The sequence below is a fragment of the Flavobacterium ustbae genome (assembly GCF_003946915.1).
In the GTDB taxonomy this organism is placed as follows: domain Bacteria; phylum Bacteroidota; class Bacteroidia; order Flavobacteriales; family Flavobacteriaceae; genus Flavobacterium; species Flavobacterium ustbae.
The window spans coordinates 115,343-173,013 of the sequence record NZ_RPOC01000002.1 but is presented as its reverse complement, the minus strand read 5'-3'; the positions used below and the strand labels follow the sequence as shown (position 1 = coordinate 173,013).

55 protein-coding genes and 2 pseudogenes (2 of these 57 running past the window's edge) are annotated in these 57,671 nt (G+C 32.7%); 30 read left to right on the top strand and 27 right to left on the bottom strand.

The genetic code is table 11. The annotated features are described in order from the left end of the window. The 5 genes from serC to EG814_RS04640 form a co-directional block, all read left to right on the top strand. A protein-coding gene (gene serC, locus EG814_RS04660; RefSeq protein ID WP_125719421.1) for a 3-phosphoserine/phosphohydroxythreonine transaminase crosses the window boundary here: on the top strand, nt 1-478 show its 3' end. 593 nt of this gene lie to the left of the window's left edge; 478 of the gene's 1,071 nt are visible here — the last part of the coding sequence; the start codon falls outside the window, past its left edge; the stop codon is at nt 476-478. 145 nt (nt 479-623) lie between these two features. Continuing rightward, the gene (locus tag EG814_RS04655) at nt 624-1,574 is read left to right on the top strand and encodes a D-2-hydroxyacid dehydrogenase (protein WP_125719419.1); all 951 of its coding nucleotides are present in this window, start codon (nt 624-626) and stop codon (nt 1,572-1,574) included. Nucleotides 1,575-1,676: 102 nt separating this feature from the next. Next, nucleotides 1,677-2,240 carry a DUF937 domain-containing protein gene (locus EG814_RS04650; protein ID WP_125719417.1) on the top strand — a complete coding sequence of 188 codons (564 nt, stop codon included), beginning with the start codon at nt 1,677-1,679 and terminating at the stop codon, nt 2,238-2,240. Between the two features lie 244 nt (nt 2,241-2,484). Then, a complete protein-coding gene (locus EG814_RS04645) occupies nt 2,485-2,922 on the top strand; it encodes a DUF6146 family protein (RefSeq protein ID WP_125719415.1) in 438 nt (145 codons plus the stop codon). 31 nt (nt 2,923-2,953) lie between these two features. Then, on the top strand, nt 2,954-3,256 hold the full coding sequence (locus EG814_RS04640) for a DUF6787 family protein (protein ID WP_125719413.1): 303 nt from the start codon (nt 2,954-2,956) through the stop codon (nt 3,254-3,256). A gap of 82 nt (nt 3,257-3,338) precedes the next feature. Here EG814_RS04640 and EG814_RS04635 read toward each other — a convergent pair whose 3' ends face one another. After that, nucleotides 3,339-3,644: a hypothetical protein gene (locus tag EG814_RS04635; RefSeq protein ID WP_125719411.1), complete on the bottom strand. Its 306-nt coding sequence runs from the start codon at nt 3,642-3,644 to the stop codon at nt 3,339-3,341. A gap of 252 nt (nt 3,645-3,896) precedes the next feature. Here EG814_RS04635 and EG814_RS21310 point away from each other — a divergent pair. From EG814_RS21310 to EG814_RS04615, 5 genes and pseudogenes are all read left to right on the top strand, one after another. Further along, nucleotides 3,897-4,109, top strand: a pseudogene (locus tag EG814_RS21310) (ATP-binding cassette domain-containing protein); the annotation flags it as partial. 216 nt (nt 4,110-4,325) lie between these two features. Then, nucleotides 4,326-4,775 (top strand): annotated as a pseudogene (locus EG814_RS21305) (ABC transporter ATP-binding protein); the annotation flags it as partial. After that, nucleotides 4,775-6,475 carry an LIC_10190 family membrane protein gene (locus tag EG814_RS04625; protein ID WP_125719407.1) on the top strand — a complete coding sequence of 567 codons (1,701 nt, stop codon included), beginning with the start codon at nt 4,775-4,777 and terminating at the stop codon, nt 6,473-6,475. The pseudogene EG814_RS21305 and the gene EG814_RS04625, both read left to right, overlap by 1 nt. Continuing rightward, nucleotides 6,468-7,232: a TIGR02757 family protein gene (locus EG814_RS04620; protein WP_125719405.1), complete on the top strand. Its 765-nt coding sequence runs from the start codon at nt 6,468-6,470 to the stop codon at nt 7,230-7,232. The genes EG814_RS04625 and EG814_RS04620 overlap by 8 nt, the downstream gene beginning before the upstream one ends. Before the next feature lie 387 nt (nt 7,233-7,619). Next, complete coding sequence (locus EG814_RS04615) at nt 7,620-8,966, top strand: DEAD/DEAH box helicase (protein WP_125719402.1); 1,347 nt, start codon at nt 7,620-7,622, stop codon at nt 8,964-8,966. A gap of 144 nt (nt 8,967-9,110) precedes the next feature. On the opposite strand, the gene EG814_RS04610 is transcribed toward EG814_RS04615, so the two are convergent. Beyond that, nucleotides 9,111-10,223, bottom strand: a complete 1,113-nt coding sequence (locus EG814_RS04610) for a lactonase family protein (RefSeq protein WP_125719401.1) — start codon at nt 10,221-10,223, stop codon at nt 9,111-9,113. A 497-nt stretch (nt 10,224-10,720) separates the two neighbouring features. Between EG814_RS04610 and EG814_RS04605 the strand changes: the two genes are divergently transcribed. From EG814_RS04605 to EG814_RS04575, 7 genes are all read left to right on the top strand, one after another. Continuing rightward, the gene (locus EG814_RS04605) at nt 10,721-12,649 is read left to right on the top strand and encodes a vWA domain-containing protein (RefSeq protein WP_125719399.1); all 1,929 of its coding nucleotides are present in this window, start codon (nt 10,721-10,723) and stop codon (nt 12,647-12,649) included. Nucleotides 12,650-12,795: 146 nt separating this feature from the next. Continuing rightward, nucleotides 12,796-14,046, top strand: a complete 1,251-nt coding sequence (locus EG814_RS04600; protein ID WP_125719397.1) for a dihydroorotase — start codon at nt 12,796-12,798, stop codon at nt 14,044-14,046. A gap of 5 nt (nt 14,047-14,051) precedes the next feature. Continuing rightward, the gene (locus EG814_RS04595) at nt 14,052-14,378 is read left to right on the top strand and encodes a hypothetical protein (RefSeq protein ID WP_125719395.1); all 327 of its coding nucleotides are present in this window, start codon (nt 14,052-14,054) and stop codon (nt 14,376-14,378) included. A 101-nt stretch (nt 14,379-14,479) separates the two neighbouring features. Continuing rightward, nucleotides 14,480-15,124, top strand: coding sequence for an alpha/beta hydrolase (locus EG814_RS04590; protein WP_125719393.1), 645 nt, complete (start codon nt 14,480-14,482; stop codon nt 15,122-15,124). A gap of 35 nt (nt 15,125-15,159) precedes the next feature. Continuing rightward, the gene (locus tag EG814_RS04585; protein ID WP_125719391.1) at nt 15,160-15,729 is read left to right on the top strand and encodes a cysteine hydrolase family protein; all 570 of its coding nucleotides are present in this window, start codon (nt 15,160-15,162) and stop codon (nt 15,727-15,729) included. 206 nt (nt 15,730-15,935) lie between these two features. Continuing rightward, nucleotides 15,936-16,286: a type II toxin-antitoxin system RelE/ParE family toxin gene (locus tag EG814_RS04580; protein ID WP_125719389.1), complete on the top strand. Its 351-nt coding sequence runs from the start codon at nt 15,936-15,938 to the stop codon at nt 16,284-16,286. Between the two features lie 4 nt (nt 16,287-16,290). Beyond that, on the top strand, nt 16,291-16,605 hold the full coding sequence (locus EG814_RS04575; protein ID WP_125719387.1) for a helix-turn-helix domain-containing protein: 315 nt from the start codon (nt 16,291-16,293) through the stop codon (nt 16,603-16,605). A gap of 78 nt (nt 16,606-16,683) precedes the next feature. Here EG814_RS04575 and EG814_RS04570 read toward each other — a convergent pair whose 3' ends face one another. Genes EG814_RS04570 through EG814_RS04560 form a run of 3 tightly spaced genes read right to left on the bottom strand, consistent with a single transcriptional unit; the run spans nt 16,684 to nt 18,425 of the window. Further along, nucleotides 16,684-17,100, bottom strand: a complete 417-nt coding sequence (locus EG814_RS04570) for a hypothetical protein (RefSeq protein WP_235830907.1) — start codon at nt 17,098-17,100, stop codon at nt 16,684-16,686. A gap of 44 nt (nt 17,101-17,144) precedes the next feature. Continuing rightward, nucleotides 17,145-17,648: a hypothetical protein gene (locus EG814_RS04565; protein ID WP_125719385.1), complete on the bottom strand. Its 504-nt coding sequence runs from the start codon at nt 17,646-17,648 to the stop codon at nt 17,145-17,147. Between the two features lie 12 nt (nt 17,649-17,660). Then, nucleotides 17,661-18,425, bottom strand: coding sequence for an MBL fold metallo-hydrolase (locus tag EG814_RS04560; RefSeq protein WP_125719383.1), 765 nt, complete (start codon nt 18,423-18,425; stop codon nt 17,661-17,663). Between the two features lie 90 nt (nt 18,426-18,515). Here EG814_RS04560 and EG814_RS04555 point away from each other — a divergent pair, with 90 nt between their 5' ends. Further along, the gene (locus EG814_RS04555; RefSeq protein WP_125719381.1) at nt 18,516-19,976 is read left to right on the top strand and encodes a TonB-dependent receptor; all 1,461 of its coding nucleotides are present in this window, start codon (nt 18,516-18,518) and stop codon (nt 19,974-19,976) included. Between the two features lie 412 nt (nt 19,977-20,388). Here EG814_RS04555 and bcp read toward each other — a convergent pair whose 3' ends face one another. Continuing rightward, nucleotides 20,389-20,841 carry a thioredoxin-dependent thiol peroxidase gene (bcp, locus tag EG814_RS04550; protein ID WP_125719379.1) on the bottom strand — a complete coding sequence of 151 codons (453 nt, stop codon included), beginning with the start codon at nt 20,839-20,841 and terminating at the stop codon, nt 20,389-20,391. Between the two features lie 354 nt (nt 20,842-21,195). On the opposite strand from bcp, the gene nth reads away from it, so the two are divergent. Next, the gene (nth, locus tag EG814_RS04545) at nt 21,196-21,858 is read left to right on the top strand and encodes an endonuclease III (protein WP_125719377.1); all 663 of its coding nucleotides are present in this window, start codon (nt 21,196-21,198) and stop codon (nt 21,856-21,858) included. A gap of 59 nt (nt 21,859-21,917) precedes the next feature. On the opposite strand, the gene EG814_RS04540 is transcribed toward nth, so the two are convergent. The 3 genes from EG814_RS04540 to EG814_RS04535 all read right to left on the bottom strand — a co-directional run bounded on the left by EG814_RS04540 (nt 21,918) and on the right by EG814_RS04535 (nt 24,305). After that, nucleotides 21,918-22,982, bottom strand: coding sequence for a tetratricopeptide repeat protein (locus EG814_RS04540; RefSeq protein WP_125719375.1), 1,065 nt, complete (start codon nt 22,980-22,982; stop codon nt 21,918-21,920). 544 nt (nt 22,983-23,526) lie between these two features. Beyond that, on the bottom strand, nt 23,527-23,670 hold the full coding sequence (locus EG814_RS20955) for a hypothetical protein (protein WP_164515274.1): 144 nt from the start codon (nt 23,668-23,670) through the stop codon (nt 23,527-23,529). A 50-nt stretch (nt 23,671-23,720) separates the two neighbouring features. Further along, on the bottom strand, nt 23,721-24,305 hold the full coding sequence (locus EG814_RS04535) for an RNA polymerase sigma factor (RefSeq protein WP_125719373.1): 585 nt from the start codon (nt 24,303-24,305) through the stop codon (nt 23,721-23,723). Nucleotides 24,306-24,834: 529 nt separating this feature from the next. Between EG814_RS04535 and uvrA the strand changes: the two genes are divergently transcribed. After that, nucleotides 24,835-27,630 carry an excinuclease ABC subunit UvrA gene (uvrA, locus tag EG814_RS04530; protein WP_125719371.1) on the top strand — a complete coding sequence of 932 codons (2,796 nt, stop codon included), beginning with the start codon at nt 24,835-24,837 and terminating at the stop codon, nt 27,628-27,630. Nucleotides 27,631-27,764: 134 nt separating this feature from the next. Here the strand turns inward: uvrA and EG814_RS04525 are convergent, their stop codons facing one another. The 8 genes from EG814_RS04525 to EG814_RS04495 form a co-directional block, all read right to left on the bottom strand. After that, the gene (locus EG814_RS04525) at nt 27,765-28,064 is read right to left on the bottom strand and encodes a hypothetical protein (RefSeq protein WP_125719369.1); all 300 of its coding nucleotides are present in this window, start codon (nt 28,062-28,064) and stop codon (nt 27,765-27,767) included. A 260-nt stretch (nt 28,065-28,324) separates the two neighbouring features. Continuing rightward, the gene (locus EG814_RS04520; protein ID WP_235830906.1) at nt 28,325-29,863 is read right to left on the bottom strand and encodes a mechanosensitive ion channel family protein; all 1,539 of its coding nucleotides are present in this window, start codon (nt 29,861-29,863) and stop codon (nt 28,325-28,327) included. A 174-nt stretch (nt 29,864-30,037) separates the two neighbouring features. Continuing rightward, nucleotides 30,038-31,507 (bottom strand): oligosaccharide flippase family protein, encoded by a 1,470-nt coding sequence (locus EG814_RS04515; protein ID WP_125719365.1) that lies wholly within the window; start codon nt 31,505-31,507, stop codon nt 30,038-30,040. Nucleotides 31,508-31,541: 34 nt separating this feature from the next. Next, the gene (locus EG814_RS04510; RefSeq protein ID WP_125719363.1) at nt 31,542-32,828 is read right to left on the bottom strand and encodes a glycosyltransferase family 4 protein; all 1,287 of its coding nucleotides are present in this window, start codon (nt 32,826-32,828) and stop codon (nt 31,542-31,544) included. 31 nt (nt 32,829-32,859) lie between these two features. Further along, nucleotides 32,860-33,336, bottom strand: a complete 477-nt coding sequence (locus EG814_RS04505; RefSeq protein ID WP_125719361.1) for a nucleotidyltransferase — start codon at nt 33,334-33,336, stop codon at nt 32,860-32,862. Next, entirely contained in the window at nt 33,333-33,500 is a 168-nt protein-coding gene (locus EG814_RS20950; RefSeq protein ID WP_164515273.1) for a hypothetical protein, read from the bottom strand. The genes EG814_RS04505 and EG814_RS20950 overlap by 4 nt, the downstream gene beginning before the upstream one ends. Before the next feature lie 77 nt (nt 33,501-33,577). Continuing rightward, nucleotides 33,578-36,007 (bottom strand): YfhO family protein, encoded by a 2,430-nt coding sequence (locus tag EG814_RS04500; RefSeq protein ID WP_125719359.1) that lies wholly within the window; start codon nt 36,005-36,007, stop codon nt 33,578-33,580. A gap of 49 nt (nt 36,008-36,056) precedes the next feature. Next, a complete protein-coding gene (locus EG814_RS04495) occupies nt 36,057-36,350 on the bottom strand; it encodes a DUF4834 family protein (protein WP_125719357.1) in 294 nt (97 codons plus the stop codon). Between the two features lie 123 nt (nt 36,351-36,473). On the opposite strand from EG814_RS04495, the gene EG814_RS04490 reads away from it, so the two are divergent. After that, entirely contained in the window at nt 36,474-37,442 is a 969-nt protein-coding gene (locus EG814_RS04490) for a transporter (protein WP_125719355.1), read from the top strand. A 42-nt stretch (nt 37,443-37,484) separates the two neighbouring features. After that, entirely contained in the window at nt 37,485-38,603 is a 1,119-nt protein-coding gene (locus tag EG814_RS04485; protein ID WP_125719353.1) for a GTP cyclohydrolase, read from the top strand. 158 nt (nt 38,604-38,761) lie between these two features. Here EG814_RS04485 and EG814_RS04480 read toward each other — a convergent pair whose 3' ends face one another. Both EG814_RS04480 and EG814_RS04475 read right to left on the bottom strand, forming a co-directional pair. Continuing rightward, a complete protein-coding gene (locus tag EG814_RS04480; protein WP_125719351.1) occupies nt 38,762-39,238 on the bottom strand; it encodes a hypothetical protein in 477 nt (158 codons plus the stop codon). A 120-nt stretch (nt 39,239-39,358) separates the two neighbouring features. Then, nucleotides 39,359-40,618, bottom strand: a complete 1,260-nt coding sequence (locus EG814_RS04475) for an aminotransferase class I/II-fold pyridoxal phosphate-dependent enzyme (RefSeq protein ID WP_125719348.1) — start codon at nt 40,616-40,618, stop codon at nt 39,359-39,361. Nucleotides 40,619-40,906: 288 nt separating this feature from the next. Between EG814_RS04475 and nirK the strand changes: the two genes are divergently transcribed. The 3 genes from nirK to EG814_RS04460 are packed head-to-tail and all read left to right on the top strand — an operon-like array spanning nt 40,907 to nt 43,724. Beyond that, entirely contained in the window at nt 40,907-42,322 is a 1,416-nt protein-coding gene (gene nirK, locus EG814_RS04470) for a copper-containing nitrite reductase (protein WP_394343506.1), read from the top strand. Between the two features lie 15 nt (nt 42,323-42,337). Then, nucleotides 42,338-43,117 (top strand): formylglycine-generating enzyme family protein, encoded by a 780-nt coding sequence (locus EG814_RS04465; RefSeq protein ID WP_125719345.1) that lies wholly within the window; start codon nt 42,338-42,340, stop codon nt 43,115-43,117. A gap of 10 nt (nt 43,118-43,127) precedes the next feature. Then, nucleotides 43,128-43,724, top strand: coding sequence for an SCO family protein (locus EG814_RS04460; RefSeq protein WP_125719343.1), 597 nt, complete (start codon nt 43,128-43,130; stop codon nt 43,722-43,724). Nucleotides 43,725-43,996: 272 nt separating this feature from the next. Here the strand turns inward: EG814_RS04460 and EG814_RS04455 are convergent, their stop codons facing one another. From EG814_RS04455 to EG814_RS04435, 5 genes are all read right to left on the bottom strand, one after another. Further along, complete coding sequence (locus EG814_RS04455; RefSeq protein ID WP_125719341.1) at nt 43,997-45,229, bottom strand: hypothetical protein; 1,233 nt, start codon at nt 45,227-45,229, stop codon at nt 43,997-43,999. Between the two features lie 181 nt (nt 45,230-45,410). Then, nucleotides 45,411-46,142 carry an iron-sulfur cluster repair di-iron protein gene (gene ric / locus EG814_RS04450; protein ID WP_125719339.1) on the bottom strand — a complete coding sequence of 244 codons (732 nt, stop codon included), beginning with the start codon at nt 46,140-46,142 and terminating at the stop codon, nt 45,411-45,413. Between the two features lie 26 nt (nt 46,143-46,168). Then, nucleotides 46,169-48,403: a nitric-oxide reductase large subunit gene (locus EG814_RS04445; protein WP_125719337.1), complete on the bottom strand. Its 2,235-nt coding sequence runs from the start codon at nt 48,401-48,403 to the stop codon at nt 46,169-46,171. Nucleotides 48,404-48,507: 104 nt separating this feature from the next. Next, nucleotides 48,508-49,035 carry an azurin gene (azu, locus tag EG814_RS04440; RefSeq protein WP_125719335.1) on the bottom strand — a complete coding sequence of 176 codons (528 nt, stop codon included), beginning with the start codon at nt 49,033-49,035 and terminating at the stop codon, nt 48,508-48,510. A 23-nt stretch (nt 49,036-49,058) separates the two neighbouring features. Then, nucleotides 49,059-49,508, bottom strand: a complete 450-nt coding sequence (locus tag EG814_RS04435; protein ID WP_125719333.1) for an RrF2 family transcriptional regulator — start codon at nt 49,506-49,508, stop codon at nt 49,059-49,061. Between the two features lie 199 nt (nt 49,509-49,707). Between EG814_RS04435 and EG814_RS04430 the strand changes: the two genes are divergently transcribed. Further along, the gene (locus EG814_RS04430) at nt 49,708-50,481 is read left to right on the top strand and encodes an NYN domain-containing protein (RefSeq protein ID WP_125719331.1); all 774 of its coding nucleotides are present in this window, start codon (nt 49,708-49,710) and stop codon (nt 50,479-50,481) included. Between the two features lie 36 nt (nt 50,482-50,517). After that, nucleotides 50,518-52,032 carry an FMN-binding glutamate synthase family protein gene (locus EG814_RS04425; protein ID WP_125719329.1) on the top strand — a complete coding sequence of 505 codons (1,515 nt, stop codon included), beginning with the start codon at nt 50,518-50,520 and terminating at the stop codon, nt 52,030-52,032. A gap of 45 nt (nt 52,033-52,077) precedes the next feature. Here EG814_RS04425 and EG814_RS04420 read toward each other — a convergent pair whose 3' ends face one another. The 3 genes from EG814_RS04420 to EG814_RS04410 form a co-directional block, all read right to left on the bottom strand. Beyond that, nucleotides 52,078-52,509 (bottom strand): hypothetical protein, encoded by a 432-nt coding sequence (locus EG814_RS04420; protein ID WP_125719328.1) that lies wholly within the window; start codon nt 52,507-52,509, stop codon nt 52,078-52,080. A 266-nt stretch (nt 52,510-52,775) separates the two neighbouring features. Then, nucleotides 52,776-53,183: a hypothetical protein gene (locus tag EG814_RS04415; RefSeq protein ID WP_125719326.1), complete on the bottom strand. Its 408-nt coding sequence runs from the start codon at nt 53,181-53,183 to the stop codon at nt 52,776-52,778. 6 nt (nt 53,184-53,189) lie between these two features. Next, nucleotides 53,190-54,368 carry a glycoside hydrolase family 88 protein gene (locus EG814_RS04410; RefSeq protein ID WP_125719325.1) on the bottom strand — a complete coding sequence of 393 codons (1,179 nt, stop codon included), beginning with the start codon at nt 54,366-54,368 and terminating at the stop codon, nt 53,190-53,192. 399 nt (nt 54,369-54,767) lie between these two features. On the opposite strand from EG814_RS04410, the gene EG814_RS04405 reads away from it, so the two are divergent. From EG814_RS04405 to EG814_RS04395, 3 genes are all read left to right on the top strand, one after another. Further along, on the top strand, nt 54,768-55,172 hold the full coding sequence (locus EG814_RS04405) for a ribosomal maturation YjgA family protein (RefSeq protein WP_125719322.1): 405 nt from the start codon (nt 54,768-54,770) through the stop codon (nt 55,170-55,172). Further along, nucleotides 55,138-55,716, top strand: coding sequence for a non-canonical purine NTP diphosphatase (locus EG814_RS04400; RefSeq protein WP_125719320.1), 579 nt, complete (start codon nt 55,138-55,140; stop codon nt 55,714-55,716). The genes EG814_RS04405 and EG814_RS04400 overlap by 35 nt, the downstream gene beginning before the upstream one ends. Nucleotides 55,717-55,920: 204 nt before the next feature. Next, nucleotides 55,921-57,671 carry the 5' portion of a DEAD/DEAH box helicase gene (locus EG814_RS04395; RefSeq protein WP_125719318.1) on the top strand. It continues 169 nt past the right edge of the window, so 1,751 of the gene's 1,920 nt are visible here — the first part of the coding sequence; the start codon lies at nt 55,921-55,923; its stop codon lies off the right edge, out of view.

Here is a 57,671-nt window from a genome sequence, read left to right as displayed (position 1 = left end):
AGGAACTACATTAGTAGTGGTAAAAGAAGAAATCTTAGGCAAAAACGGAAGAACAATTCCTAGTATGCTAGATTACAGCAAACACATTAAAGCAGAAAGTATGTACAATACGCCATCTGTATTTGCTGTTTATGTTTCTCTTTTAACTTTACAATGGATTAAAGAAAAAGGTGGAATCGCTGCTGTTGAAAAATTAAACAACGCTAAAGCAGAATTGCTTTACGGTGAAATTGACAGAAACCCATTATTTAAAGGTGCTGCAAAAGTTGAAGACCGTTCTAACATGAACGTAACTTTCTTATTGACAAATCCTGACCATACAGAAACTTTTGATGGTTTATGGAAAGCGGCAGGAATTTCTGGATTGCCAGGACACCGTTCTGTTGGTGGTTACAGAGCTTCTATCTACAACGCAATGCCAATTGAAAGCGTTCAGGTTTTAGTTGATGTAATGAAAGCGCTTGAAAGTAAAGTTTAATCTTTTTTTCGGTTAATCGTTAATTTGTTTAACTGTTTAATCGTTAAAAATATTTCCTTTAGAAAAATATCAAAAAAGAAAAATCAAATAGCTGGTTTATCGATTAAACAAATAAACGATTCACCAAATAAACAATAAACACACAATGAAAGTATTAGCAAATGACGGAATTTCTAAAAGTGGAATTCTAGCCTTAGAAAAAGGCGGTTTTGAAGTTATCACTACAAAAGTAGCTCAAGAACAAGTAGCTAACTATATAAATGAAAACAACATTGACGTAATTTTAGTTCGTAGTGCGACTAAAGTTCGTAAAGATATTATCGATGCTTGTCCAGGCATCAAAATCATCGGACGTGGTGGTGTTGGTATGGATAATATCGATGTGGATTATGCAAAAGGCAAAGGAATTCACGTAATTAATACTCCTGCTTCATCTTCAGAATCTGTTGCAGAATTGGTATTTGGACACTTATTTTCTGGTGTGCGTTTTTTACATGATTCTAACAGAAATATGCCTCTTGAAGGAGATTCAAACTTTGACGGTTTGAAAAAAGCGTATGCAAACGGAACTGAATTAAGAGGAAAAACTTTAGGTATTGTTGGTATTGGTCGTATCGGACAAGCTACTGCAAAAATGGCTCTTGGTTTAGGAATGAAAGTTATCGCTGCTGATAGCTTTATTCCAGAAGTTGATATTAAAGTTGAATTCTTCGACGGACAGTCAATTACAACAAAAATCGTTTCTCAATCTTTAGAATCTTTATTTAAAGAATCAGATTTCATCACATTACACGTTCCTGCTCAAAATGGTTACATCATTGGAGAAAAAGAACTTGAAATTATGAAAGATGGTGTTGGTATCGTAAACTGCGCTCGTGGTGGAGTTATCGACGAAGTAGCTTTAGTAAAAGCTTTAGATTCAGGAAAAGTAGCTTTCGCAGGTTTAGACGTTTTTGAAAGCGAACCAAAACCAGAAATGGCAATATTAATGCACTCTAAAATTTCGTTGACTCCTCATATTGGCGCTGCAACTGGGGAAGCACAAGACAGAATTGGTACAGAATTGGCCTCTCAAATTATTACTTTGTTAAGCTAATTAACTATAATTAAACCACTTAAAAGGGATTTATTAACACAGTTTAATAAATCCCTTTCTTTTTTTGTTTAAATTTGATTTCTAATCTAAATCCTTACTATCATGTTTGAACAATTAACCCAATTAGTACAACAATATGGTGGCGATGCAGTGGTAAACAATACCGCTGTTCCAAATGAACACAACGAAGCCGTTATTAGCGAAACTAGCAATTCGATCTTCGAAGGATTAAAAAAAATTGTTTCTGAAGGAGGAACCGATCAAATCGCCGGATTGTTTAACGGAGATTCCAAATTAGATAGTTCCAATCCCGTAGTACAGCAAATTCAACAGCAATTAAGCGGAAGTTTAGGAGAAAAATTTGGTCTTAGCAGTGCAGATTCAAGTGGAGTTGCTTCCAATTTGATTCCGCAGATTTTGGGTTCTTTAGTAAATAAAGCAAAAGATCCAAACGACAGCAGTTTTCAAATTTCAGATATTATAAATTCCATTTCAGGAAATAGCGGACAAGCTTCTGGAATAATGGACACCATTTCTAAATACGGAATGCAATTTGGACTTGACCAAAACAATGACGGAAAAGTAGACGTTGCAGATGTACTTGTAGTTACCAAAAGCAAAGGAGGAATCGCTGGGTTCATCGGGAAGATATTTGGAGGAAAATAGAGCTACTAAGGTTCTAAGCTTCTGAGTTACTGAGGTGCTACGCTTCTAAGTCTTTAAGATTTTAGGTAAAATATTTAAAGCTGTTTGCAATGCAAACAGCTTTTTCTATATAAAAAACTAAGTTTTCTAAAACTTAGCAGCTTAGAACCTCAGAACCTTAGCACCTCAGTACCTCAGTACCTAAAAATCTTAGATTCATGTTAAACTCTTCCCTCTTCTCATCAAATATTCGTAAATTTAAAACATGAAAAAATGCATTTCCATATTAATTGTTTTATTTACTATTATCGCATGTTCTACAGCTTCTAAGAATATTGCTAGCACTGATAATGCCGCAGGAAATAAAAAAGGAAGTGACACTGTTAGAATCGCAAATGATTCATTAGAATACGAAGTCATTATAATTGACAACGGATTCTCAACTTGGCTTGCTTCTCGAGCCTATCCTAGAAACTATTATTCATTAGCTTATCTTGAAAATAAAAATTATTTGTATGTAACAGAATGGAATAATCGTGTTTTACAGCCACAACGCTATAATCGTAATTTGTATGAAATGTCAATCGATTATCGTCCAGACATTCATTATGGCTATGAAGTAAATTACTTAATTTACAATTACATGATTTATTTTCAAAATACTTACAAACAAAAGCTTTGGGGTTATGTTCCATCAAGATAATATACTATATTTGTAATCATTACAAATAGCAATGAACAGACTAAAAAAACGCTGGGGAATCACCTCCAATTTACAAGCCGTTATTATACTTATCGTTTTTGCCATAACAGGATCGGCATCTGCTTGGCTATCTAAACCTTTCTGCATTTGGCTCGGAATTACGAAAGAAGATTTCGGAGGCTGGTTTACACTTATTCGTCTTATTATTATTTTCCCTATTTATCAGGTTCTACTAGTTGCTATTGGAACTGTTTTTGGGCAATTTAAGTTCTTTTGGAACTTTGAAAAGAAAATGCTTAAAAACATGGGACTTGGATTTTTATTCAAAGACTAATTATACTTTATTAGAAAAAGTTATCATATAAATTAGATTCAAACAAAAAGACAGCTAAAAAAATTAGCTGTCTTTTCTTTATTTATTGTTCTTTAAATTCTTTGGGCTGTCGCGTAAAGAAATAAGTATAAATCCACGTTAAGGTAAAAGACGGAATTACATCTGTAAAAGGAATAATCTCTTCCAGAAAAGTCAATACACTGGCAACCTTTCCTACTCGTCCCTTATACATTTTTGCCATAATTATTGCAGCAATGGGCGCCCAGACCACATCTGAAAATTCACCCAAGAACGGAATCGAGAACGAAATCATACCAATTCCATCCAAAACCAATCCGATTAGTAATTTTGACATTCTGTTATCTTCTACAACTTCTAAATCTTGCATAACACATTCATTTTTAAGTTAATCGAAATTAAAAAAATATTCACGAAACTGCATTATTTCTTTTCGAATTTTAATTTTCATTATTCCCATATCAATTTACGTACCGATTTTAGATTTTAGATTTTAGATTTTTTGGAATTTGGGATTTGGGATTTGGGATTTGGGATTTGGGATTTGAAAAATTGGAATTTAAACCATTGTGATTTGATTTTGACCATAATCTTCGTTTCTTTGTAAAAACAGTTTCGCTACATGATACACGCAAAAAACATACATAAATTCTACGATAAACTTGAAGTTTTAAAAGGAGTTGATTTACATATTAAAAAAGGTGAAATTGTTTCTATCGTTGGTGCTTCGGGTGCTGGAAAAACAACTTTGCTGCAAATTTTAGGAACTTTAGACAAGCCAGACTACAATCCCGATTCGTCTTTAACTATTAATGGCAAAAACGTTCTCGAGTTACAAAACATAAAAAACGAAAGTTCAAACCAAGAAAAAGCATTCAAAATCATTACTTGGTTAGGAGCTCTATATTTCATTTTATTAGTGGTCTTTGTATTATTTTTTAGAAGCAAAATAGAAAATGATATTTTCGGCTACGGGACATGGGCGGTAATACTTCTTCCTACTTTGCTATTATTGTTTTACTACAACCGCTATTTCAAAAAGAAAAGCAAACAAGATAAGGTTTTATCCGATTTTAGAAATTTAAATCTCGGATTCATATTTCAATTTCATCAGCTTTTACCTGAGTTTACAGCTCTAGAAAACGTCTGCATTCCTGCTCACATTGCTGGTAAAAAAACTTCCGAAACAGAAGAAGAAGCAAAAAAACTCCTTACATATCTTGGACTTTCGCATAGAATAAACCATAAACCAAGTGAACTTTCAGGCGGAGAACAGCAACGCGTCGCAGTAGCAAGAGCCCTAATCAATAAACCAGATGTGATTTTTGCCGACGAACCTTCTGGAAATTTGGACACTCATTCGGCCGAAAACTTGCATCAGCTATTTTTTCAGCTTCGAGACGAATTCGGACAAACTTTTGTTATTGTAACACACAACGAAGAATTGGCAAACATGGCTGACAGAAAATTAGTTATGTCTGACGGACAAATCTTGATCTAATGCTCACAATAACAATTAGCTGGATTTATATTTTATTTACAACCTTAAATTTAGGTGTGGGTTTTGATAAAATTATGAATCTCAAAAATAAAAACTTTATAATTGCCTGTATTCTTGGATTGTTTACAACAACTTTAATAGCAAGTGTTTGGGCAATTTTTGGAAGAATAAATTTTGAGTTTCACATTGCCTACGCAGTATTGAATATTCTTTTAATATTTAAATTTCGAAGTTCGATTGTTGACTTATACAAATCTTTTCTTCTTGATCTTAAAAACTTAAGCGGCAATCTAAAAATATTTTTGGCAATCAATGCGGTTTTGATTGTTTCTCAATGCGCCTCAGCTCCTTTCGTGATAGATAATGAATCTTATTACATTCAAACCATAAAATGGCTTAATGAGTATGGTTTTGTAAAAGGAATTGTAAACCTGCATCTCTTTAATGGCCAAACAAGCGGATGGCATATTACCCAAAGCGTTTTTAATTTTTCTTTTATATACAAAAACTTTAATGATTTAAGCGGTTTTTGCCTATTGCTAGGAAACATATTTGCGATTCAGAAACTGAATGATTTTTATAAAAATCGAAGAATAAATGATTTGATTATTGGTTTATTGCCTCTATTTAATGTATTTCTTTTTCAGTTTATAAGCGCTCCATCTCCAGATGTTCCTGTTTATGTTTTCTCTTTTATTTTCTTTTATTATTTTTTAGAAAACTTCAAAAATATTAATTCGGAGATATTTAATCTGCTTTTAACTTTGGTTCTTTTTTTACTTTATATTAAAAACACAACGCTAACATTTGCTATTTTTCCCTTAATATTATTTGTACTTTACTTTAAATCAGTATCAGGAAAACTTTTAAAACCTATCTTATTATCGCTTCTTGTACTATCTCTTTTTTTTATAAAAAACATAATCATTTGCGGAACTCCTCTTTTTCCTTCAAAAATGTTCTTTTATTTAACAACGGATTATGCTGTACCAAATGTCATTCAAAACTTTTATTACGACAATCTTAAATATTACGGTTATTCTGTTTCTCAAAAACAATATAGCGTCATGTCAGAATTTGATTTGTTTTTAAGATGGATAACATTGCCAAAACTTAATGGCGTTTTTAATAAACTGAGCGTTTTATTAATTTTAATCACTCCGCTTTTTATTTATAAATTTAAAAATGAAAAAGCGCTTTGGGCTATTTACATCGGAATGGTTCTACAGTTATTTTTACTTTTGATAACTTCTCCCCAATATCGATTTTCTATCAATTTTATTTTATTTTTCTCTCTGTTTTGTTTTGTTTGTTTCGTCCAAAACAAAAAAATAATCAATTTGCTTTTTTCACTTTCGATAATTTCTATTGCAGTAATTTTATTTTTGCCATTAAATCTGAGTAGTTTAGCAAATAATAAAACAATGAGGAAAATAAGTACTTTTTCTTTCCAAAATAGTATTTTTCCTTACCAAAATTCAAAAAGCAATACAGCATTTGAAACTGTACAATTAGGAAATTTAAAATATAATTCTCCTCAAAAAAAAGATTTTCTTTGGGCAAGTGGAAACGGAGATTTACCTTGTGTTAATAAAGAACAAATTGATAGTTTTAAGGAAAACTTCCATTATATTCCACAAATGCGCACCAATAATCTCAAAGACGGTTTTTACGCAAAAAGAATTACAACAAATGAATAAAGCAGAACTCAAAGAATTTCTAGACGAAAAAGTCATTCAATATAACAATCAGGATTTTATAGAAAGCGATCCTGTTCAGATTCCGCATCTTTTTACTCAAAAAGAAGATATCGAAATCGCCGGTTTTTTAAGCGCTTCAATCGCTTGGGGAAACCGTAAAATGATTATCAAGAATTCGCATAAAATGATGGAATTGATGGGAAATACACCTTACTATTTCGTAATGTCGCATTCTGATGAAGATTTGGCAAGACTCGAAACTTTTGTTCACAGAACTTTCAACGGACATGATTTTGCTGGTTTTATAAAAGGTCTAAAACATATCTACCAAAATCACAACGGTTTAGAAAATGTTTTCGCAAAAAATCAAGAAAAAGACAGTTTGCAGAAAAGCATTAGCGAATTCAAAAAAATCTTTTTCGAAACCGATCATTTAGCGCGAACTCAAAAACACATTTCAGATCCCTTAAATAATTCAGCAGCCAAAAGAATCAACATGTACCTACGCTGGATGGTACGTCAAGATGCAAAAGGAGTCGATTTAGGAATTTGGAAAAGCATTTCAACTTCTGCATTATCTTGTCCACTTGATGTTCATTCTGGAAATGTGGCACGCAAACTCGGAATCCTTTCGCGAAAGCAAAACGATGCAAAAGCATTAGCAGAATTAGACTTAGCACTTCGCAAAATGGATCCTCAAGATCCTGTGAAATACGATTTTGCTTTGTTTGGATTAGGGGTTTTTGAAGGGTTTTAAAGACTCTTTATTACTTCTATCAGCATAACTAACGCCCCTTTTTGTCATCCTGACGAAGGAAGGATCACACTAGAAAATGCGTAAAGTAATAAACAATTATTCGAAGTTTTTTGCGAGAGTTTTTTTTCGCAACGAATTCCTGAATTTTTATCTAACCAATTCGTGAATTCGTGGTGGACAATCTGTAAGTTGTTTTTTAGCCATAAATTACACGAATTTCTTTCTAGTTTAATTTATGGATTAGCATTTAAAAAATCTTTACAAAGTTTTTTTCATGGACTTTAAAACTGAAAACTAAATAGTTACAACAACAAATTATCACATCATTTTAAGAATCACATAATAAAACCATGAATTTAACGTACATTTGCACAAAATTTAAAGCAAATGAGCACTTTCGAAAAATTTAATCTTCCAAAATCATTACAAAAAGCAGTTGACGAATTAGGATTTGTTACGCCTACTCCTATTCAAGAAAAATCTTTTTCTGTAATCATGTCTGGACGTGATATGATGGGAATTGCACAAACTGGAACTGGTAAAACATTTGCTTATTTACTGCCGCTTTTAAAGCTTTACAAATTTACTCATACCAATACACCAAAAATCGTAATCCTAGTTCCAACTCGTGAATTAGTTGTTCAGGTGGTCGAAGAAGTGGAGAAACTGACTACTTATATGTCGGTTAAAACTTTAGGAATTTACGGTGGTGTAAATATTAACACACAGAAAAAAGCTGTTTACGAAGGTGTTGACATTCTTGTTGGTACGCCTGGACGTACTATGGATTTGGCTCTTGACGCTGTAGTTCGTTTTGACGAAACACAAAAACTGGTTATCGATGAGTTTGACGAAATGCTAAATTTAGGTTTCAGACCACAGTTGACTTCGCTTTTTGCGATGATGAAAACCAAACGCCAGAATATTCTATTCTCGGCAACAATGACAGATGAAGTGGATGATTTATTAAATGATTATTTCGATTTTCCAGAAGAAGTAACTCTAGCTCCATCGGGAACTCCACTTGAAAAAATTACGCAGCTTACTTATAACGTTCCGAATTTCAATACCAAAGTAAATCTTTTAAAACATTTGTTAGAAACCGACGAAAGCATGAGCCGTATTTTGGTTTTCGTAAACAACAAAAAGATTTCAGATATGCTTTTCAATCGCATCGATGAACTTTTTGAAGGCCAATTTGGTGTTATTCACTCTAATAAATCTCAAAATTACCGTTTGAGTACAATGGCTGAGTTTCAAGAAGGAAATCTTCGTGGTTTAATTACAACCGACGTTATGGCGAGAGGTTTGGATATTTCAAAAATCACGCACGTCATTAACTTCGAACTTCCAGAAGAACCAGAATTGTACATGCACAGAATTGGTCGTACAGGTCGTGCAGACGCAACGGGAACTGCAATTAGTTTTGTTACTCCAAGAGAAGAAGAATTTAAAATCGAAACTGAACTTTTAATGGATCAAGAGCTTAAAATCGCTGATTTTCCTGAAGAAGTCGAAATCTCAGAAAAACTGATTGAAGCCGAAAAAGACAAATTGCCAAGAAAGTTTTTAATGAAAAAACCAAAGCTTGAAGGTGATGGCGCTTTTCACGAAAAATCTAAAAAGAATCAAAAAGTTAACCTTGGAGGCCCTTCAAAAACCAAAAAGAAAACTCACGGTTCTGTCAACAGAAATATGTTGAAGACCAGAAATGAGAAGAAGAAGAAAAAGTAATTTTTTTGAAGGTACTGAGGTGCTAAGTTTCTAAGGTACTAAGCTTAAAAAAGGGTAAAGATTCAAAGAATCTTTACCCTTTTTTTGTGTTATATAAAAAACTTAGAACCTTAGAAACTTAGCACCTCAGTACCTTCAAAAAAACTATATTTTCGTAAAAACCAAACCTACTGGCGAGCACATCTGTATTCTTCTGCCTGTATCTGTCAGTTTTCCTGTTGCGATATCTCTTTTAAAAATAACTATATCATTAGTATATTGATGACCAACTAAAACGTAATTTCCTGTTGGGTCAATAGCAAAATCACGAGGACCTTTTCCTAATGTACTTTGCTGTTCTACTAACTCCAAAGCTCCTGTTTTTAGAATTTTGTAAACCGAAATACTGTTAGCGTCTACACGATCTGTAAGGTATAAAAAGTTTCCGTCTGGCGAAATTTTGATTGCAGCGGCTCCTGTGCCTCCTTTGAAATCTTTTGGAAGAATACTTGTTTCCGCAACTACTTTTAAATTACCAGTTTTATCATAACTTAAAGTCGTCAAAGTTCCGTCTAGTTCTTGTACTAAATACACAAATTTTCCATCCTTACTGAAAGTCAAATGTCTTGGCCCACTTCCTGGCTTTACATCAACACTCCCTTTCAACGTTAAAATTTCGTTTTTAGCTGTTGGATTGTATTTATAAATAAATATTTTATCTAAACCTAAATCGTTAGAAAGCACAAACTTTTTGTCTGGAGAAAAAACAACCATATGCACGTGCGCTTTTTCCTGACGCGCCGCATTTGGTCCTTTTCCTTCGTGTTGAATTAACTGCTGCACTTCTGAAATGCTTCCATCAGTGTTTTTCTTAAAAACTGCGATGCTTCCACCAGAATAATTGGCAGCAATTACATGCTTATCATCATTTATTAAATGACACGGATCAGCTCCCAGAGCATCATTTTTATTTAAAAGACTCACTTTCCCAGATTGAGCATCGTACGAAAAAGAACTTACCGTACTCTGCGTTCCGTTTTCGTTTACCGCATAAATAAATTTATTATCTGCAGAAACCGAAAGATAACTCGGACTTACAACATTCTCAGAAGAACTTTTTAATTTATACTCGCCTGTAGAAGCATCGAATTCGTATACATAAATACCATTGCTTTGGCAGGTATTGGTGTAAGTTCCCACCAATAAATTAAATTTATTTTGAGCTTTTACCGCGGTTATTGATAAAGCTGAAAATAAGACTAGATATATTTTTTTCATAGTTTGTTTTTTGAATTAGCTAAAATAAGCAATAAAATCGTTTCGAAATCACATCTTCTACACAAGAAATTACAAAAGTTACATTTTTTGTTTTTTCAAACCATATAAGTTCATAGAAGTTATTTAAGTATTCTTAATTCCTAATTCTTAATTCCTAATTCTTAATTCCTAATTCTTAATTCCTAATTCTTAATTCCTAATTCTTAATTCCTAATTCTTAATTCCTAATTCTTAATTCTTAATTCTTAATTCTTAATTCTTAATTCTTAATTCTTAATTCTTAATTCTTAATTCTTAATTCCTAATTCTTAATTCTTAATTCTTAATTCTTAATTCTTAATTCTTAATTCTTAATTCTTAATTCTTAATTCTTAATTCTTAATTCCTAATTCTTAATTCTTAATTCTTAATTTTAATTTTCACTTATAATCTCTTACCCGAACTTATATGGTTTAAATAATTTAATTCGTACTTTTGACAAGTAAATCGAAGCCAGAATGCATTTTAAACATCCCGAAATTCTATACTTTCTGTTTTTATTGATCGTGCCAATTCTGGTTCACTTATTTCAATTAAGGCGATTTAAAACTTCTTATTTCACCAATGTTCGATTCTTAAAAGAACTTGCTGTTCAGACTCGTAAGAGTTCTAAAATCAAAAAACGACTTTTATTAACGACGCGTTTATTATTGCTCACCTGTGCCATTATTGCCTTTGCACAGCCTTTTTTTGAAGCTGCTGACAGTAAAAACGCTTCCAACGAAATGTATATTGTACTGGATAATTCCTTCAGCATGCAGGCAAAAGGCAAAAAAGGTGAATTATTAAAAAGAGCCGTCCAGGAATTATTAGAAAACACTCCAGAAAATACGCAGTTTTCCCTTTTGACCAACACCGAAAATTTTTGGAACACCGATATTAAATCGTCTAAAAGTGCTTTGCAAAACTTAAAATATAGTGCGTCTTCTTTTGACCTTACAGCTATTGCAGCAAAAATAAAAGCGCACAAATCGGCTCATAAAAAAGATATTGTGATTATTACCGATGCTGTTGGATTACAGCAAAAAGATATTGCAAGTATAGATTTTGACGAAAAACCCTATTTCATAGTTCCCAAAGCAGAACAGAAAAATAACATTTCGATTGACAGCGTTTACATCAATCAGACGTTGGAAAACTTTTACGAGATTGGCATAAATTTATCTGCTTATGGCGAAGATTTCAAGCCAGTTTCGACTGCTCTTTACAATCAAAACAAACTAATTGCCAAAACGATTGTCAATTTTGATGCAACGAAAAAGAAAATCAATTTTACGATTCCAAAAGAGGCTTTTCATGGTTATGTTGCTATCGAAGACAATGGGCTGACTTATGATAACAAATTGTTTTTTAGTATTTCTAAAAACAAAAAAACAAACGTTATTAGCATTGGCGAGCCAGAAAAAAGCAATTTCTTATCGAGAATTTATACTTCTGGTGAATTCAATTACAACAATTACTCCATTAGCGCTTTAGACTACAATAGTTTAGAAAAACAAAATACGATTATTTTAAATGAACTAATTGATATTCCACAGGCATTGCAAACGACTTTAAAAGCTTTTGTTTCTAAGGGAGGAAATTTGGTTGTAATTCCGTCTGAGAAAAGTTCGCTTTCAAGTTTAAATGCTTTGTTGGGTCAGTTTGGAAAAATTCAATTCGGAAATTTACAAGCCAATAGCAAACTAATCACTAAAATTAATTTTGATCATCCTTTATTTTCAGAAGTTTTCGAAAATAAAATAACCAATTTCCAGTATCCGAAAGTAAACAGTTCATTTACTGTTTCAAGTCCGTATCCCGCTGTACTTTCATTCGAAGATCAGACTGCATTTGTGACTTCTGTACAAAATCAAGTTTCTGGAATAACAGTTTTTACAGCACCTATAAATAGTGCCAATTCCAATTTTCAGCAATCACCCTTAATTGTTCCTTTATTTTATAAAATTGCCCAAAACAATCAGAAAACTGGTGTAAATGCTTTAACAATAGGAAATAATCAGCCTTATTTTGTGGATGTTTTGCTGACTAAAGATGCTATTTTAGAAGTAAAAGGAACAGAAGATTCGTTTATTCCGATTCAGCAGATTTTAAATAATAAAGTAAAATTAACGTTTAATGATTTTCCTGAAACTGCTGGAAATTACAGCGTTTTTGATAAAAAACAGCAGGTTGAAAATATCAGTTTTAATTACAAAAGAACCGAAAGCGATTTGAGTCAGGTTAACACCAATGTAGTTTCTGATTTTAAAACTGCCGATACCATTTCGACCATTTTCAATACGCTACAAACAGAACGAACTGACAGCCAAATTTGGAAATGGTTTGTTATCTTTGCACTGTTATTTTTAGCATTAGAAATGGCAATTATAAAATTTGTAAAATAGGTTCTAACTTATTTGTTTAGCATGTCATTTCGAGGAACGAGAAATCGCACATGCTGAGAATATTTGGAACGGAATATCGAGTGAGATTTCTCCTTCGTCGAAATGACAAAGCAGAGTCTTTAAATAAAAAAATAAATTCTCTACATATGAAACTAATCATCAAAAGCGCCAAAATTATCGACTCAAAAAGTCCGTTTCACAATCAGACCGTTGATCTTTTAATTGCAGATGGTTTAATAGAAAAAATAGGAGTTTCTCTTCCAAACGATGATGCAGAAGTAGTGCGATTTGAAAATCTTCATGTTTCTCAAGGATGGTTTGACAGCAGTGTTTCACTCGGCGAGCCAGGTTACGAAGACCGTGAAACTATTGCAAACGGATTGAATGTTGCAGCAAAAAGCGGATTTACAGCAATTGCATTACAGCCCAATTCGTTACCAATTATTGACAATCAGTCTCAGGTAAATTTTGTAAAAAGTAAAGCAAATGGTTCTGCAACAGAAATTTTTCCAATTGGAGCTTTAACAAAAGCCAGCGAAGGAAAAGATATGGCAGAACTTTTTGATATGAAAAATGCTGGAGCGATTGCTTTTGGAGATTATAATAAAAGTATCGACAATGCTAATATCTTGAAAATTGCTTTACAATATGTTCAAGATTTTGATGGATTGGTAATTGCTTATTCACAAGATCCGAACATTAAAGGAAATGGTGTTGCCAACGAAGGAATTGTTTCTACAAGATTAGGCTTAAAAGGAATTCCGAATTTAGCGGAAGAACTTCAAATTTCAAGAAACTTATTTTTATTAGAATATACAGGCGGAAAACTCCATATTCCGACCATTTCTACTGCAAAATCGGTTGAGTTAATTAGAGAAGCCAAAGCTAAAGGATTACATGTAACGTGTAGCGCTTCTGTACATCATTTAGTTTTAACCGATGAGAAACTGGACGGATTCGATACTCGTTTTAAAGTTACGCCTCCGCTAAGAACTGAAGTGGACAGGCAAGCTTTACTTAATGGAGTTGCCGACGGCACAATTGATATGATTACTTCTGACCACAACCCTATTGATATTGAATTCAAAAAAATGGAATTTGATACCGCGAAAAACGGAACTATTGGTTTAGAAAGTGCTTTTGAAGCTTTACTAACGGTTTTACCTGTAGAAACAATTGTCGCAAAATTAACTGCTGCAAGAACTGTTTTCGGATTAGAAAACCATACAATTGAAGAAGGTGCAAAAGCAAATTTGAGTTTGTTTACAACAGAAGGAAAATCAACTTTTACGAAAGAAAATATTCTTTCGAAATCTAAAAATTCTGCTTTTTTAGGAACCGAAATTAAAGGTGCTGTATACGGAATTTTAAATCAAAATCAACTAGTTACAAAATAATACAAATGAATAATTCAGTCCAAGAAGGAAAACCAATCGCTATTACGAGTTACATTCTTATTATTGGTGTTTTAATCGCCATGAGCATGAATTCTGAAAACAAAAACACTTTTGCTTCTTTTCATATCCGTCAGGCTTTGGGGTTGTCTTTAACCTTTATTTCTTTAGGAGCAATCATCAGCAATTTTGATAGTTTTTTTATCACTTTTCCAATGTGGATCTGCATTTCAATTCTGTGGACTTTTGGTATTTTTAATGCCATTCAAGGGCAAATGAGACCTATTCCATTAGTTGGAGAATTATTTCAAAAATGGTTTAAGAAAATTGGGTAATTTTTGAAATTCCAATTTTTTGAAATTGCAAATTCCAAAAACTCGGACAAAGCTGAACACTATCCTGAAGCTTCGGGACTGAACACTGAATACTAAGAAAAATGAATCTATCTTTAGAATATAAAATACAAGAGCCAAAAGTAATTTTAGATAAAAATCCGTTATTGCTTTTATTGCACGGTTACGGAAGCAACGAAGCCGATTTATTCTCTTTTGCTTCTGAACTTCCTGATAATTATTACATTATTTCGGCTAGAGCGCCATACGATTTACAATACGGTGCTTATGCTTGGTATGCGATTAACTTCGATGCTGATCAAAATAAATTTTCTGATAACGAACAAGCAAAAATTTCAAGAGACAAAATTGCTTCATTTATAGATGAATTAGTTGCCAATTATCCAATTGATGCTAATAATGTAACTTTAATTGGATTCAGCCAAGGATCAATTTTAAGTTATGCAACAGCACTTTCGTATCCAGAAAAAATTCAGCGCGTAGTAGCAATGAGTGGGTATTTTAATGAAGAAATCATTAAAGAAGGTTATCAAAATAATGACTTTAAAAACCTAAAAATATTCGCTTCTCACGGAACGGCTGATCAGGTTATTCCGATTGAATGGGCGAGAAAAACTCCAGCGATTTTAGAGAAATTAAGCATTCCTGTTGTTTATAGAGAATATCCTGTTGGACATGGAGTTGCACCACAGAATTTCTTTGATTTTAAGAATTGGCTTTTGAGTTAGTATTCAGTCAAAGTTTACACTAAATCCTTTATTCAATGAGCATTTCAAAACTTGATAATCCAGCTTTAATTTTAATTGATATTCAGAAAGGTTTTCATGATATTGCTTACTGGGGTGGAGATCGCAATAATGTGAACGCTGAAGAAAAAGCAGGCGAACTTTTAAAAACTTGGAGAGCGAAGCAACTGCCTATATTTCATATACAGCATTGTTCTTCAAATCCGAATTCGATTTTAAACGAAACAAATCCTGGAAATGAATTTCAAGATGTTGTAAAACCTCTTGAAGGAGAAAAAGTAATTAAAAAGAATGTCAATAGTGCTTTCATTGGAACAAATTTAAAAGAACTAATTGACGATGCTAAAATCACAAATCTTGTAATTGTAGGTTTAACGACAGATCATTGCGTTTCTACTACAACAAGAATGGCTGGAAATTTTGGTTACAACGTATATCTTGTTTCTGATGCAACAGCGACCTTTAATAAAAAAGGCATAAATGGAGAAGAATTTTCTGCTGAAATAATACATCAAACAGCTTTAGCAAGCTTAAACGAAGAATTTGCTCAAGTAGTAACTTCTAATTTTATTCAAGAAATTATTTAGTTCTAAAGTTATTGTTTTCAGCAGAACTTCGTCAAAGTTTTGAGATAAAAACACAAATAAAAATCCTATAAAAAAGAAATTTTAAATCAAAAATATTGTATTTTCGCTCCGTAAACCAAATTTGGTTTAGACAGCACCATAAAATAATTAAATACCCAAAAGTTTCTTTGAAAAGAAACTTTTGGGTATTTTTGTAATACGAAACAATGATCATAATTTTTGATATTATCTTCTTAGAAGAAGCTTTTAATTTCCTAAAAGAATTAAATGCAAAACATTCAGAAAAAATAATTTACAATATAAAAAAATCGCAAACTAAAAACGATCCTGAACTTTTTAAAAAGTTGACCGATAACATTTGGGAATTTAGAACTTTATACCAGGGAAATCAATATCGTCTTTTAGCATTTTGGGATAAAACAAATTCAAAAAATACGCTTGTTATTTCGACACATGGATTTATAAAGAAACGAAGTAAAGTTCCTGATAACGAAATTGAGCGAGCAGAAAAAATCAGATTCAATTATTTTAAAGAAAAGAATCAAAATCAAATCTAAACAAATGAAAACATATACTTTGGATCAGGTAACAGATGAAATTGTCGGTAAAATTGGAACTCCAAACAGAGATCAATTTGAGTATGATTTGCAGATGGATTTAATTGGGAATGCTATCAAACAAACTCGAAAAGAGCGCAATTTGACTCAAGAAGAATTAGGAAAACTTATTGGCGTTCAAAAAGCACAAATATCAAAACTAGAAAATAATGCTGGAAATGTAACAATTGAAACCTTGGTTAAAGTTTTTGCCGCTTTAAAAGCAAAAATAAAATTCCAGATTGAACTTGCAGATTTGAATATAAGTATTGAAAAATAATCTATATTCTAAACTTTGTCAAAGTTTGAAACTTTGACAAAGTTTTTTTAAATACAAGTTTTGGAATTTGGAATTTATTTACTCTCCAGTATAAAGAATCTTCCCGTTTTTCTTCAAAACATATCCTTTCCACGGAATTAATTGCCAATCGCCGTTAACCCAAGAATCTCCTTCAGATTTTCTTTCTAAAATGATGGATTCCTTTTGGGTATCTAAAAAAAGTTCAGCTTTATTTCCTTCAAAAATTACGTATGATGCCGTTGTATACGTTTTTCCATCATCATAATGAGAAAGTTTTGTTCCTTCAAAAATTCGAATGCATTCTTTTTTAAGGGCAGACCAAGTATAACCCGCCGAAGCTTTACAACCATGAGAATCTAAATCTCCTCCTACAACAGTTTCCTTTTTTGTTTCTTTTGGAGTATTTTCCTGAGAAACTTTTTTAGCGCAAGAAATTGCACTCGCCATAATCAAAAACAAAAACATCTTTTTCATAATCCTATTAATTTAGAGGTCAAAAAAAATAGGATTATAAAATCCTATTTTTGATATAACCAAGTTTGATTTACTTCAAAAGTAATGTTTTCTTTATCGTCTACAAAATATTTTAACAAGACTTCTCCCCATAATTCTCCATTACTGTAATCTGCAATAATCCATCTATGGTTTAAAATTTTTACTTTATTGATGATAAATTTATTTGGCCCAATCTGGTCTTGCCCTGTATACGGATTTCCTTTAGGATTTGCATTATAATCAAGCAACTTTTCAGTCACTACAGGAATTAGCTTCTCGTATAAAATAACTTTACCTCCAGATGCACTATTATCAAAATAATTTTGCGCATTTTCATTATGATCTAAAGAAAAATAATCTGCTTCTGCCAATTTATTTTTCATCAGACTAATACTATCTCTCAGCTTTTTTGTAGTCTTTTCATATCGCTGTTCTCCAAATTTCACTTCGCCACTGTAAAACGCATACGTAAAAACGTTCATTAAAATAGCCAGAATAAAAAGATAAAGCATTAAGGATTTTTTCATTGTGTGGTATAATTAAATTGTAATTTCTAAATTATCATAAGCCAAGAAAACTTTTTCAGGAAGTGTTTTCTGCACTTCTTCATGAAAACCTAAAACGTGACTAATATGAGTTAAATAAGCTCTTTCTGGTTTAACTAGATCTATAAAATCTAGCGCTTCTTGTAGGTTAAAATGTGTATTATGAGGCTCGACACGCAAAGCATTTACAACCAAAACCTTCAATCCTTTTAGTTTTTCAACTTCAGATTGTTCGATTGTTTTTACGTCTGTTAGATACGCAAATTCATCAATTCGGTATCCAAAAACCTGAAGATCACCATGCATAGCATTTATAGGAATAGCCATTTTATCCCCAACAGGAAAAGGAGCATTATTATGGACTTCGATCGTTTTTACACTCGGAGCGCCAGGATATTTATTTACCGTTTCAAAAACATAGTCAAAACGACGTCTTAAATTATCCAAAACACGTTGATGACCGTAAATCGGAATTTCGCCTTGCCTAAAATTAAACGGACGTATATCGTCTAAACCAGCAGTATGATCGGAATGTTCGTGAGTAAAAAGAATTGCATCGAGTTTTCGGCATCCGCAGGAAAGCATTTGCTGTCTAAAATCGGGACCGCAATCGATTACATAAGAATGCTCATCCCACGTAATCCAGATGGATACACGAAGCCTTTTGTCCTTAGCATCAGTGCTTTTGCAAACCGGATGATCGATCCCAATAATTGGAATACCTTGAGATGTACCTGTACCTAAAAAATAAACCTTCAATTGAACTTAATTTTTTTACAAAAATAGGATTATTTCTCTTTCATTAGAAGCCTAATTTGCTAACTTTGTAACAAATCTATTTAAAACAAAATGGGTACAGAAATAAAACTCAAAGGTGACAAGGTCATCGAACAGATTCCTTCTATAAAAGACAAAGCGTTACGCATTAATTTAAACGAGAATATTTACGGAACATTTGCTGAGATTGGCGCTGGACAAGAGACAGTTAGACACTTTTTTAGGTCTGGAGGTTCGTCGGGAACTATTGCAAAAGCAATGTCTGCCTATGATAAAGATTTTAGTGATGCCGTTTACGGTGCCGAAAATGATGGAAGATATGTTACCGAAGAGCGTTTAAAAAAAATGCTTACCCATGAAGGACAAATCATCGAAGAGCGTTTAAGCCGAGAAAAACACCCTACAAAACTTTTCTTCAGTTACGCCAACACCGTTGCAACAATAGATTTTGCTAAACAATTTAAAGGTCACGGTTGGGTTGGAATTAGATACCAAATTGAACCAGACGAAGCTTATAACGAAATTATCCTTCATATTCGTTTTAAAGAGACTGATGCTAGATTACAACAAGAAACACTTGGTATTTTAGGAGTAAACTTAATTTACGGTGCTTTTTACAAATACAATGACCCAAAAAGATTACTTCGCTATTTATACGATCACTTAGATAAAGATCAGTTAGAAATAGACACCATCAACTTTTCTGGTCCTCGTTTTGCCGATGTAGACAATCGTTTAATGAGTTTACAATTGGTTAAAAATGGAATGACGGATGCCGTAATGTTTAATCCTGAGGGGAAAAACATTCTGCCGGCTGCCATTCTTTACAAAAAGAATTTATTAGCTTTAAGAGGAAGTTTTCGTCCGGTTACGAAAGTAAACATGGACATGTATGAGAAATCTCTAAAAATGTTCCTCGAAGAAAATAAAGTGGAAAAAAATAATACACTGGTTATTTTTGAAATCACACTTTCGAATTTACGTTCTGATGGTGAAATTGACGAACGTGACTTTATGGACAGAGCAGAATTACTTTGTTCGCTTGGTCAGACGGTTATGATTTCGAATTTCCAAGAATATTATAAAGTAGTGGAATATTTCGCTAACTATACCAAGGCGCGTATGGGATTGGCAATGGGTGTAAACAACCTTGTTGATATTTTTGACGAGAAATACTACCGCCATTTAAGCGGAGGAATTCTTGAAGCGTTTGGAAAACTATTCTATCGCGATATGAAAGTATTCTTATATCCAATGCTAGATGAAGAAGGAATGCTAATGAATTCAAACAACTTGAAAGTTCATCCTAGAATGAAAGAGTTATATAAATTCTTTAAATTTAACGGGAAAGTTGTTGATATTGAAGATTATGATCCGAACATTTTGGATGTTTTCTCTAGAGAGATCTTAAAAATGATTAATCAAGGCAAACCGGGATGGGAACCAATGCTTCCTCCTGGAATTCCTGAAATTATAAAAGAACATCATCTTTTTGGATATCATCCGCAAAAAGAATTAGAGCAAAATGCATAATAAGAAAGTCCCTTTATTGGGACCTTTTTTTTGTCTTATATTTTTTTTAACGCAAAGTGCGCTAAGATTTTTTATTTGAGTTTCGTTTTAAAAACGCAAAGTTCGCAAAGCTTTGTGTAATAGCCACAGATTATTAAATTAAAAGGATTAAAAAAATCTTCATAATCTGTATAATCTGTGGCTATAAAATCTAGCATTTTTTTGCTTTGTATTTAATTTTTAACGCAAAATATTCATCATGAAACTGCGTTAATGCAAAACCTGCCATACTTTGCGTAGACGCACTGCGGTGCGTCTCTACGGTCAATCTTTGCGTGCATTGCATACCATCTTTGCACTCTTTGCGTTACAATTTCGCCCATTTTGAGCACAACTTGAAACTTGAAACAAAGAAAACCTGAAACAAAAAAAATTATTTCAAAATCTGTGCGGCGTGTTCTTTTGTTTTTACTTTTTCGATTACTTCTTCAATTATTCCTTTTTCGTCGATTACAAAAGTGGTTCTGTGAATTCCGTCGTATTCTCTTCCCATAAATTTCTTTGGTCCCCAAACTCCAAATGCATTAATTACTGATTTGTCTTCGTCAGCAATTAACGGAAAAGGAAATTCGTATTTGTCTTTAAATTTCAGTTGCGCTTTCTGACTGTCTGCACTTACTCCTAAAAGTTCGTAATTATTGGCTTTAAAGCGTTCGAAATTATCTCTTAAATCGCAAGCCTCTGCAGTACAGCCAGGCGTACTTGCCTTTGGATAAAAGAAAACGACCAATTTTTTTCCGGCATAATCTGCCAGTTTATGTGTTTTTCCTTCTTGATCTATTCCTGAAAAATTTGGTGCTTTATCTCCTGCTTTTAATGTTGTCATATCTCTTTTATTTTAGATTGTTGATTTTAGAATGTTGATTTTAGATTTCAGATTTATATCTAGATTGTTGATTTTAAATTTAAAAAACAAAGATAGCGCACAACCTTTAACTTTTAACTTTTAACTTTTAACTTATAACTTATAATTTATAATTCATAACTTTTTTCATGCCCCAGATTGAAGTGGAAACCCCGGAATTATGGCAGTTTACATTTTTTGTATTTAAAAAGCGACCGAAGGAAGCTCTTTTAAATACAAAAAATGTAAACTGCCATAATGAGGAGTTGAAACGGAAAGCTGGATTAGGCACATCATTAAAATTATACTATTTTTACAGACAATAAAATCATTGAAATGAATAAAGAAGCTCGTGTACAATTTGTTATAGACAAATTGAAAGAACTCTACCCTACTATACCTGTTCCGCTCGATCATAAAGACCCTTATACGCTTTTAATTGCGGTTTTATTGTCGGCACAATGTACAGATGTTCGTGTTAATCAGATTACGCCTCTTTTGTTTGCAAAGGCTGATAATCCGTATGATATGGTTAAAATGTCTGTAGAAGAAATTAAAGAAATTATTCGTCCTTGCGGTTTGTCTCCAATGAAATCGAAAGGAATTCATGGTTTGTCTGAAATTTTGATTGAAAAATATAATGGTGAAGTTCCGCAAAGTTTTGAATCGCTCGAAGCTTTACCTGCTGTTGGACATAAAACGGCTAGTGTAGTAATGTCACAGGCTTTTGGCGTTCCTGCTTTTCCTGTAGACACGCATATTCATCGCTTGATGCACAGATGGAATTTATCTAACGGAAAAAATGTTGCACAAACTGAAAAAGATGCTAAAAGACTATTTCCAAGAGAATTATGGAACGACTTGCACTTGCAGATTATTTGGTACGGCCGAGAATATTCGCCTGCAAGAGGCTGGAGTTTAGAAAAAGATATTATCACCAAAACCGTTGGAAAAAAATCTCTTATCGAAGAAATGGAAAAATCAGTGGTAAAAAAATAAGGCACAAAAGTTAGAACCTTAGTGCCTTTGTATCTTAGAAACTTAGAACCTTAAAAAAGTTACATTCCTGCTTTTAAAGCATTATATTCTGCATTCATATCAAGCGATCTGTAAACTCCTAATAATGTTTTGGTTGCATCTTGATTTTTTGGTTCAAGCGTAAGCACTTTCTTCAGATAAGGAATCGCGCTTCTTGCAATATCGTCTTTTTTGGCATTCAATTTATCATACTGCTTCATTTCTGCAGGAGTTGTTCCTAAAGAAGATATCTCATCTGCTAAATCTTTCTTCATTTGCAATTTCAGATAAGCCAAATTAATGTAAGCATCTATATAATTTGGATTTAATTCTAAAACATAATTATAAGTTGATTCTGCTTTAGGATAATCCTTATTTTCAAGGTAGGCATATGCCAAATTGCTATTTATTTCTATTTTTTTTGACGGAATAGATTCTGTTCTTGGCTTTTCGTACAAACCTTGCTGAATTGCTGATTCTCTAGCTTTTGGAGAAATAAAAGTATCTTCTTCCTTTGTTTTTTTGTTTGTAGCATAATATCGAACTCCTTTTCCAGAATAATTTATTTTTTTAAGAATTTCATAATACGTAACTGCGGCATTGAAATCTTTCGCATTTATAGATGAAGCTGCGGCATTGCACAAGTTTAAAGTGTCTTTTTTATCAAATAAATATACCTTATAGCTTTTCTCGGCACTTTCTTTGAAATTTCCAGCTTTAAAATCTGCCATTGCGCCATTTACAAGACTGGCTTTCATATCTTTTAAGGCCATATTAGCCTTAACTGTCCATTTAAATTTTCCTGATTCGTTCTCGTACAAAAACACATCTTGATACGATTGCGATGCTAAAGTAAAATTATTGGCTGCATCGATGTTTTTTACAGCTAAATCTTTTAGTACGTTACCTTTTAAGAAGTAATAATCTGATTTATCTTCATCAGGTGCATTAAGAATAAGGTATTCTGTTTTAGTTAAAATGGCCAAAGCTTCCTGGCTATTTCCTTTATCAAATAAAGACTGCGCTTCCTTAATTTTGTCTTTTTGGGCAAATGTGCCAATGCTGATCAATAACAAGCATGACAACATTTTAATGTTCTCTTTCATTTTGGTTAAGTTTTGGTGATTAAATGATTTTCTTAGTTTTTTTGAGGCAATAGCAATAGATAATTAAACTGGTTTTAAAAATAATCTTTATTGCTATTCTTTGAGTAGATATTGCTTGTTCAAATATTTTCTCAAATCAAAATATGCATCAAACTTAACAAAATAAAGCAGGGTAGTTTTTCTTCATAAACATTGGGTTTTGGAGTTAAATATTGGTTATTATTTTGATTATTTTTTATGCTTTTTGATATTAAAAAACTTTTCTATACGAATAACACTTAAAAAAGCTTTTTTATCAAACAAAAAACTAGTTTTTTAACTAAAATAAAATTAAAAACCAAATAAACGCACAAATCTCCATCAAAATATTAAATTTTAACAAAACGAGAGAAAAATGATGTAAAAAACTTATATTTTTTTCTTGCTAAAAATTATAAATAAAAAAAGCTCACTACTTGTATATAAATACACAAACAGTGAGCTTTCAAACCGAAACGACCATTCGGCTTATTTCAATAAACATCCGACAGGAGCAGTGGGCTGTTTAGTTAGCTATAATCTCAAAATTTTTATCTTCAATCTTAACAACTGTTAAGGCTTTAGAATAATTCAATAAAAAAGAAACTACTTCTTTATTAGGCTTAAGATTTTTAGAAGCTAATGCTTTTTTTGAGTAAATTTTCCCCATACTATCAAAATGTTTTATATTAGTATAACGGGCTAATTATCAAAATAGTATTAGTTGGTTAAAATAATTTGATGCTTATCTATTATTTTTCTCAAATTCATTAACGCATAACGCATTCTTCCCAGCGCTGTATTGATGCTGACACCAGTTATTTCTGAGATTTCTTTGAAACTCATATCTTGGTACATACGCATTACCAATACTTCTTTTTGGTCATCTGGAAGTTCTTCTATTAACTTTTTTAGATCCAATTCAACTTGATCCACAATCATTTTGCCTTCTATTGTCAGCGAATCGTCAGACATGATAGAGAAAATAGAAAACTCTTCTGTTTCTCTGTACATCGGCATTTTTTTGGTTTTGCGAAAATGATCTACAATTAAGTTATGAGAAATACGCATTACCCAAGGTAGAAATTTACCTTCTTCGTTATAAGAATTGCTTTTTAAAGTTTTGATTACTTTAATAAATGTATCTTGAAAAATATCATTTGAAATATCTCTATCAGCAATCTTAGAATATATAAAACCATATATCTTAGATTCGTGCCTTTTTATTAATGTCGCCAAAGCAGCTTCGCTACCGTCAACATAATTTTTTACTAATAGAGCGTCTGGAGTATGCAGATCAGCCATAATAACTACTTTTTTTAGTTTTATTTTAAAAATTTGGAGTATTTTCTAAAAAGTAGTTTTTTTAAATAGGCGTTTCTTTTTTTTTATAAGTATGTTAATATTGTGACCAAATTTAACAATTTTTAATTTTAAAATGCAAATAAATCATTGATTATTATTAGTAAAACTTTTATTAATGTACAATAAACATAAAATTTACGTACAAAGTGCTAAAAATCCGTAAAACATTAACTTCCGAAAAATGTTAAAAAATACCTCTAAACAGCTTATAATTAATGATATAATATTTATTCTTTTCTTTCAATCAGATTTCAAATTACAATTTTTATTGAAATAAACACGCTATTATCTCATATTTTTTCTCTGAGAGATTTAAAACTTAGTATTTAAAGCTGGAAAAAACAGCATTTTTTTTTGAAATCTAAGTCAAAAAACTCTTTCACTTAAAGCAAAATAGTTAAAATTTGGAACTAAATCCTTAACTAAATCCAATTCAAAATTGATTACTTTTGTAAAAATTGACTTTTTTATGCAAATTGACCTTTCTAAAATAGATCCAAAATCAAATATTATAATTAAAGGAGCACAGGTACATAATCTAAAAAATGTAGATGTGGTTATTCCTAGAAATAAACTGGTTGTCATTACAGGTCTTTCAGGATCAGGAAAATCGAGTTTAGCTTTTGATACTTTATACGCCGAAGGACAAAGACGTTATGTAGAAAGTTTATCTTCTTATGCGCGTCAGTTTTTGGGCCGTTTAGACAAACCAAAAGTAGAATATATTAAAGGTATTGCGCCTGCTATTGCGATTGAGCAAAAAGTAAATACGACAAACGCCCGTTCGACTGTTGGAACTTCGACCGAAATTTACGACTACATCAAACTTCTGTTTGCGAGAATTGGACGCACCTACTCTCCTATTTCTGGACAGGAAGTTAAAAAAAATACCGTTACAGATGTTATTTCTGATGTAAAAAGCCTTCCACTTGACAGTAGATGGCTGCTGCTTGCGCCGATACATCTTGAAGAAGGAAGACAATTAGAAGATAAACTGAAAGTACTTTTACAGCAAGGTTTTGCGCGTATCTTGGTTGATAACGAAATGGTTCGTTTGGATGAATTTTCTACTTCAGATTTACACCAATTAGATAATAAAGATATTTTACTCATTATTGACCGTATTGTTGTAAAAGAGGAAGAAGAATTTTATAACCGTTTGGCCGATGCCGTTCAAACTGCTTTTTTTGAAGGAAAAGGAATTTGTTACCTTCAGGAATTAAATGCAGAAAAGAGATTTTCTTATTCGAATAATTTTGAGCTTGACGGAATGGCTTTTCTGGAGCCAAATGTTCATTTATTCAGTTTCAATAATCCTTATGGGGCTTGTCCTGTTTGTGAAGGCTACGGAAATATAATTGGTATTGATGCCGATCTGGTTGTTCCAAATACAGCTTTGTCTGTTTATGAAAGTGCTATTTACCCGTGGCGCGGAGACAGTATGAGCTGGTATAAAGATGAATTGGTAAAACATGCTTACAAATTTGATTTTCCTATTCATAAGCCTTATTTCCAATTAACTGATGAACAAAAAGATTTAATTTGGACTGGAAATCAATATTTTCAGGGACTAAATGATTTCTTTAGAGAATTAGAAGAAAAAAATTATAAAATTCAGAATCGTGTAATGCTTTCGCGCTATCGTGGTAAAACAAAATGCCACGCTTGTAAAGGAAAACGCTTGCGCGAAGAAGCTTCTTATGTAAAAATCAACGGAAAAACGGTTTCTGATTTGGTTGATTTACCAATTAAACATTTAGTTACTTTTTTCAAAAATATCGAGTTAAACGTTTACGAACAGCAGATTGCAAAACGTTTGATGGTCGAAATCAATAATCGTCTGTCTTTTTTAACAGAAGTTGGTTTAGATTATCTTACTTTAAACCGAAATTCGGCAACACTTTCTGGAGGAGAATCGCAGCGTATAAATTTAGCTACTTCTCTTGGAAGTAGTTTGGTTGGTTCGATGTATATTCTGGATGAGCCAAGTATTGGTCTGCATCCAAAAGATTCTGAAAGATTAATCAAAGTTTTGCTTTCTCTTCGTGATCTAGGCAATACCGTAATTGTTGTAGAACACGATGAAGATATCATGAAAGCTGCCGATATGATTATTGATATTGGTCCAGAAGCTGGAACTTTTGGCGGAAAACTAGTTGCGCAAGGAACTTATGATGAAATTCTGCAATCTGATTCTTTGACAGCCAAATATTTAAATGGCGATTTAGAGATTTCTGTACCGAAAAAAAGACGAAAATTCAAGAATCATATTGATATTATTGGTGCACGCGAAAACAACTTAAAAAACATTAATGTTACATTTCCGTTAGATGTTTTAACTGTAGTTACTGGTGTTTCTGGAAGTGGAAAAAGTACGCTGATCAAGAAAATCTTATTTCCGGCTATGCAGAAAAAACTGGAAAGCGCTGCGGAAAAAGCAGGTCAGTTTACTGAAATTTCAGGGTCATTTTCGCAGATTAAACATATTGAATACGTAGATCAAAATCCGATTGGAAGAAGTTCTCGATCAAACCCTGTAACGTACATTAAAGCGTATGATGACATTCGTGATTTATATGCTAAGGAAAAACTATCAAAAATAAGAGGTTATCAAGCCAAACATTTCTCTTTTAATGTTGACGGAGGACGTTGCGAAACTTGTAAAGGAGAAGGCTCAATAAATGTCGAAATGGTCTTTATGGCCGATGTTTCTCTGCCTTGCGAAACTTGTGGTGGAAAACGATTTAAAAAAGAAATTTTAGAAGTTACTTTTGACAATCAGAATATCAATGATATCCTAACGATGACCATTGATGATGCTATTGCTTTTTTCGAAAAAAATAAACAGTCAAAAATCACTCAAAAATTACAGCCTTTGCAGGATGTTGGTTTAGGATATGTTCAGTTAGGACAATCTTCTTCTACACTTTCTGGCGGAGAAGCGCAACGTATTAAATTGGCTTCTTTCTTGGTTAAAGGTGCCACAAAGGACAAAGCTTTATTCGTTTTTGACGAACCTACAACTGGATTGCATTTTCACGATATCAAGAAACTTTTAGCTTCGTTTGATGCATTAATCGAAAAAGGACATTCAATAATTGTAATCGAACATAATCTCGATTTAATAAAATGTGCCGATTGGATTCTTGATTTAGGTCCTGAAGGTGGAGAAAACGGAGGTCATTTGCTGGCATCTGGAACTCCTGAAGATATTGTAAAAGTAAAAGAATCGGTAACGGGAGTTTACTTAAAAGATAAATTGTAAAAAAGAGGTTCTAAGATACTAAGGTTCTAAGAACCTGAGATATTAAGAGTTCAACTTTAAAATAAATAAGGTTCTAAAATACTAGTTTGTAAAAACTTAGTAGTTTAGAACCTTATTAAATTTGTAGCTAAAAATTAAGCTACTAAGCATCTTTCTTCAAACGGAAGACCATCTTCGTCAATAGCTACTAAAATCTTTTTTTGTTTTGAAGCTTCAAAGGTTAGATATAGCCAAGCAAATGACCATAAACCCAGAGTTAAACAAAAAATCGTAAAATTCAAACCGTGATTAACCACTTTTCCTCCTTTAGATAAGACCGCGAAAAGCAATTCATCATTTCTTTCTTCTAAAGTAAATCCATTATGAACTTTGTTTGAAATCATATTAGAAAATACTTGCATGCTTTGTTCCTGGCTGAGATGATTGTTTTTCATAATAATTTAATCTACCATTAATCCATTTTATTTCACAAACTATTCTTGAAAAACACCTTACCTTCAAATGTAAAAAATACTTGTAAGTAGGGAGTTTGTTACAAATAATTCTGCAATTTCTTCAAAGTAGTGCTAAACCTTTAGTATAAAGTTAATTTTTATTCGATTAATTACAAAATATTCAGGTGTTAAAGTTTATTTTTTAATAACTAGTTTTCAATTATTTAACCTTTATATTTGCACTGAAAACTACCACTCTACTATTCCTTTTTGAGGTATTCTGGCGGAATTGCAATTGCACTTCCGTCTCTGAAAGCACTGTAGTGTGGAGACATGATTTCTATTCCGGCTTCAAAAAAAGAATCTTGAATGTTTTGATGCAATGAGGAATAAATTCTCGGCTGTTTAGTTGGTTCTTTAGTGTACACATTAATTTGGTACGAAACATAAAAATCTTCCAAACTGGTCTGCAATACAAACGGCTTAGGTTCTTTTTCTATCATTTCTGTTTTTAAAGCGGCTTTGATCAATGCTTCGTGAATAGATGCCCACGGCACATCATATCCAATGGTCACTGTGGTATGAATAAGCAATCCGTTTGTGGAATGTTTTGTGTTTGCCGAATAATTAGTAGAAGTGCTAGACAAAACCGTAGCATTCGGAATCGTAATATCTTCAAATTTTGGTGTTCTGATTCTTGTAACCAATGCTGTTTTTTCTATTACTTCGCCACTTACATCTCCAATTTTTATATAATCACCAATTTTAAACGGTCGCATATAAGTAATAACCAAACCTGCCACCATATTGGCAATAGCATTTGAAGAACCTAGTGAAAATAAAACTCCAACAAACACCGAAACTCCTTTAAAAATAGGAGAATCTGAACCAGGCAGGTACGGAAAAATAATTACCAGCATAAAAGCATACATCAACAATCTTATTATGTTGAATGTTGGCAATGCCCAATCGCTGTAGAATCCGTCAATTTTTATGTTTTCTGATTTTATTTCATCAAAGAAAAACTTAATTATTTTGATCGAATATTTAAAAATAAAAACAATTACAATAATCGTGAACAAACTTGGCAAAAACCCAATAAACCCCATTAAGGCAGATTTGGCCGGCGTCAATATCCATTTAAGCAGCATTGTAGTGTAAGCTTTAGTAGCTGGAAATATGCTAAATAAAACAGGAAGCGATAGATAAACTATTAAAATAAGCGTCACTAATTTTATAAAACCAAAAAAGCGGAGAAACAAAATCAATTGTCTTTCTGGAGATAATATCTTGATTGCATTATAATTAAATCCTTTAAAATATCGGTCTTTATTTTTGACAATATAATTTCTAATAAGATTAAAAAGCTTCCCAACCAAAAACAGAATCAGTCCAATTATAACAACCAGCAATGCAGTATACCCTATTCGTTTGGGCAATTGTGAATAATTCTCATTCTGATAAAGGATAGCATTTTTAATCTTAGCCAAATTTCTTTTAGCAACTTTGTCCATAGTGCTGTTTTCTGCTTTTGCGTCTGAATCAAAAACAGACATGATAACTAAATCATTTTGATAGACAATGTCCATCGCGACATCTGATGGAATAATTTTAATCGAATCTTTTTCAAAGAAAGATTCATTATAAAGTCTTTTGATTTTATTGGTGATATATTCGGCCCGTTCTTTTGCAGAAAAAGAACCAACTTTATGATAAACCAAAAAGAGTGTATCTTTGAAAGGCTTTACAGGATAACCTTTGAGTTTTACTGTCGAAATTTCTACATCGGTCTTGCTCAAACTGGGGGCTTGGGCAGATACGGAAAAAGAAAATAAAACAAAAAAGAAAGCTAATAACGCAAGTACTTTTGTTTTCATATTCAACTAGAAATAAGTTAGTTATCCTTTCTAACAAATATAAAAACAAAAATGCTACGTTTTTTAAATTATTTTCTTTTTTACAGAAAAATCAGATCAAATTCTAAAACCTAATTTCTTAAAGATAGAATCGATAACATTATTGATGTCTGATGAAATTTTAAATTTATAATTCAGATAAACATACAATATCGTTACCAAAATCGATTTTAAGGCAATACTTATTAACTGGAAAAACGGAAATTCCCAAAAATAAAACAGCAGAAACAATACAAAAGTCAACAATATGGAATGAATTGTCTGTTTTGTAAAAGGGTATAAATGAAGTTTCTTCACTACAAATAATAGTTTTGCCAAACTATATAACGTAATAGATAAAAGTGTTGCAAATGCAGAACCAAAAATTCCCCAGATAGGAATAAAAATTAAATTTAAAATCACGGTCAAAACCACCAGCATCAAACCTAAATACAAAACCATTCGGTAATATTTTGTATTGAAAATTATTGCATTATTATTTCCTAAAATCAAATCAAAATATTTAGAAAGACCAATCATAAATACAACCGATATTCCTCCACTGTATTCTTTAGGAACTAATTCGTATAATTGGTTAATGTTGACAAAAATACAAAGCATTACAAATCCGCCTACAATTTGCAGGTTGATCGAAGTCTTTTTATAAAGCTGATTTAATTCTTCGTATTGGTTATCATGCATTAATTTAGCTGTAATTGGGTACACAATCTGATGCATAGCTCGACTTGGCACTGAAATTACCAAAGCAATATAAGTCGCAACAGAGTAATATGCGATGTTTTCGATTTTCATGTACTGATTCAGAATCAGTTTATCGCCATCTAAAAGTAAATTTGCCACACTTCCTGATAGTATGATGTAGAAAGTATATTCCATTACACTTTTTACATTTTCAGGAATCGAAATTTGAAAATTAGGCTTTTTGATGTAAAATGCGTAAAACATCGTTACAATAAAAGCTAAGAAATAAATAGCTGCAGTCACATAAACAAATTGAACCAAACTTATCCAATTGAAATACAAGGCTATTAAAGCAAAAGTTGAAAGTAATCTTAAACCAACTTCCTTAATAAAATTCCCAAAAACAGAATGCATGTGTACCCTCGCCCATGCATAAAAAATTTCAAAATAAGCCATGCAGATTCCGATAAAAGGAATCAAGAGCATAAATTCACGCACAATCGGATTTTCTTTAGAAACAAAATCGGTAATGTCGTCATAGAAGAAGACTCCGATAAGTCCTAACGGAATACACATTAAAATAGGAAACAAAGCTGTAAAAGACAAAAACTGCTCTCTTTCTTCTTCTGTTTTATATTGAGAATAAAATTTTACGAGCGTATTTTGCATTCCGATAGCAAACAAAGGCATGATCACATTTGCCGCCGAAGTAATGTAATTTGTTAAAGCGTAATAAGTTGCCCCAAGAAAAACGGGATAAAGATATAAAGTATTTATGGCTCCGATACCAAAACCAATGTATGTAATTATAGTATTTTTAAAAGACTGATTTAAGACAATACCCATTTCTTGAGTTTAGATTGTATTTGAATTTTAATGATTATTGTTTAATCAGCTGTGCTAATTGTTTGGTTAGGTTTTTTCTGGAATATTGCTGTAAACCAATTCCGTGCGATTGCAGTTTCCCTTCCAAAAACTGATTAAAAAAGTCCAAAATTACACTTTTTAACTTCGCTTTTTCAGAATAATCAAAAAATACTCCTGTATTGGTCTGCGTAACGATATCGGCAAAGTCAGATCCTTGTGGGCCGATGGCAATTATCGGACGATTTGAAACCATATATTCAAACAATTTCCCTGGGATAATGCTTTTCGTATCTTCAGAATTAATCTCGATTAAAAGTAAAACCTGAGATTTTCTTTGATGCGCAACGGCTTCTTTATGAGAAACGTAACCTACTAAATTTAAATAGTCATTTAATTGATGCTCTTGTATTGCATCTAAAACTTCCTGACTTACGGCTCCAATTAATTTAATTTCTAAATGAGATTTAAATTCTGGAACTTCTTTCAGCAATTCAACCAAAACTTCCCATAAAAATGGCGGGTTTCTGTCTGACAGGAAAGAACCAATATGAGCTAAAGTGAATTTGGTATCCAAATTTTGTTTTTCAACCGTTTCTACATCGTAGCCATTTGTAATTACCGTAATTGGCTTATTGGTAATCGCTTCAAATTCGGTTTTAGTTGTTTTACTAGTTACAATAATTTCATCAGCAGAATTAAGCACTTTATGCTCTAGATTTTTATGTTTTTTCTCCGCATAAGAAGATAATCGAAGTGCTTTATGATAGCCGATTGTTGTCCAAGGATCGCGAAAATCGGCAAACCATTTCACTTTCAATTTTTGCTGTAATTCTAAACCAATTAAATGAAGGCTATGCGGCGGTCCAGAAGTTACAATCGTATCAATGTTATTCTCCTTAATATATTTTTCTAAATAAGAAACAGAAGGTTTTACCCAAAATACACGAGCATCTGGAATAAAAAGATTACCGCGAACCCACAGAAATGTTTTATCCAGAAAAGTTTGTTTTTTCTTTTGCGGAAAAATCCCAGAACTGATTTTCTTAGTTTTATTTTTCGAAAAAACAGAAGCCAATTGGTAAGGCTCCCAAATTTTATTTTTTAGAACAATTACTTGATCTGATATTTCGCTAACCAATCCTTCATCAACAATTGGATAGGTTGGATTTTCTGGAACATAAACTATAGGCTGTACATCAAATTCTGGTAAATATTTGACAAATTTCAGCCAACGCTGTACACCCGGCCCACCCGCAGGTGGAAAATAATAGGTGATTATTAAAAGTTTTTTTTGTTCCAATTTTATAATTAATTCTTTAAGCTGCTTAAATTTAATTAGCTTTTTCTTCGTTTTCGTTATTTACTTTTTCTAATTCTTCAATATCCAAAATATCTTTCGGCCGATTAGAGGCTTTTTTAGCAATTATTAAGTTTTCGTAATCAATAAAATAAACAGGAGTTCCATCAATCATTACTATCGTAGCATCATCTAGTAAAGAAGAAAAAGATTTATCTTCTAAACCTTTTACAGCAGTCATAATATCTAGCCTTAAACCATAACTTAATGTAAAATCTGTCCAACCAGGAATAAACTGCATTGTTTCAATGGTCTCAAAATCCCCTAAGTTTATAGATTTTAATGCCTTTCTTAAATTAAGCCTGTTTTCGATAGTGTCTTCTAAATAAATATCAATGTCACCAGTACTTCTATTATAACCATAAATATTTACAGCAAATCCTCCAATAGTTATATACTTAACCTTGTTTTCAAAAAAACTATTCCAAATAGCAATTAACTGCTCATTCATCGTTTTTTAGATTGGATTATTTTTGCACTTTTCAATTTATACGAAACTTCAATGATGGTCATTAACCTTTCCAATCTTTCCAAATAAGAAAGTGACTTAATTTCAGCAATTCTTCTGGCTTCCAATTCTTTTGGAGAGCCAAAATTTAACATAACATTCTTCATCACTTAATTTTTTAAAATAATCTAAAACAAAGATACGAAACGATTTACGAATACATAATTTACAAATTATATCGCAATTACTCTTTTTTAGCTCTTCTGCTCTCAAAATAAATTCCAACAGCCAAAAGCAACAACATCCCAATTGAACTTATTAAAGTAATTGCACCACCAGTTTTGATAATCTGAGGTTCAAATTTAAATTCAATCGTATGTTTTCCTGCAGGAACTTCCATTGCTCTAAGAACATAATCAACAGGAAAATGATCTGTTAATTTGCCGTCTATATAAGCATTCCAACCATTTTTATAATACATTTCAGAGAAAACAGCTAAACCATCATTTTCTTTATCAGATTTGTATTTAATGTAATTTGGCTTATAAGTAACAACCTTAATCGTTCCTGTAGTATCTAAAGGTTTCTTTAATCTCGCATTTTGAAATTTATTTTCATGTTCATGAACATTAAATACCGCTACTTTTTTAGTATCCAAAGTATTCAAGGCTTTCATTACATCATCTGGTTTATTTACCAGTTTTACAGACTCCACAAACCAAGCATTTCCATTCGCCTCTGGATTAACAGTCGGTATTTGATTACCTGTACTGTCTACCTGAATTACATACTTAACATTCAACATATTAAGTATTTCTAGATTATTTTTAGCAATTTGATAATCGTACAATTGCTGCATTCTTCTAGGTCTTACAGCACTATAACCTCCAATTGTTTTATGAAAATAAGAAGATCTTCCTTGCAACTGCCCCTGAAGATCAAATACACGGTAAACTGAAGTATCTTTTAAAATTTGAGAATCGGCTGGTGTTTCTTGGAAAGGCGCTGCAATCTGAACCGGACTCACAAAATCTTTTGCAGAAACATATTTTTTATCTACAAAAAACAAATCAAAAATCATTACAATTCCGATAACGATTAAAGTTGTAGTTTGAGAGAATTTGTTTTTAACAAACATCCAAAGTACAACAAAAGTAACGACGATTAAAAATCCAGATCTTAATATATCTGCATAATACATCGTCATTCTGTCTTCTTTTAAAGCGTCAACAAAACCTGGCCCGTAGCTTTCTAAGAAATATTGATCACTTGCTCCTGTAAAATGGAAGAAGCTTTTAGCTATTAATAAAATAACCAATACTCCTAAACCAAAAACTCCGGTTTGCACTAATGCTTTCTGCTGTAATTTCGGTTCGTCTTTTGCTTTAAAAAATGCCTGTAATCCCATAACAGCCAAAACAGGAAAACATAATTCTAGAATTACCTGAATGGATGAAACAGCTCTAAATTTATCGTAAAGAGGAACATATTCAATAAAAAAGTTGGTCAATAAAGAGAAATTTTTTCCCCAAGAAAGCACTAAAGTGAAAAGTGCACCAGCTAGGAAAACATATTTAATTTTTCTATCGTCAATAAATAAAGCTAAAACTGCTAAAAAGAAAACCACAGCCCCAATATAAGCTGGCGCCGATACAATAGGTTGGTCTCCCCAATAGGTTGGCATTCCAGAAACAAAATCTTGAGCCTGAGATGCAGGAACTCCCTGCTCAACCATAAAGGCATACATACGGCTATCTGTACCTACATTTTCGTGACTTGAACCTCCAAAAATTCTTGGAGCAATTAAATTCAAACTTTCTGCAATTCCATAACTATACTCTGTAATATACTCTGTCGTCATAGAAGCAGTAGTTTCATTTTTAGATCCGTCTGGATTAAAAGTCAGCTCGCTTTTATCTCTAATACTATATTTAGCATATTCTTGCGTTGCCATTAAATTACCAGCATTCGCACCTAAAGCAAAAATTCCTGCAACTAGTAAAACTCCACAAGAAATTAAAAGGCCTCTAAAATCTTTTTCTTTAATAAAATTAAAAACATAATAACCTGAAAGTATCAATAAGAAAATCAATAAATAATAGGTCATCTGGAAGTGATTGGCACTAATTTCTAATGCCACTGCAAACATGGTGAGGAGTCCTCCTTTAATGTATTTCTTCTGAAAGACGAGTATAAATCCAGCAATTACCAAAGGCATATACGCAATAGCATGTGCTTTGGCATTATGACCAACGCCTAGAATAATAATCATATAAGTTGAAAAACCAAACGCAATCGAGCCGATAAAAGCTTTAAGCGGATCTGTTTTTAGAACCAACAATAAACCATAAAAACCAAGGAAATATAAAAATAAGTAATCTGCAGGACGCGGAAGAAAACGCAAAACATCATCGACTTTACCTATAAAATCGTTCGGATAATTTGCTCCAAGCTGATACGTCGGCATACCACCAAAGGCCGAGTTTGTCCAATAAGGTTCTGCATTTTCTACAGCTCTAAAGTCATTTTGCTCTTTTGCCATTCCGGTGTATTGCGCAATATCAGACTGGAAAATTTGTTTTCCTTGAAGAACTGGATAAAAATAAATTAATGAAACAAAAATAAAGCCCAAGATAGCAAGGGCATGCGGATAGAACTTATTTACTATTTTCAATTTTGGCTGGTTTGGGTTAAAATGAATCCTAAATTTTCAGGACACAAATCTAATCTATTTCTTCGTAATCAACATACTCTCCCACTTTTTTGGTTTCGCGCGGGTTCTTAGCATTAGCAGTATTAATGATTATTTCATCATTATTATTGGTATTGCGATTGTTCTGATATGTATTGCCTTGATTATATTGCTGCTGCTGTCTTTGAAAATTTTCACTCGCATTTTCTACTGCCTTTTTAACCAAGACAGGCAAAAAGATTTTAGCTAAAAATTTAAAAATGTAATAAAAAGCTATAACCCACATGATGGTTTTAATAAAACCTGAAAAAGATGCTTCTTGCATAACTATATATTTTTTTTCAAAATTAATAAATCCGTTGCTTAAAAATAAAATATGAATCTTAAATAAATAATAAAATATGTACATTTGAAATGCGTTATTATTTTTCAACCCAAAAAAAATTATATGTTCAAAATTAAAAACTTACTAGCCCCAGTACTTTTTTTTATTCCACAACTGTTTTTTGCGCAATATACTGACGTCATAAACTCAAATCGTCCAGGTGAAACAATGTCTGCCTACGCCGTTGGAAAATCTGTTATTCAAGCCGAATTTGGTGTTTATGGAATTAAAGAAAAACACGATTTATTAGACTACGATGCCAGCGGATTTGGTACAGATTTAACAATTAGATACGGAGCTTTTCTAGAACAATTAGAATTTATCGCTGATTTACAGTATCAAACGGAGAATTTTGACACTCCGTACACCAGCTACAAAAAGAATAATTTTAGACAAACGGTTTTAGGAGCCAAATACCTTATTTACGATCCGTACAAAAATTATAAAAGAGAAGTAAACATCTATAGCTATAAAGCCAATCGTAATTTTCAATGGAGAGAACTTATTCCAGCTGTTTCTGTTTTTGCGGGTGCTAATTTTGTTGGAGCTGAAAATCCCTATTATTTTTCTCCTGATGGCGCTATATCTCCTAAAGTTTCGCTTATTACACAAAATCTATTAGGAGGCGGAGCTTGGGTTTTTGTAACTAATATTATTGCAGATTATATTGGAACTGACTATCCAAGTTACGGATATGTATTAACTTTGACGCACGGATTTAATGACAGATGGTCTGGCTTTATTGAAAATCAAGGATATAAAAGCGATTTCTATAGCGATTCAATTCTTCGCGGAGGAGCTGCTTTTCTTCTTTCTTCAAACATGCAGGTTGATGCTTCTATAAGTACCAATTTCAAAAACACCCCTTCTGTTTTGTATGGCGGTGTGGGTGTATCATGGCGTTATGACGGATGGTACAAAGAGAAGGTTGTGGAAGATAAAGCAGCCGCAAGAGCAAAAAAGAATCCTGACAATGAAAAAGCAGTTGACTATCAAGAAAAAGAACGAAAGCGTAAAGCTAAATACGAATAAACTGAATAACCAGAGCCACTATGGACTCTCAATACCATCTTAATGATCACAATTAAAGAAGCCAAAAGCAAAAAAGAATTAACCGAATATATCAAATTTCCTTTTTCTTTATACAAGGATAATCCGTATTGGGTGCCGCCAATCATTTCAGATGAATTGGAATCTTTTGATAAAACTAAAAATCCTGCTTTTGACAATGCCGAAGCTTACTTTTATTTAGCTTACAGAGACAATAAAATTGTTGGCCGAATTACTGCCATTATCAATTGGTCTGAAGTTAACAATCAGCATAAGAGAAAAGTACGTTTTGGGTGGTTTGATGTAATTGATGATATTGAAGTTACAAAAGCATTACTTGAAAAAGTTTTTGAATTGGGAAGAAAACACAATTTGGAACATGCTGAAGGCCCAATGGGATTTTCTAATCTTGATAAGGTTGGGGTTCTTACTGAAGGATATGACCAAATCGGAACCATGATTACATGGTACAATCATCCGTATTATGTAACGCATTTGGAACAATTAGGGTTTCAGGTAGAAAAACAATATATTGAAAGTATATTTCCTTTTTCGAATGTAAAACCAGAATTCTTTCAGAAAGCACAAGAGCTAATCAAAAAGCGTTATGGACTAAAAGCGCTTAATTTTACCAAAACAAAAGACATTATGCCTCACGTAGACAAAATGTTTGATTTGTTTAATGAATCTTACGAAAAACTAGCTTCGTTTGTAGCTATTTCTGATGTTCAAAAAGAATATTTTAAAAAGAAATACATCAGTTTTATCAATCCAGAATACATCAAATTTGTTGTTGATAAAGATGATAATTTAGTAGCATTCAGCATCGTAATGCCAAGTTTTGTTGAAGCTTTACAAAAAATAAAAGGAAAATTATTCCCATTTGGATTTCTTCAATTATTAAAAGCAAAAAAACACAGTAAAGATGTTGTTTTTTACTTGATAGGTATTCATCCAGATTATCAAAATAAAGGTGTAACAGCAATTATTTTTGATGAATATTACAAAACGTTTTCGGCTAAAGGAATTCAGACTTGTATTAGAACTCCTGAGTTATTAGAAAACAATGCAATTCATTTGCTTTGGAAAAACTTTGATCCTACTATTCACTGTCAGAGAAAGACTTATTTGAAGAATCTTTAAGTTTTAGTAATCAGTGGTCAGTTTTTAGTGTTCAGTATTATAGAAAAAATATAATTCATAATTCATAATTCATAATTCATAATTCATTATTTTATAAAACATAAAAAAATCCATTCGCCCCCAAACGAATGGATTTTTAGCATTAAAAAGTATTCAAATTAGTCTTTACAATCTACTTTTGTAAGTACATTTTTCTGATCAAATTTTAATTTAGATTTATCTTTAAAAGTAATTTTATCATTTGCTTCTACAGTTTCTCCGTATCCTTCAATAAAAGTAGCATCTCTATTCAAAAAAGCCACTTCGCGTACAGAAGAAATACCTTCAGATGTAAACGTATATTCTGCAATAAGTGTATCTCCTTTCATATTTCCTACCAGAATTCCTTCATTTTTGTCTTTTCCGGTATAATTGTAGCTCAATGTTCCGTTTACTTCCTGATGTGAGTTTACGTTGAAACTTAAATCGACAAAGTTGTCATTACCTGAATAACTGTAACATTGTTTACCTGATGGTTCTACAATTTCTGCTTCTTTTGGAGCACTTGGTGTAATTTCTGGTGCCGTTGTTGTCTCTTTTTTACAGGAAACAAAAAGGGCGAAAATAACTGCTGAGATTATTAATACCTTTTTCATAATTCTTATTTTTATTTTGTGATTATGATATAAAGTTACCTCAATAAAAAAAAATCCATTCGTAGAACAAATGGATTTTTTTTACATAATTCCCACTTAAGAGAATTTATTTATATTAATTTACGAAACGTCAACAGTTGTACGCTCTGCAATTTCTTTATAAGTTCCGTTAACTAATTTCTCTCTAATTGCTTCAAAAGCAGTTAACGTTTCATCAATATCAGCTAATGTATGAGAAGCTGTAGGAATCATTCTCAATAAGATAATTCCTTTCGGGATAACTGGATAAACAACGATAGAAAGGAAAATACCATAATTTTCTCTTAAATCATTTACCATTACCATTGCTTCAGGAATACTTCCTTCTAAATAAACCGGTGTAATACAAGTATTAGTATCCCCAATATTAAATCCTTTTTCTTTAAGACCACTTTGCAATGCATTTACATTTTCCCAAAGTTTATCTTTAATCGCAGAAGACTGACGCAACAACTCTAAACGTTTCAAAGAACCAATAGTCTGGATCATTGGCAATGCTTTAGCAAACATTTGAGAACGTAAGTTGTATTTTAAATAATCGATAACTGTTTTATCAGCTGCTACGAAAGCACCAATATTAGCCATAGATTTTGCAAAAGTAGAGAAGTAAACATCAATCTGATCTTGAACTCCTTGCTCTTCACCTGCTCCAGCACCAGTTTTACCTAAAGTACCAAAACCGTGAGCGTCATCTACTAATAATCTGAAATTGTATTTTTTCTTTAATTCAGCAATTTCTTTTAATTTTCCTTGCTGTCCGCGCATTCCGAAAACACCTTCAGTAATAAATAAAATACCTCCGCCTGTTTCTTCTGCCATTTTAGTAGCACGCTGCAAGTTTTTCTCCATACTTTCCAAATCATTGTGTTTGTATGTAAAACGCTTACCCATGTGCAAACGAACACCATCAATAATACAAGCATGTGAATCAACATCGTAAACAATAATGTCATTTTTAGTAACCAAAGCATCAATAATAGATACCATTCCTTGGTAACCAAAATTCAATAAATAAGCAGATTCTTTCATAACGAATTCTGCCAATTCATTTTCTAATTGTTCGTGGTAAGTAGTGTGTCCAGACATCATACGAGCTCCCATAGGATAAGCTGCACCAAATTGAATTGCTGCATCTGTATCTGCTTTACGAACCTCTGGATGATTAGCTAAACCTAAATAATCATTTAAACTCCAGTTTAAAATATTTTTTCCGTGAAATTGCATTCTAGGACCCAACTCTCCTTCTAACTTTGGGAAAACATAATAACCTTCTGCTTGAGAAGCCCATTTTCCTAAAGGTCCTTTATTGTCCTGAATTCTTTCGAATAAATCTTTTACCATAATATATTGTAGTAATTTTTTTTACGTAATCAGCGAGCAAAAATAATCATTATTAATTTAAAATGAAGAGCCTCAATTATTTTTATTAAAAAATAATCAACAGATTTGCTTTTATCAGATTTACCTTAACAATCCAATAGCGCAATTCTCTAAAAAATGCTTTCGAATTATCTTTTAAACATGATTTTTATCATAATAAAAGACAATTTAGTCCTTTATATTTGATTCATATTTAAACGAAAACAAAACCAAGTAATTATGAAAACGAATAACAAAATTTGGACTCAAATGAACAAGTTGCTATGTTCATTTTTGATGATTTTTCTCTTAGGCAGTTGTAAAAAGGACGAAGCTAAAAATTATGCTGATATTATGACCGAAGGCGAGATGAATGCTGAGTTAACTTCACCTCCTCATGTTCCAAAACCAGTTGGCAACAGAACGGCAATGAAGCTGAAATTAAACATGGAAATTAAAGAACAAGAAGGTACAATGACCGATGGCGTTAAATATACTTATTGGACATTTGGAGGTTCGGTTCCAGGAAGTTTCATCAGAACTCGTGTTGGCGATGAAGTTGAATTTCATTTAAAAAACCATCCTGACAACAAACTTCCTCATAATATTGACCTACATGCTGTAACTGGTCCGGGTGGTGGGGCAACTTCTTCTTTGGTAGCTCCTGGACACGAAAAAGTCTTTAGCTTTAAAGTTTTAAATCCTGGCTTATATGTGTATCACTGCGCAACTGCTCCTGTAGGTATGCACATTGCAAATGGTATGTACGGATTGATTTTGGTTGAACCAGAAGGCGGACTTCCTCCTGTAGATAAAGAGTACTACGTGATGCAGGGTGATTTTTACACTCAAGGTGAATACGGAGCAAAAGGCCTTCAGCCATTTGACATGAATAAAGCGGTAAAAGAAACTCCTGATTATGTTGTATTTAATGGAAAAGTAGGTTCCTTAACAAATGGAAATGAATTAACAGCAAAAGTAGGCGAAACTGTTCGTTTATTTGTTGGAAACGGTGGGCCAAATCTAGTTTCTTCTTTCCACGTAATTGGCGAAATATTCGATAATGTGCACGTTGAAGGAGGAAGCACAGTAAATAAAAATGTTCAGACAACTTTAATTCCTGCTGGTGGCGCTGCAATTGTAGATTTTAAAGTAGAAACTCCAGGAACTTTTATTTTGGTTGACCACTCTATTTTCAGAGCATTCAATAAAGGTGCTTTAGGAATGCTAAAAGTAGAAGGAAAAGAAAATAAAAACATTTACTCGGGAACTATCCAAGAAGGTATTTATTTGCCTGAAGGCGGAACAATCCAAAAAATGCCGGAAACTGCAGCTGCAAAAGCAACAATCACAAAACGTACTGTTGAAGAGAAAGTTAAAATTGGTAAAGAAATTTTTGGAACAACATGTTTTGCATGTCACCAATCTGAAGGGCAAGGAATTCCAAGCACTTTCCCTCCTTTGGCAAAATCAGATTATTTAAATGCCGATTCTAAACGCGCTATTAAAACAATTTTACATGGTTTAACTGGAGAAATAACAGTTAACGGTAAAAAATACAACAACATAATGCCTGCTCAGAATTTATCTGATGATGAAATCGCCAATGTGCTTACCTACATTTATAACAGCTGGGGAAATAATAAAACAGAAGTTACTCCAGAAATGGTAAAAGCTTTAAGATAACAGCAAAACTCTAGCATGAAAAAATACATTTTCATACTTACTATTCTCTTTTTCTCTGCACTTAGTGTCATGAAAGCTCAGGAAAAAGGAATGGCTTTCATAAAAGAGGGATCTTATGTCCCTCTTTATGGAGCTGTTTCTCAAAAACCTGTTGCTGTAAAATCTTTTTATATTGACATTTATCCCGTTACAAATGTTGAATTTTTAGAATTTGTCAAAAAAAATCCATCTTATCAAAAATCAAAAATTAAAGGAATTTTTGCCGATAAAAGCTATTTGTCTTATTGGTCAGCTGATTTTGATTATAGAAATGCAAAACCAAAATCACCCGTAACGAGTGTTTCTTGGTTTGCAGCAAAAAAGTACTGCGAATGCCAAGGCAAACGCTTGCCAACAATGGATGAATGGGAATATGTGGCAATGGCAGATACCAAAAAAATAGACGCACGAACCAAAAAAGAATTCAACGAATACATTTTATCTTGGTACGAGAAATCGAGAACGTACGAAAATGAGATTGGAAAAACTTTCAAAAATTATTGGGGAGTTTATGACATGCACGGTTTAGTTTGGGAATGGACATCTGATTTTAATAGCATTTTTTTATCGGGAGAATCAAGAAAAGATAAAAGCAATGATAAAAACCTCTTTTGCGGAGGCGCTTCTGTAAATGCATCTGATTTAATGGATTATGCAGCTTTTATGCGTTACGCCTTCAGAGGAAGTTTGAAAGCACAATATTCAACACGAAATCTAGGATTTAGATGCGCCAGCACAACAAAACCAAAAATTTAATTTAGTTAAAATGAAAAAAATAATAATTGCTTTTCTTGTTCTTTTCTCCTTTTACAGCTGTAAAGAAGCAGATAAAAAAGAAAACAAATCAGAAACAAATAAGGAAGTTAGTGATTTATCGATTTACAATCTTCCATCTAAATGGACAACGCAGGACGGAAAAGATATTGAATTGAAATCGCTTAGAGGAAATGTCTTGGTTATGGTAATGATTTACACCAGCTGTAAAGCAGCCTGCCCTAGATTAGTAGCCGATATGCGAGATATTGAATCTAAACTGAATACCAATACAAAACAACACGTAAAACTGATTTTGGTAAGTATCGATCCTAAAACAGATACTCCAGAAAGATTAAAGAAGTTTGCCATTGACAATAAAATGAATCAAGATCCTTGGATTTTCCTTCGTTCATCTGAAGAAAATACTCGTGAATTTGCAGCGGTTTTAGCTGTTAATTACAAAAAAATATCTCCAATAGATTTTTCACACTCTAACATTATCAGCGTTTTCAATCCAGAAGGAGAATTGGTATTTCAGCAGGAAGGTTTGGGTGTAAATAATGAAAAGACAATTGAAACCATAAATCAGGAAGCAGGGAAAATATAGATATTTTAAATAGGTTAATTAGTAAGAACAAGAGCAGGTTTATAATAAAATCGGCTCTTGTTTTTTTTATTTATAATGGAGTTCAATTAAGCTTCGGAGAAGCGCAATATTTATAGAAACATTACACATTTTAAAGCTCCAGCGGAGCGACCTATTTATCACGTTAGCAAAATTATATCCCCAATAGGATTCTATATATGTCGCTCCGCTGGAGCTTCTCTATCTACTATCTTATTTTTCTATAAATATATCTTCCATTTGGGACTTTTTTCTTAATCTGTTGCTTTTTCTAAATTGTCAAATTTCAATTTTATTATAGAAACCATCATTAAAGTTAAACCCAAAACCAAAAGAATACTGAATATCAAAATACTCTGAAAATATCCTGAAATACTTCCTCCTCCAAAAAAGAAAAACAAGCCTTGCAAAAACAATAAAACTTCAGTCAAAATATATCCCAAAATAAAAATCTTTACTCCTATTTTTAATGCCGAAGAATTGGAAGAAAGCATTTTATTCTGAAGTAAAATCCCAAACAAAAATCCAGTTATGATTCCTAAAGTCGTTAAATGAATAAAACCAATTACAAAATTTCTGATTTGATGGGACACTTCTGCCAAATTAGGAAAAATAGTCAGTAATTGGATTCCGACTTTCAAAAACAAGGAAGCTAAAGCTAAATCATAAACCAATTTAGTTGTTTTATCTAAAGAACTTCTGAAAGTGCTAATTTGAGATTTTAGCATTTTATAGAAATAAATAAAAGCTCCCAATTGAATTAAAACTCCCAAACAATTGATATAGCTCAAAATATCATTTTCGACAAACCAGCGAACTGGAAAGCAGACGGTTAATAGCGTAGAAATGACCATCAAAAAGTAAAACTTTTTAAATTTTACCTCATCAATTTTATTTTTAAATTGTTTTAAAAACAAAGCCAAAATTGCTAAAATAAACCAGCCATTAAACTGAAAATGAAGAAAAAACTGAATAGCAATTTGATAAAAAGCGCTTTGTTTTCCTAACGTGCTTACAGCTGGACCAAGACACCAGACGCCGCAAGTAGATAAAATCATAAAAAGAATAGAAACAAATAAAAGTCTTTGTGATGGTGATTTGTCTTTGGAACAATCTTTCCAAACTAAACGGCAAAAAACATAGCTCAGCAAAATATGCAGAGTCGAAAAAACAATCGAAAACAAAGCATATCCTTGAATAGGAAAAGCAATCATCATTCCGATTACTGAAAACTCTGTCAGCCAAAATAAACGATTATAAATCGGTTTCTGACTTTTTTCTTTTGGAATAAAAAAATGAACAATCAAAACATAAATGATCAAATAAACCCAGCCTAACATAGCTACATGCGAATGTGCATGAAGCAGAAAGCTGTAGTTTAGAAAATCTAACGGAAAGAGATACATAAACCGCATTAATAATCCGAAAAAACAAGCAATCAGAAAATTAAAAAAACAGCAAAGTATCCAGCTTTTTTGAGAATTCATAACGTGCATTTTATCTGTGCAAACGTAACCAATGATTTTTTAAGCCACGAATTCACGAATTACATTGTCTTTTTTAATTTTAATCCAATTTCATAAATTAAAATTCGTGAAATTAAAATGATTTTCAATTAATAAAGATGGTATGATTCGTGAATTCGTGGCAAAAAAATAAAATTAACCTTTATTCTACTTCAACAAAGTCTTTCTCCAAAAGAACAGCTTTTGGGAATAAAATATTATTCTCTAAATGAATGTGTTTATGCAAATCTTCTTCAAATTCTTTTAGCATTGCAAAAGTTACTCTGTACGTCGTACATGCATCTGCCGGTGGAGTGTAATTATTGGTAAGTTCAGCAATTTCTCTAAAACGCTCTCCTTCATTATCATGCTCGTGCATCATCATCGCGATCGGGTTTGAAACCGTTCCGAAAGAGGGTTGTGATAAAATTCCATCAGATTCTTTCGTTTTCACCATTCGTTTCACAAATGGAAATAAAACCAATTCTTCTTTTTTCATGTGCTGAGACAATTCACCTGCACAACCAATAAACAATTCATTAATTCTGAATAATTCCTGATGATTTGCTCCGTGAACTTTGCATAATTTATCTAAAAACGGAAGCAAAACATTTGTTTTTTCTTCTACATAACGATGATGCGTTTTTTCGATATAATCTGCCAATAAATCCAAAGGCCATGAATTAAAATCGATACTTCCGTTATTTTCTGATTGTGCAACCTGAAGAACATTTTCTAATAATACATCTGCGTCAATATTTTGTTTTTCACAGACTTCGCTAACAGTTCGATTTCCTTTACAGCAAAAATCGATTCTATATTTTGAGAATACTGCAGCAGTTCTAAAATCTTCAGCTACAAATGATCCAATTGTTTTGTTTTTTAAATTTTCCATGATAATCATTTTTTAAGTTTTGTGTTTTATTTTTTGTTTTTTAATGTGAGTTCAAATACAAACCAGGCCATAGTAATGAATCCAATTCCAAAAATGGAATCTCCAATAGCACGAAGCCATTTTAACGTAATCATCGCTGGTTGTTGCATTAATTCTGATGAACGAGCGTACCACATTCCGTGATTAATGCTCTCGATTGCTTGCCAAACTCCAATTGGGAGAAGACTCAAAATTGCCATCAGAAATAATCCAATATTTAAAGACCAAAATGTGATGCTTAAAAGCTTCGTGTTCCAACGTACATTTCGATACAAACTTCTTAGTACAAATAACACCAGACCAATTCCTAACATTCCGTAAACTCCAAACAAAGCCGTATGTCCGTGTAAAGGCGTTGTGTTTAGACCTTGCACATAATACAATGCAATTGGCGGATTAATAATGAATCCGAAGATTCCTGCTCCAAGGAAATTCCAGAAGGCTACTGAAATCATAAAATAAATTGGCCATTTATAATCGGCTATCCATTTTGTTGATTTTGATAATTTATAGTTTTGATATGCTTCAAATCCAATTAACGTCAACGGAACTACTTCTAAAGCACTAAAAGTTGCTCCTAAAGCCATAATTGCAGTTGGTGTTCCAGAGAAATACAGGTGATGAAATGTTCCTAAAATTCCTCCAGCCATGAAAATAATCGTGGCAAACAGTACATTTAAAGTTGCCGTTTTCGTTTTTAATAATCCTAAGCGAACAAATAAAAAGGCAATTACAACAGTTGCAAATACTTCGAAGAAACCTTCAACCCATAGATGGACAACCCACCATCTCCAATACTCAGCAATAGCCAAATTGGTTTGTCTTCCCCACATCAATCCAGCTCCGTAAAACATTGCAATTGCAGTACAAGAAACCAAGAACAAAATGATTAGGTTTTTTTCTTCTGTTTTTTTCTTTAAAACTGGAAGCAACGGGCGAATCATTAAAGCCAGCCATAGAAACAGCCCAACTAAAAGGAAAATCTGCCAGAAGCGTCCTAAATCAACATATTCGTAACCTTGATGTCCAAACCAGAAATTTTGAACTAAATTCAGTTTCTGCATAACTCCAAACCATTGCCCTACCATTGAACCTAAAACAATAATCAATAAAGCAATGAACAAGAAGTTAATACCAAAACACTGGAATTTAGGATCTTTTCCCGAAACTGCCGGAGCGATATACAATCCTGTTGCCAACCATGCTGTTGCGATCCAGAAAATAGCCAATTGTGTGTGCCATGTACGCGTTACGGCATAAGGCAGAATTTTATCAATTGGAATTCCATACAAACCATTTCCTTCAACTCCATAATGCGCCGTTATAATTCCGAAAATCATTTGCAGAACCATCAATAAACTTACAATCCAGAAATATTTGGTCACTAATCCCATCGATTTAGTTTTGCCTTGTTTTATAATCGGATCTTCTTTTGGCAGCGGAAATTCTTCTTCTTCACCCGATTTTGCATGATAGAAAACTAAGATTCCAACACTCAAAATCAATAAAATAATACTTACTCCAGACCAAGCCAAAAGTTCTGTTGTTGCTACATTTCCAACCAACTCATCTGACGGCCAATTGTGTGTGTATGAAATATCTCCATCAGGACGATTCGTAACCGTTGCCCAAGTCGCCCAGAAGAAAAAGGCATTCATTTTATGCATTCTTTCTACATCTGTAATAGAGTTTTTCGGAATTGCATATTCGCTTCTGAGTTTATCAAATTGCGGATCATTCGTAAAAAGACCTTTATAATATTCGCTTAAATATTCAATCGCCGCCAAACGGTTTTCAGAGATCGTAAGAATTCCCGTTTCGGCATTGTAACGATTGGTTCTTACATCCTGCTGTAACCGAATTTTTAAAGCCGATTGTTTTTCGGCATCCAATTCATCATACTTTTTATTAAAATCCTTTTTCGCATAAATATCCAGTATAAAAACCGCTTCTCTGTGCAGCCAATCTGCGGTCCAGTCTGGAGCCACATAGGCGCCGTGTCCCCAGATAGATCCCACTTCCTGGCCTCCTATACTTTGCCAGATATTTTGTCCGTCTTTGATTTCGCTTTCGCTGAAAACAACTTTTCCTGAATCGGTTACTATTTCTTTAGGAACAGGTGGTGCCTGCTGATAAATTTCGTAACCATAATATCCGAGCACTGCAAACGAAATGCTCATCACCAGTGCAAACACTAGCCATAGTTTTTTTTCTCTTTTCATTTCCTTGAGGGAATTTGAAATAAAAGACATTTTTATCTTTTATTGATTTTAAAAAAAACTCCAATTTTTGCATTGGAGTCTGTGGTATTTATTTTTATATTTTATTATTCAACAATTAATACCCCTTTCATCATAGCGACATGGCCAGGGAAAGAGCAAACAAACGGATAAGATCCTTTTTTATCGATTGTAAATTCAATTGTATCTTCTTCTCCACCGCCTAACAATTTAGTATGAGCAATAATCGAAGCTTTTTCAGATTCTGGAATGTAATCAGTGGCTTTAGCGTCATTTGCTTTTAGAGCAAAATTGGCTTGATCTGTTCCTTCTTGTAAAATTACTAAATTATGTCCCATTGCTTCTTTAGGGATTTTACCAACGTGTTTCAAAGTCAATTTGATTGGTTTTCCTGCAACAGCTTTTAATTCGTTTGTGCTAAACTGCATCTGATCGTTTCCTTCGATAACTAATACATTTTCTTCAGTTGCTACAGCCGTAGGAGCCGCCTCACCTTCAGTCGATGTTTCAGTTGCCTCAGTTTGATCTGCTGGAGCTGTTTCTTTTTTACCGCAAGAAGTTATTGTTAAAAATCCCATTAGGATTAATAGTGAAATTTTGGTTTTTGCATTCATTTTTTAAGATAATTTATTTAATGTTAATCGTTAATATTTAATGTTTTTAAAAAGAAATCACCCGATTTTACGTCTGAGGCGAGTTGTTCTAAAGTCGTTTTAGTCAGCATTTCTAAAAGCAGACCCCGTATTTTCTTAAATTCGTGATGAACAGGACACGGATGCTGTTCTGAACATTCTTTTAAGCCAATACCACAACCGCTGTAAATTTTATTTCCGTCTATCGCATCGACAATCTGAATTAATCTTATAGATTTTGATGCTTCTGGAGAAACTTCAAAACCGCCTCCTACTCCTTTTGCAGAATGTATAATACCATTTTTGGTTAAAATCTGCATAATCTTAGCGGTAAATGGTTCTGGAGAATCGATTTCTTTTGCCACATCTTTTATGCCAACCCTAATCCCTTTTGAAGATTTGGTTGCAATAAATATTGAGGCCCTTATTCCGTATTCACACGCTTTTGAAAACATATTTCTTTAATTGTTCTCAGCAAAGATATGGAGCTTTTGCATAAAAGACAAATTTATCTTTAATTAATTTTAGAAGTATCGAATATTATTTATAATGAAACTAATTAGTGCTGATAAAAACACTTATTCACCATTCAATTCTTATAAAAACCAATTTTAATTTTAACTTTGAGAGTATTTAATTTTAAATATTAAAATAATGCCTTTAAGCAATTCAAAAGATTTAAAACTGGCAGTTCTTATTGATGCAGACAATGTGCCGTACAGCAATGTAAAAGGCATGATGGAAGAAATTGCCAAATTAGGAACGCCAACCACAAAAAGGATTTATGCCGACTGGACAAAACCAAATGCAAATGGCTGGAAAGGCGTTTTATTAGAACATGCCATTACTCCTATTCAGCAATATAGTTATACCGTTGGAAAAAATTCGTCAGATTCTGCTTTAATCATTGATGCCATGGATTTGCTTTATTCTGGCAAATTGGACGGATTCTGCATTGTTTCTAGTGATAGCGATTTTACCAGACTTGCTGTAAGACTTCGCGAATCGGGTATGAAGGTAATTGGTATTGGAGAAAAGAAAACACCAAATTCGTTTATTGTTGCCTGCGACCGATTTATTTATATTGAGGTATTAGACGGAGCTATTCAAAAGAAAAAACCAAAAGCTGCAGATACTAAAAAACCGGTAGAGAAACCTTCTGATAAAGCATTGCACAAAATAGACAAACAAACTATTGAACTTATAGAAGATACTATTACAGACATTGAAGATGATGATGGATGGGCATTTTTAGGAGATGTTGGAAATCTGATTGTGAAGAAAAAACCTGAATTCGATCCTCGAAATTATGGCTATCCTAAACTAACGCCAATGCTTAAATCATTGACCGATATTCTGGAAATTGATGAAAGAGAATCGGACAAAAAAGGAATCAAACATGTTTATGTGCGTTTGAGATTCAACTAAGATTACATTTATTACCTATTTTAATTTTTTAAAAACATGAGAAAAAAATTCTTTATTTACGGATTCTTATTGTTTCTAATTGTTGCCGCAATTTATTATCAAACTGGACGCGGTTATTTACTTGTTTTTATTATTCCGCTTTTATTGATTGTTGGAGTTTATAATGCTTCGCAAAAGAAACATGCTATTTTACGAAACTTCCCTGTTTTGGGTTATTTTAGGTATTTGTTTGAAATGATTGCGCCTGAAATTCAGCAGTATTTTATTGAAAGATCTACAGACGGAAAACCTTTTTCTAGAAATCAGCGTTCATTAGTCTATCAAAGAGCAAAAAATATTGATTCGAATACGCCTTTTGGAACACAATTAAATTTGAATACCGAAAATTACGAAGGAATAAAACACTCTATTTTTCCAGCAAAAGTAAATGAAGAACTTCCTCGCGTATTAGTTGGCGGAAAAGATTGCAAACAGCCTTATTCTGCTTCTTTGTTTAATGTTTCGGCAATGAGTTTTGGATCATTAAGCGAAAACGCCGTTCGTGCTATTAATATTGGTGCTAAAAAAGGAAATTTCTACCAAAACACAGGAGAAGGAGGATTAACCGATTATCATTTAGAAGGAGGCGGAGATATTACTTGGCAGATTGGTACGGGATATTTTGGATGCCGCGATGCAGAAGGAAATTTCAGTCCTGAAAATTTCTCTGCAAAGGCTAATCTTCCGAATGTAAAAATGATTGAAATTAAACTTTCGCAAGGTGCAAAACCAGGTCATGGAGGTGTTTTGCCAGCTGCAAAAAATACGGAACAGATTGCAAAAATTAGGGGTGTACAGCCACATACTATGATTCTTTCTCCTCCTGGACATCATGCTTTTTCTGATGCAAAAGGATTGATTCATTTTATAAAACAATTGCGTGATCTATCTAACGGAAAACCAATTGGATTTAAATTGTGTATTGGAAATACTGCCGAATTTGAAGCCATTTGCCAGGAAATGATTGCCGAAGACATTTATCCAGATTTCATAACTGTTGACGGAGCCGAAGGAGGAACTGGAGCTGCTCCACTTGAATTTGCAGATGGTGTCGGAATGCCTTTTGAACCTGCCTTAATTTTCGTTAATAAAACTTTAGTCCGTTTAGGAATTCGTGATAAAATGCGCATTATCGGAAGTGGGAAAATCATTTCTGGCTATTCTATTTTACACGCCATTGCATTGGGAGCAGATATGTGCAACAGCGCGAGAGGATTTATGTTTTCTTTAGGCTGTATCCAAGCGCTTCGCTGCCATAATAACGAATGTCCTACTGGTGTGGCTACGCAAAATAAAATGCTGATGAAAGGTTTGGTTGTTACAGATAAATCTGAAAGAGTTTTTCACTTCCATAAAAATACACTTCATGCTGCAAATGAACTTTTGGCTGCGGCCGGAAAAACATCTTTTGCCGATGTTGATATTAATATTTTTATGCGCGGAGATGAGTTTACCAATTTATCTGAGCTTTATTTCCCAGATAATTTGAAAAACGTTACTCAGTTCTCATAAAAAAATCCTCTTCTGAAGAGGATTTTTTTATCTATAATTTTCCAATTATAATTTTGCAGTTTCTTTACTTGCATTTGCATTTCCTTCTAAAACTGCCAATTGTTCTTGACCTACTAATTCTTGCGCTAAAATAGCATTATTATAGGCTAAGAAATAAACATCAAACTTTACCCCTTCTGCAATAAGCGAAGATGAAATCTGATCATTCTTGATCATCTCTTTCAACAGATCTGGAAAAGATTCTTTGTAGGCTAATTTGTTTGCATCATTTTCTTCTAAATTGGTTTCAATCCTAATTTCAATTTTATTGTCATTTAGAAAAGCTTTTGCTGTTGTGCTGGTAATACCGCTTCCTTTTATAGAAGACGAATTATTGTAATTACTTACATGCTCCTGAATTTTCTGCTTGGTATTTTTACAGCTAACTAAAAATAATGCAAAAGCTATAGCAAATGCGATTTGGGTAATTTTTTTCATAATTTTTTGGTTTAATAGTTATTTTTTAACTCAAACATAATTAATTCATGACATAAAAACAACATTCGTGCTCAAAAATCATAGACATAATTATTTGACTACAAACTGATTATATACTTAAAACAAGAATATTTGTAGGAATTAAAAAGTTTGTTTTTCGGCTAATTTTATGTTACAAACACAAAAAAGTCTCTTTAAATAAATTTTAAAGAGACTTTTAATATGTAAGAATTAAAATGGTATGTTTTTCTATAAAAACTAATTTATTATTTTAAAAAATCTTTGAGAGATTCGCCAGTTAGTACTTCTTTGTCTAAAACTGTATTATCATCTGCTAGAAAATATACATCAAACTGAACGCCTTCTTCAATCAGTTGTCTTGGAACTTGATCTTTATCAATCATTAGTTTTATCAATTTCGGAAAAGAAATATCAGCTTCCGATTTATTCGCTTCATTTTGCTCTAAATCGGTTTCAAAACGCAGTTCAATCTTATCGTCGTTTATATAACCTCTTGCTGTAGTAAGGGTTACGTTTTCGGCTCTAAAACTTGGAGCTATAGTCTTATTATAAGTAACGACATACTCTTGAAGTTTTTGTTTGGTATTTTTACAGCTTACAAGTATTAAAACGGTCATTAATACTAAAGCAACTGAGGTTATTTTCTTTCTCATAATTTTTTATTTTAATTTTTGAAGTCTTAATAATGCCTCAAGATAGTAATAATCTGCGTAATTTATAGAACAATCGATCTCACTTCCTGCAGGTTTATGACCAGTTGAATGCAATAAAAATGCTGAATTGACATCATGACTCTGATAATGGTCTGAAAGCGATACTATCATTTTTTTAGATTTTGTCAGATACTCCTTTTTTAGATTCTTCTCTTTTGTGTACGAACTTAGTTCTAAAAGTGCTGAAGAAACAATTGCAGCGGCAGAAGCATCTCTAGGTTCGTTCGGAATATTTGGAGCATTAAAATCCCAATACGGAACTAAATCTTCTGTTGTCAATTTATCCAAATAAACACGAGCTAATTTATGAGCAAAATCTAAAAATTTAGGATCTTTTGTTTCTCTATAAGTCATTGTAAAACCATAAATAGCCCATGCCTGCCCGCGCGCCCACATGCTGTCATCACTATAACCTTGTGCCGTTCTGCCTTTTATCTTTTTTCCAGTTTCGAAATCATAAATAATTACGTGATAAGAAGTATTATCTGGTCTAAAATGGTTTGCCATTGTAGTTTCAGCGTGTTTTACAGCAATATCATAAAGTTTTTTGTTTCCTCCATTTTTTGAAGCCCAAAACAATAGCTCCAAGTTCATCATATTGTCAATAATCGTATTGTGACCGCCCATTTTATTGTGAGGCCAAGACTGTATTGTTCCTACTTTCGGATTAAAAAGCGTTGCTAATGTATCAGCAGTTTTTAAAATAATTTCTTTGTATTCTGGATTTTTTGTCAAACGATATCCGTTTCCAAAGCTATTAAAAACCTGAAAACCTAAATCGTGATCTCCTGCTTTAGAAATAGATAATGGCGTTAGAAAACGAGTAAATTTATCGGCTTCCTTTTCCCATTTTTTATCTTTTGTTGCTTCGTACAGAAACCACAATTCTCCAGGCCAGAATCCGCTTGTCCAATCTTTGTAGCCAACAAATTTCCATTCTTTGCTTCCGTTTGGAACTGTTCGCGGAGAAGTTCCGTCGTTCGGAATTACTTTTAAGGTTTTTGAAGCTTGTTGTGCGCAATAATCCAATTGCTTTTTAATATTAAATGAATTGTCTTTTTGAGAATAGCCTTGATTTAGAAAAAGAAACAAAGCTGCAATCAGTGTAAAAAATTTTGCCTTCATGTGGTTATTTTGATAGATCGTTAATTGAACTGATAAATTTATGAAATAAAGTAATGTGGAAGAGGAATTGTATTTTTTGTACCGTAAAAATGTACTTTTGAGGATATCTAGTCTACGGAATAGTTTTTCCGCAAAGATTCACGAAGATTTACGCAAAGGTTCACGAAGATTCTATCCCTAAGAGTCGCAAAGATTTTCCGTAGAGACGTACTGCAGTGCGTCTAACATTTAGTATTGCCATAACTTCGAAAAATAAAAATACGTTTGGGATACTAACAAGGCTTCGACTCCGCTCCTACTAAAATATTTTCTCTTTGTCAAAGTTCAAAACTTTGACAAAGTGGACACGTCAAAAGTGTTTAAAAGAATTGTAGATTTGCTTCTATAAAAAAATCAAATTTGAAAAAACCAAGAATCTATTATTTTTTAGTTTTTCTAAGCATTATTGTTTTGGGAATACTTTCAAGAAAAATATCTTTTATACCTCTATGGATTGGTGATTTTCTGTATGCTGTAATGATTTACTTTTTTGTTCGAATCTTTTTTCCTGAAAAAAAGTCTCTGTTTGTAATACTACTTTCTCTTTTTATATGTTATAGTATTGAGTTTTTACAGCTTTATCAAAGCGAATGGATTATTGAACTTAGAAAAACACTTTTTGGCAGATATGTTCTTGGACAAGGGTTTCTTTGGTCTGATATTCTTGCTTATACTTTTGGAATTGCCATTGCCTTTATTATCGAAAAATCATTTTTAAAATATTATAACCATGAATCTCGTTTTTGCATCAAACAACAAAAATAAAATAGCAGAAATTCAAAGCATGCTTCCAGAAAGCATTACCATATTAAGTTTAGAAGATATTAATTGTTTAGAAGACATTCCAGAAACTGCCGATACAATTGAAGGAAATGCCATTTTAAAAGCCAATTATGTAACTCAAAAATATGGCTACGATTGCTTTGCAGATGATACTGGCTTAGAAGTGCATGCTTTAAATGGAGAACCTGGAGTATATTCTGCTCGATATGCAGGTGAGCAAAAAAATGCAGATGACAATATGAACAAGCTTTTAGAGGCTTTAAAAAATGAAGAAAACCGCAGCGCCCAGTTCAAGACAGTTATTACTTTAAACCTAAAAGGAAAACAATATTTATTTACAGGAATCGTTAAAGGAAATATCACATTAGAAAAAAGGGGAACAAATGGTTTTGGTTATGATCCTATTTTTAAACCAGAAAATTACAGCGAAACCTTTGCTCAACTGCCTTTAGAAACCAAAAACACTATAGGTCACCGCGGAAAAGCTGTTAAGCAACTGATTGATTTTCTGAATACCACAAAATAATTGTTTCAAATACAACATTTTAAGTCGTAAATTTTAGATTTCACGACTGTTTTTTAATTGAAATTATTCATTTTACAGACAATTTCATTTTATCAAATCTCTAACTTTTTGATAATCAAATCTTAACAAATATACAATTCTTTAAAATGCATTAGTTTTTCTGAATAATTAACAGTAATTTTGCACCCTATTTTAAATACATATATGAATAAATTTGAACAATTAGGATTGAATGAATCGTTACTGAAGGCGATTTTAGATCTAGGATTTGAAAATCCGTCAGAGGTACAGGAAAAGGCGATTCCCCTATTATTGGAAAAAGACACAGATATGGTTGCGTTGGCTCAAACAGGGACAGGGAAAACGGCAGCTTTTGGTTTTCCGCTAATTCAAAAAATTGATGCTGACAATAGAAACACACAAGCATTAGTTTTATCGCCAACACGAGAACTTTGTTTACAGATTACCAACGAACTTAAAAACTACTCAAAATACGAAAAAGGTATTAATGTGGTAGCAGTTTACGGCGGAGCTAGTATTACAGAGCAAGCCAGAGAAATTAAAAGAGGAGCACAAATTATTGTGGCTACTCCGGGGAGAATGCAGGATATGATCAACAGAGGTTTGGTTAACATTAAAAATATAGATTATTGTATTCTTGATGAAGCTGATGAGATGTTGAACATGGGATTCTATGAAGACATCGTATCTATTTTATCAGATACTCCAGACGAAAAAAGTACATGGTTGTTCTCTGCAACTATGCCACAAGAAGTTGCTAGAATTGCAAAACAATTCATGAGCGAGCCATTAGAAATTACTGTAGGAACAAAAAATTCAGGTTCATCTACAGTATCTCACGAATTTTATTTAGTAAATGCACGTGATCGTTACGAAGCTTTAAAACGTTTAGCCGATGCTAATCCAGATATTTTTTCTGTCGTTTTTTGCCGTACAAAAAGAGATACACAAGCTATTGCTGAAAAATTAATTGAAGATGGATATAGCGCCGCTGCGTTACACGGAGACTTGTCTCAAGCACAGCGTGATGGTGTAATGAAATCTTTCCGCGGAAGACAAATTCAAATGTTAGTTGCTACAGACGTAGCTGCACGTGGTATTGACGTTGACAATGTAACTCACGTTGTTAACTACCAATTACCAGATGAAATTGAAACGTACAACCACCGTTCTGGACGTACGGGTAGAGCTGGAAAATTAGGTACTTCTATTGTAATTGTTACAAAAAGTGAATTGCGTAAAATTTCTTCTATCGAAAGAATTATCAAACAGAAATTTGAAGAAAAATCTATTCCGTCTGGAATTGAAATCTGCGAAATTCAGTTATTGCACTTAGCAAACAAAATTAAAGATACTGAGGTTGATCACGAAATTGACAACTATTTACCAGCAATCAACAATGTTCTTGAAGATTTATCTAAAGAAGAGTTGATTAAGAAAATGGTTTCGGTAGAATTTAACCGTTTCATTGCTTATTACAAAAAGAATAGAGATATCTCTGTTTCTGGTGGTGAGAGACGTGAAAGAGGAGATTCTGAAGGAAGAGAATTTAGCAACAACGGTGCAGTTCGTTATTTTGTGAACATCGGTTCAAGAGACAATTTCGACTGGATGTCTTTAAAAGATTACTTAAAAGAAACATTAGACTTAGGTCGTGATGATATCTTTAAAGTTGATGTAAAAGAAGGATTCTCTTTCTTTAATACAGATCCTCAATTTACTGACAAAGTAATGGACGTTTTAAACAACGTACAATTAGAAGGTCGTCGTATTAATGTTGAAATCTCTAAAAATGATGGCGGCGGAAGACGTGACCACAATAACCGTGGTGGTGGAAGAAGCTCTGGCGGAAGAAGAGACGGAAACTTTGCTCCAAGACGCGAAGGCGGATTTAGAAGCGATAGAAATTCTTCAAGAGACGGAGGTTCTCGTGA

Coding starts and splice junctions, on each gene's coding strand:
- EG814_RS04655 (WP_125719419.1), top strand. CDS start 624: ATGAAAGTATTAGCAAATGACGGAATTTCTAAAAGTGGAATTCTAGCC.
- EG814_RS04650 (WP_125719417.1), top strand. CDS start 1,677: ATGTTTGAACAATTAACCCAATTAGTACAACAATATGGTGGCGATGCA.
- EG814_RS04645 (WP_125719415.1), top strand. CDS start 2,485: ATGAAAAAATGCATTTCCATATTAATTGTTTTATTTACTATTATCGCA.
- EG814_RS04640 (WP_125719413.1), top strand. CDS start 2,954: ATGAACAGACTAAAAAAACGCTGGGGAATCACCTCCAATTTACAAGCC.
- EG814_RS04635 (WP_125719411.1), bottom strand. CDS start 3,644: ATGCAAGATTTAGAAGTTGTAGAAGATAACAGAATGTCAAAATTACTA.
- EG814_RS04625 (WP_125719407.1), top strand. CDS start 4,775: ATGCTCACAATAACAATTAGCTGGATTTATATTTTATTTACAACCTTA.
- EG814_RS04620 (WP_125719405.1), top strand. CDS start 6,468: ATGAATAAAGCAGAACTCAAAGAATTTCTAGACGAAAAAGTCATTCAA.
- EG814_RS04615 (WP_125719402.1), top strand. CDS start 7,620: ATGAGCACTTTCGAAAAATTTAATCTTCCAAAATCATTACAAAAAGCA.
- EG814_RS04610 (WP_125719401.1), bottom strand. CDS start 10,223: ATGAAAAAAATATATCTAGTCTTATTTTCAGCTTTATCAATAACCGCG.
- EG814_RS04605 (WP_125719399.1), top strand. CDS start 10,721: ATGCATTTTAAACATCCCGAAATTCTATACTTTCTGTTTTTATTGATC.
- EG814_RS04600 (WP_125719397.1), top strand. CDS start 12,796: ATGAAACTAATCATCAAAAGCGCCAAAATTATCGACTCAAAAAGTCCG.
- EG814_RS04595 (WP_125719395.1), top strand. CDS start 14,052: ATGAATAATTCAGTCCAAGAAGGAAAACCAATCGCTATTACGAGTTAC.
- EG814_RS04590 (WP_125719393.1), top strand. CDS start 14,480: ATGAATCTATCTTTAGAATATAAAATACAAGAGCCAAAAGTAATTTTA.
- EG814_RS04585 (WP_125719391.1), top strand. CDS start 15,160: ATGAGCATTTCAAAACTTGATAATCCAGCTTTAATTTTAATTGATATT.
- EG814_RS04580 (WP_125719389.1), top strand. CDS start 15,936: ATGATCATAATTTTTGATATTATCTTCTTAGAAGAAGCTTTTAATTTC.
- EG814_RS04575 (WP_125719387.1), top strand. CDS start 16,291: ATGAAAACATATACTTTGGATCAGGTAACAGATGAAATTGTCGGTAAA.
- EG814_RS04570 (WP_235830907.1), bottom strand. CDS start 17,100: ATGAAAAAGATGTTTTTGTTTTTGATTATGGCGAGTGCAATTTCTTGC.
- EG814_RS04565 (WP_125719385.1), bottom strand. CDS start 17,648: ATGAAAAAATCCTTAATGCTTTATCTTTTTATTCTGGCTATTTTAATG.
- EG814_RS04555 (WP_125719381.1), top strand. CDS start 18,516: ATGGGTACAGAAATAAAACTCAAAGGTGACAAGGTCATCGAACAGATT.
- bcp (WP_125719379.1), bottom strand. CDS start 20,841: ATGACAACATTAAAAGCAGGAGATAAAGCACCAAATTTTTCAGGAATA.
- nth (WP_125719377.1), top strand. CDS start 21,196: ATGAATAAAGAAGCTCGTGTACAATTTGTTATAGACAAATTGAAAGAA.
- EG814_RS04540 (WP_125719375.1), bottom strand. CDS start 22,982: ATGAAAGAGAACATTAAAATGTTGTCATGCTTGTTATTGATCAGCATT.
- EG814_RS20955 (WP_164515274.1), bottom strand. CDS start 23,670: ATGGGGAAAATTTACTCAAAAAAAGCATTAGCTTCTAAAAATCTTAAG.
- EG814_RS04535 (WP_125719373.1), bottom strand. CDS start 24,305: ATGGCTGATCTGCATACTCCAGACGCTCTATTAGTAAAAAATTATGTT.
- uvrA (WP_125719371.1), top strand. CDS start 24,835: ATGCAAATTGACCTTTCTAAAATAGATCCAAAATCAAATATTATAATT.
- EG814_RS04525 (WP_125719369.1), bottom strand. CDS start 28,064: ATGAAAAACAATCATCTCAGCCAGGAACAAAGCATGCAAGTATTTTCT.
- EG814_RS04515 (WP_125719365.1), bottom strand. CDS start 31,507: ATGGGTATTGTCTTAAATCAGTCTTTTAAAAATACTATAATTACATAC.
- EG814_RS04505 (WP_125719361.1), bottom strand. CDS start 33,336: ATGAATGAGCAGTTAATTGCTATTTGGAATAGTTTTTTTGAAAACAAG.
- EG814_RS20950 (WP_164515273.1), bottom strand. CDS start 33,500: ATGAAGAATGTTATGTTAAATTTTGGCTCTCCAAAAGAATTGGAAGCC.
- EG814_RS04495 (WP_125719357.1), bottom strand. CDS start 36,350: ATGCAAGAAGCATCTTTTTCAGGTTTTATTAAAACCATCATGTGGGTT.
- EG814_RS04490 (WP_125719355.1), top strand. CDS start 36,474: ATGTTCAAAATTAAAAACTTACTAGCCCCAGTACTTTTTTTTATTCCA.
- EG814_RS04485 (WP_125719353.1), top strand. CDS start 37,485: ATGATCACAATTAAAGAAGCCAAAAGCAAAAAAGAATTAACCGAATAT.
- EG814_RS04480 (WP_125719351.1), bottom strand. CDS start 39,238: ATGAAAAAGGTATTAATAATCTCAGCAGTTATTTTCGCCCTTTTTGTT.
- EG814_RS04475 (WP_125719348.1), bottom strand. CDS start 40,618: ATGGTAAAAGATTTATTCGAAAGAATTCAGGACAATAAAGGACCTTTA.
- nirK (WP_394343506.1), top strand. CDS start 40,907: ATGAACAAGTTGCTATGTTCATTTTTGATGATTTTTCTCTTAGGCAGT.
- EG814_RS04465 (WP_125719345.1), top strand. CDS start 42,338: ATGAAAAAATACATTTTCATACTTACTATTCTCTTTTTCTCTGCACTT.
- EG814_RS04460 (WP_125719343.1), top strand. CDS start 43,128: ATGAAAAAAATAATAATTGCTTTTCTTGTTCTTTTCTCCTTTTACAGC.
- EG814_RS04455 (WP_125719341.1), bottom strand. CDS start 45,229: ATGAATTCTCAAAAAAGCTGGATACTTTGCTGTTTTTTTAATTTTCTG.
- ric (WP_125719339.1), bottom strand. CDS start 46,142: ATGGAAAATTTAAAAAACAAAACAATTGGATCATTTGTAGCTGAAGAT.
- EG814_RS04445 (WP_125719337.1), bottom strand. CDS start 48,403: ATGAAAAGAGAAAAAAAACTATGGCTAGTGTTTGCACTGGTGATGAGC.
- azu (WP_125719335.1), bottom strand. CDS start 49,035: ATGAATGCAAAAACCAAAATTTCACTATTAATCCTAATGGGATTTTTA.
- EG814_RS04435 (WP_125719333.1), bottom strand. CDS start 49,508: ATGTTTTCAAAAGCGTGTGAATACGGAATAAGGGCCTCAATATTTATT.
- EG814_RS04430 (WP_125719331.1), top strand. CDS start 49,708: ATGCCTTTAAGCAATTCAAAAGATTTAAAACTGGCAGTTCTTATTGAT.
- EG814_RS04425 (WP_125719329.1), top strand. CDS start 50,518: ATGAGAAAAAAATTCTTTATTTACGGATTCTTATTGTTTCTAATTGTT.
- EG814_RS04420 (WP_125719328.1), bottom strand. CDS start 52,509: ATGAAAAAAATTACCCAAATCGCATTTGCTATAGCTTTTGCATTATTT.
- EG814_RS04415 (WP_125719326.1), bottom strand. CDS start 53,183: ATGAGAAAGAAAATAACCTCAGTTGCTTTAGTATTAATGACCGTTTTA.
- EG814_RS04410 (WP_125719325.1), bottom strand. CDS start 54,368: ATGAAGGCAAAATTTTTTACACTGATTGCAGCTTTGTTTCTTTTTCTA.
- EG814_RS04400 (WP_125719320.1), top strand. CDS start 55,138: ATGAATCTCGTTTTTGCATCAAACAACAAAAATAAAATAGCAGAAATT.